Origin of the sequence: uncultured Roseibium sp., from assembly GCF_947499295.1 — a bacterium.
GTDB lineage: Bacteria > Pseudomonadota > Alphaproteobacteria > Rhizobiales > Stappiaceae > Roseibium.
In genome coordinates, this window is the sequence record NZ_CANMNP010000014.1 from 1 (window position 1) to 55,660 (window position 55,660).

At 54.9% G+C, this 55,660-nt stretch carries 56 protein-coding genes (1 of these 56 cut by a window edge); 24 read left to right on the plus strand and 32 right to left on the minus strand.

Annotation, left to right across the window (positions count from 1 at the left end):
* Nucleotides 1-64 precede the first annotated feature (64 nt).
* Complete coding sequence (locus Q0835_RS19795; RefSeq protein WP_298963885.1) at nucleotides 65-1,267, minus strand: hypothetical protein; 1,203 nt, start codon at nucleotides 1,265-1,267, stop codon at nucleotides 65-67.
* Between the two features lie 128 nt (nucleotides 1,268-1,395).
* On the minus strand, nucleotides 1,396-3,171 hold the full coding sequence (locus Q0835_RS19800; RefSeq protein ID WP_298963886.1) for an ATP-binding protein: 1,776 nt from the start codon (nucleotides 3,169-3,171) through the stop codon (nucleotides 1,396-1,398).
* Here Q0835_RS19800 and Q0835_RS19805 point away from each other — a divergent pair.
* The gene (locus Q0835_RS19805; protein WP_298963887.1) at nucleotides 3,160-3,564 is read left to right on the plus strand and encodes a VOC family protein; all 405 of its coding nucleotides are present in this window, start codon (nucleotides 3,160-3,162) and stop codon (nucleotides 3,562-3,564) included. The genes Q0835_RS19800 and Q0835_RS19805 overlap by 12 nt on opposite strands.
* 16 nt (nucleotides 3,565-3,580) lie before the next feature.
* Here the strand turns inward: Q0835_RS19805 and Q0835_RS19810 are convergent, their stop codons facing one another.
* Nucleotides 3,581-4,507, minus strand: coding sequence for a sugar kinase (locus tag Q0835_RS19810; RefSeq protein ID WP_298963888.1), 927 nt, complete (start codon nucleotides 4,505-4,507; stop codon nucleotides 3,581-3,583).
* A gap of 132 nt (nucleotides 4,508-4,639) precedes the next feature.
* Between Q0835_RS19810 and Q0835_RS19815 the strand changes: the two genes are divergently transcribed.
* Entirely contained in the window at nucleotides 4,640-5,401 is a 762-nt protein-coding gene (locus Q0835_RS19815) for an HpcH/HpaI aldolase/citrate lyase family protein (protein WP_298963889.1), read from the plus strand.
* Nucleotides 5,402-5,425: 24 nt separating this feature from the next.
* Here the strand turns inward: Q0835_RS19815 and Q0835_RS19820 are convergent, their stop codons facing one another.
* The 6 genes from Q0835_RS19820 to Q0835_RS19845 form a co-directional block, all read right to left on the minus strand.
* A complete protein-coding gene (locus Q0835_RS19820) occupies nucleotides 5,426-5,590 on the minus strand; it encodes a hypothetical protein (protein ID WP_298963890.1) in 165 nt (54 codons plus the stop codon).
* Nucleotides 5,587-6,447: a shikimate dehydrogenase gene (locus tag Q0835_RS19825; protein WP_298963891.1), complete on the minus strand. Its 861-nt coding sequence runs from the start codon at nucleotides 6,445-6,447 to the stop codon at nucleotides 5,587-5,589. The genes Q0835_RS19820 and Q0835_RS19825 overlap by 4 nt, the downstream gene beginning before the upstream one ends.
* A complete protein-coding gene (locus Q0835_RS19830; protein ID WP_298963892.1) occupies nucleotides 6,444-7,739 on the minus strand; it encodes a TRAP transporter large permease in 1,296 nt (431 codons plus the stop codon). Before Q0835_RS19830 ends, Q0835_RS19825 begins: the two co-directional genes overlap by 4 nt.
* On the minus strand, nucleotides 7,736-8,296 hold the full coding sequence (locus Q0835_RS19835; protein WP_298963893.1) for a TRAP transporter small permease: 561 nt from the start codon (nucleotides 8,294-8,296) through the stop codon (nucleotides 7,736-7,738). Before Q0835_RS19835 ends, Q0835_RS19830 begins: the two co-directional genes overlap by 4 nt.
* A gap of 34 nt (nucleotides 8,297-8,330) precedes the next feature.
* A complete protein-coding gene (locus tag Q0835_RS19840; protein WP_298963894.1) occupies nucleotides 8,331-9,341 on the minus strand; it encodes a sialic acid TRAP transporter substrate-binding protein SiaP in 1,011 nt (336 codons plus the stop codon).
* A 97-nt stretch (nucleotides 9,342-9,438) separates the two neighbouring features.
* Nucleotides 9,439-10,512 carry a Gfo/Idh/MocA family oxidoreductase gene (locus Q0835_RS19845; protein ID WP_298963895.1) on the minus strand — a complete coding sequence of 358 codons (1,074 nt, stop codon included), beginning with the start codon at nucleotides 10,510-10,512 and terminating at the stop codon, nucleotides 9,439-9,441.
* A gap of 184 nt (nucleotides 10,513-10,696) precedes the next feature.
* Here Q0835_RS19845 and Q0835_RS19850 point away from each other — a divergent pair, with 184 nt between their 5' ends.
* Nucleotides 10,697-11,371 (plus strand): GntR family transcriptional regulator, encoded by a 675-nt coding sequence (locus Q0835_RS19850; RefSeq protein WP_298963896.1) that lies wholly within the window; start codon nucleotides 10,697-10,699, stop codon nucleotides 11,369-11,371.
* 41 nt (nucleotides 11,372-11,412) lie between these two features.
* Here the strand turns inward: Q0835_RS19850 and Q0835_RS19855 are convergent, their stop codons facing one another.
* Nucleotides 11,413-11,790, minus strand: a complete 378-nt coding sequence (locus Q0835_RS19855) for a GFA family protein (protein WP_298963897.1) — start codon at nucleotides 11,788-11,790, stop codon at nucleotides 11,413-11,415.
* 110 nt (nucleotides 11,791-11,900) lie between these two features.
* Here Q0835_RS19855 and Q0835_RS19860 point away from each other — a divergent pair, with 110 nt between their 5' ends.
* Nucleotides 11,901-12,629 carry a YafY family protein gene (locus tag Q0835_RS19860; RefSeq protein ID WP_298963898.1) on the plus strand — a complete coding sequence of 243 codons (729 nt, stop codon included), beginning with the start codon at nucleotides 11,901-11,903 and terminating at the stop codon, nucleotides 12,627-12,629.
* Nucleotides 12,630-12,656: 27 nt separating this feature from the next.
* Here the strand turns inward: Q0835_RS19860 and Q0835_RS19865 are convergent, their stop codons facing one another.
* On the minus strand, nucleotides 12,657-14,282 hold the full coding sequence (locus tag Q0835_RS19865; protein WP_298963899.1) for a GMC family oxidoreductase N-terminal domain-containing protein: 1,626 nt from the start codon (nucleotides 14,280-14,282) through the stop codon (nucleotides 12,657-12,659).
* A gap of 164 nt (nucleotides 14,283-14,446) precedes the next feature.
* On the opposite strand from Q0835_RS19865, the gene Q0835_RS19870 reads away from it, so the two are divergent.
* The 4 genes from Q0835_RS19870 to ftsY all read left to right on the plus strand — a co-directional run bounded on the left by Q0835_RS19870 (nucleotide 14,447) and on the right by ftsY (nucleotide 18,958).
* Nucleotides 14,447-15,343: a neutral zinc metallopeptidase gene (locus Q0835_RS19870; RefSeq protein WP_298822729.1), complete on the plus strand. Its 897-nt coding sequence runs from the start codon at nucleotides 14,447-14,449 to the stop codon at nucleotides 15,341-15,343.
* Nucleotides 15,344-15,493: 150 nt separating this feature from the next.
* Nucleotides 15,494-16,405 carry a diaminopimelate epimerase gene (gene dapF / locus Q0835_RS19875; protein WP_298963900.1) on the plus strand — a complete coding sequence of 304 codons (912 nt, stop codon included), beginning with the start codon at nucleotides 15,494-15,496 and terminating at the stop codon, nucleotides 16,403-16,405.
* The gene (mtaB, locus tag Q0835_RS19880) at nucleotides 16,402-17,670 is read left to right on the plus strand and encodes a tRNA (N(6)-L-threonylcarbamoyladenosine(37)-C(2))-methylthiotransferase MtaB (protein WP_298963901.1); all 1,269 of its coding nucleotides are present in this window, start codon (nucleotides 16,402-16,404) and stop codon (nucleotides 17,668-17,670) included. Before dapF ends, mtaB begins: the two co-directional genes overlap by 4 nt.
* Nucleotides 17,671-17,698: 28 nt before the next feature.
* Nucleotides 17,699-18,958 carry a signal recognition particle-docking protein FtsY gene (gene ftsY, locus Q0835_RS19885; protein WP_298963902.1) on the plus strand — a complete coding sequence of 420 codons (1,260 nt, stop codon included), beginning with the start codon at nucleotides 17,699-17,701 and terminating at the stop codon, nucleotides 18,956-18,958.
* An 84-nt stretch (nucleotides 18,959-19,042) separates the two neighbouring features.
* Here the strand turns inward: ftsY and Q0835_RS19890 are convergent, their stop codons facing one another.
* The 5 genes from Q0835_RS19890 to Q0835_RS19910 all read right to left on the minus strand — a co-directional run bounded on the left by Q0835_RS19890 (nucleotide 19,043) and on the right by Q0835_RS19910 (nucleotide 27,028).
* Nucleotides 19,043-21,799, minus strand: a complete 2,757-nt coding sequence (locus Q0835_RS19890; RefSeq protein ID WP_298963903.1) for an autotransporter domain-containing protein — start codon at nucleotides 21,797-21,799, stop codon at nucleotides 19,043-19,045.
* A gap of 441 nt (nucleotides 21,800-22,240) precedes the next feature.
* Nucleotides 22,241-23,203, minus strand: coding sequence for a protein phosphatase 2C domain-containing protein (locus Q0835_RS19895; RefSeq protein ID WP_298822734.1), 963 nt, complete (start codon nucleotides 23,201-23,203; stop codon nucleotides 22,241-22,243).
* Between the two features lie 8 nt (nucleotides 23,204-23,211).
* Nucleotides 23,212-24,873: an iron ABC transporter permease gene (locus Q0835_RS19900; RefSeq protein WP_298963904.1), complete on the minus strand. Its 1,662-nt coding sequence runs from the start codon at nucleotides 24,871-24,873 to the stop codon at nucleotides 23,212-23,214.
* Nucleotides 24,870-25,964: an ABC transporter ATP-binding protein gene (locus tag Q0835_RS19905; RefSeq protein ID WP_298963905.1), complete on the minus strand. Its 1,095-nt coding sequence runs from the start codon at nucleotides 25,962-25,964 to the stop codon at nucleotides 24,870-24,872. The genes Q0835_RS19900 and Q0835_RS19905 overlap by 4 nt, the downstream gene beginning before the upstream one ends.
* An 80-nt stretch (nucleotides 25,965-26,044) precedes the next feature.
* On the minus strand, nucleotides 26,045-27,028 hold the full coding sequence (locus Q0835_RS19910) for an extracellular solute-binding protein (protein WP_298822737.1): 984 nt from the start codon (nucleotides 27,026-27,028) through the stop codon (nucleotides 26,045-26,047).
* 182 nt (nucleotides 27,029-27,210) lie between these two features.
* Between Q0835_RS19910 and Q0835_RS19915 the strand changes: the two genes are divergently transcribed.
* Nucleotides 27,211-28,350 carry an ROK family transcriptional regulator gene (locus tag Q0835_RS19915; RefSeq protein ID WP_298822738.1) on the plus strand — a complete coding sequence of 380 codons (1,140 nt, stop codon included), beginning with the start codon at nucleotides 27,211-27,213 and terminating at the stop codon, nucleotides 28,348-28,350.
* A gap of 36 nt (nucleotides 28,351-28,386) precedes the next feature.
* Here the strand turns inward: Q0835_RS19915 and Q0835_RS19920 are convergent, their stop codons facing one another.
* The 3 genes from Q0835_RS19920 to gloB form a co-directional block, all read right to left on the minus strand.
* The gene (locus Q0835_RS19920) at nucleotides 28,387-28,830 is read right to left on the minus strand and encodes a cupin domain-containing protein (protein ID WP_298963906.1); all 444 of its coding nucleotides are present in this window, start codon (nucleotides 28,828-28,830) and stop codon (nucleotides 28,387-28,389) included.
* 46 nt (nucleotides 28,831-28,876) lie between these two features.
* Nucleotides 28,877-29,092, minus strand: a complete 216-nt coding sequence (locus Q0835_RS19925) for a hypothetical protein (RefSeq protein WP_298822740.1) — start codon at nucleotides 29,090-29,092, stop codon at nucleotides 28,877-28,879.
* A 136-nt stretch (nucleotides 29,093-29,228) separates the two neighbouring features.
* Nucleotides 29,229-30,011, minus strand: a complete 783-nt coding sequence (gene gloB, locus Q0835_RS19930) for a hydroxyacylglutathione hydrolase (protein WP_298822741.1) — start codon at nucleotides 30,009-30,011, stop codon at nucleotides 29,229-29,231.
* 151 nt (nucleotides 30,012-30,162) lie between these two features.
* On the opposite strand from gloB, the gene Q0835_RS19935 reads away from it, so the two are divergent.
* Entirely contained in the window at nucleotides 30,163-30,945 is a 783-nt protein-coding gene (locus Q0835_RS19935) for a class I SAM-dependent methyltransferase (protein WP_298964016.1), read from the plus strand.
* A 96-nt stretch (nucleotides 30,946-31,041) separates the two neighbouring features.
* On the opposite strand, the gene Q0835_RS19940 is transcribed toward Q0835_RS19935, so the two are convergent.
* The 3 genes from Q0835_RS19940 to Q0835_RS19950 all read right to left on the minus strand — a co-directional run bounded on the left by Q0835_RS19940 (nucleotide 31,042) and on the right by Q0835_RS19950 (nucleotide 35,554).
* Nucleotides 31,042-33,201, minus strand: a complete 2,160-nt coding sequence (locus tag Q0835_RS19940) for a methyl-accepting chemotaxis protein (RefSeq protein ID WP_298963907.1) — start codon at nucleotides 33,199-33,201, stop codon at nucleotides 31,042-31,044.
* Between the two features lie 513 nt (nucleotides 33,202-33,714).
* A complete protein-coding gene (metW, locus tag Q0835_RS19945) occupies nucleotides 33,715-34,347 on the minus strand; it encodes a methionine biosynthesis protein MetW (protein ID WP_298963908.1) in 633 nt (210 codons plus the stop codon).
* A 4-nt stretch (nucleotides 34,348-34,351) separates the two neighbouring features.
* Nucleotides 34,352-35,554, minus strand: a complete 1,203-nt coding sequence (locus tag Q0835_RS19950) for a homoserine O-acetyltransferase (protein WP_298963909.1) — start codon at nucleotides 35,552-35,554, stop codon at nucleotides 34,352-34,354.
* A gap of 230 nt (nucleotides 35,555-35,784) precedes the next feature.
* On the opposite strand from Q0835_RS19950, the gene Q0835_RS19955 reads away from it, so the two are divergent.
* From Q0835_RS19955 to Q0835_RS19965, 3 genes are read left to right on the plus strand one after another with little or no spacing between them, the layout of a single operon-like run.
* Entirely contained in the window at nucleotides 35,785-36,639 is an 855-nt protein-coding gene (locus tag Q0835_RS19955; protein ID WP_298963911.1) for a chorismate mutase, read from the plus strand.
* A 32-nt stretch (nucleotides 36,640-36,671) separates the two neighbouring features.
* Nucleotides 36,672-37,796 carry a histidinol-phosphate transaminase gene (gene hisC, locus Q0835_RS19960; RefSeq protein WP_298817054.1) on the plus strand — a complete coding sequence of 375 codons (1,125 nt, stop codon included), beginning with the start codon at nucleotides 36,672-36,674 and terminating at the stop codon, nucleotides 37,794-37,796.
* Nucleotides 37,797-37,820: 24 nt separating this feature from the next.
* Nucleotides 37,821-38,759: a prephenate/arogenate dehydrogenase family protein gene (locus Q0835_RS19965; protein ID WP_298817052.1), complete on the plus strand. Its 939-nt coding sequence runs from the start codon at nucleotides 37,821-37,823 to the stop codon at nucleotides 38,757-38,759.
* 10 nt (nucleotides 38,760-38,769) lie between these two features.
* On the opposite strand, the gene Q0835_RS19970 is transcribed toward Q0835_RS19965, so the two are convergent.
* Entirely contained in the window at nucleotides 38,770-39,630 is an 861-nt protein-coding gene (locus tag Q0835_RS19970; RefSeq protein WP_298964017.1) for a polyprenyl synthetase family protein, read from the minus strand.
* A gap of 182 nt (nucleotides 39,631-39,812) precedes the next feature.
* On the opposite strand from Q0835_RS19970, the gene Q0835_RS19975 reads away from it, so the two are divergent.
* The 4 genes from Q0835_RS19975 to Q0835_RS19990 all read left to right on the plus strand — a co-directional run bounded on the left by Q0835_RS19975 (nucleotide 39,813) and on the right by Q0835_RS19990 (nucleotide 42,715).
* Nucleotides 39,813-41,027, plus strand: coding sequence for a cyclopropane-fatty-acyl-phospholipid synthase family protein (locus tag Q0835_RS19975; protein WP_298963913.1), 1,215 nt, complete (start codon nucleotides 39,813-39,815; stop codon nucleotides 41,025-41,027).
* On the plus strand, nucleotides 41,020-41,760 hold the full coding sequence (mtgA, locus tag Q0835_RS19980; protein ID WP_298963915.1) for a monofunctional biosynthetic peptidoglycan transglycosylase: 741 nt from the start codon (nucleotides 41,020-41,022) through the stop codon (nucleotides 41,758-41,760). The genes Q0835_RS19975 and mtgA overlap by 8 nt, the downstream gene beginning before the upstream one ends.
* Before the next feature lie 183 nt (nucleotides 41,761-41,943).
* The gene (gene rpmF, locus Q0835_RS19985) at nucleotides 41,944-42,129 is read left to right on the plus strand and encodes a 50S ribosomal protein L32 (RefSeq protein ID WP_152499348.1); all 186 of its coding nucleotides are present in this window, start codon (nucleotides 41,944-41,946) and stop codon (nucleotides 42,127-42,129) included.
* A 163-nt stretch (nucleotides 42,130-42,292) separates the two neighbouring features.
* Nucleotides 42,293-42,715 (plus strand): hypothetical protein, encoded by a 423-nt coding sequence (locus tag Q0835_RS19990; RefSeq protein ID WP_152499347.1) that lies wholly within the window; start codon nucleotides 42,293-42,295, stop codon nucleotides 42,713-42,715.
* A gap of 96 nt (nucleotides 42,716-42,811) precedes the next feature.
* Here Q0835_RS19990 and Q0835_RS19995 read toward each other — a convergent pair whose 3' ends face one another.
* Entirely contained in the window at nucleotides 42,812-43,453 is a 642-nt protein-coding gene (locus tag Q0835_RS19995; protein ID WP_298963917.1) for a septation protein A, read from the minus strand.
* A gap of 478 nt (nucleotides 43,454-43,931) precedes the next feature.
* Here Q0835_RS19995 and Q0835_RS20000 point away from each other — a divergent pair, with 478 nt between their 5' ends.
* Together Q0835_RS20000 and Q0835_RS20005 are read left to right on the plus strand one after the other, a co-directional pair.
* Complete coding sequence (locus Q0835_RS20000; protein WP_298817038.1) at nucleotides 43,932-44,522, plus strand: hypothetical protein; 591 nt, start codon at nucleotides 43,932-43,934, stop codon at nucleotides 44,520-44,522.
* Nucleotides 44,523-44,725: 203 nt separating this feature from the next.
* Nucleotides 44,726-45,454 carry a DUF3299 domain-containing protein gene (locus Q0835_RS20005; RefSeq protein ID WP_298817036.1) on the plus strand — a complete coding sequence of 243 codons (729 nt, stop codon included), beginning with the start codon at nucleotides 44,726-44,728 and terminating at the stop codon, nucleotides 45,452-45,454.
* An 89-nt stretch (nucleotides 45,455-45,543) separates the two neighbouring features.
* Here Q0835_RS20005 and Q0835_RS20010 read toward each other — a convergent pair whose 3' ends face one another.
* From Q0835_RS20010 to Q0835_RS20020, 3 genes are all read right to left on the minus strand, one after another.
* On the minus strand, nucleotides 45,544-46,005 hold the full coding sequence (locus tag Q0835_RS20010) for a nuclear transport factor 2 family protein (RefSeq protein WP_298963919.1): 462 nt from the start codon (nucleotides 46,003-46,005) through the stop codon (nucleotides 45,544-45,546).
* Nucleotides 46,006-46,078: 73 nt separating this feature from the next.
* Entirely contained in the window at nucleotides 46,079-46,474 is a 396-nt protein-coding gene (locus tag Q0835_RS20015) for a hypothetical protein (RefSeq protein ID WP_298817032.1), read from the minus strand.
* Nucleotides 46,461-47,003 (minus strand): redoxin domain-containing protein, encoded by a 543-nt coding sequence (locus tag Q0835_RS20020; protein ID WP_298817030.1) that lies wholly within the window; start codon nucleotides 47,001-47,003, stop codon nucleotides 46,461-46,463. Before Q0835_RS20020 ends, Q0835_RS20015 begins: the two co-directional genes overlap by 14 nt.
* A gap of 71 nt (nucleotides 47,004-47,074) precedes the next feature.
* Here Q0835_RS20020 and Q0835_RS20025 point away from each other — a divergent pair, with 71 nt between their 5' ends.
* On the plus strand, nucleotides 47,075-47,695 hold the full coding sequence (locus tag Q0835_RS20025; RefSeq protein ID WP_298817028.1) for a TetR/AcrR family transcriptional regulator: 621 nt from the start codon (nucleotides 47,075-47,077) through the stop codon (nucleotides 47,693-47,695).
* Nucleotides 47,696-47,756: 61 nt separating this feature from the next.
* Here Q0835_RS20025 and phbB read toward each other — a convergent pair whose 3' ends face one another.
* The gene (phbB, locus tag Q0835_RS20030) at nucleotides 47,757-48,485 is read right to left on the minus strand and encodes an acetoacetyl-CoA reductase (RefSeq protein WP_298817026.1); all 729 of its coding nucleotides are present in this window, start codon (nucleotides 48,483-48,485) and stop codon (nucleotides 47,757-47,759) included.
* Nucleotides 48,486-48,599: 114 nt separating this feature from the next.
* Nucleotides 48,600-49,781: an acetyl-CoA C-acetyltransferase gene (locus Q0835_RS20035; protein WP_298963921.1), complete on the minus strand. Its 1,182-nt coding sequence runs from the start codon at nucleotides 49,779-49,781 to the stop codon at nucleotides 48,600-48,602.
* A gap of 318 nt (nucleotides 49,782-50,099) precedes the next feature.
* Between Q0835_RS20035 and phaR the strand changes: the two genes are divergently transcribed.
* Nucleotides 50,100-50,693, plus strand: a complete 594-nt coding sequence (phaR, locus tag Q0835_RS20040; protein WP_298817021.1) for a polyhydroxyalkanoate synthesis repressor PhaR — start codon at nucleotides 50,100-50,102, stop codon at nucleotides 50,691-50,693.
* Between the two features lie 3 nt (nucleotides 50,694-50,696).
* A complete protein-coding gene (locus Q0835_RS20045) occupies nucleotides 50,697-51,188 on the plus strand; it encodes a GNAT family N-acetyltransferase (RefSeq protein WP_298963922.1) in 492 nt (163 codons plus the stop codon).
* A gap of 6 nt (nucleotides 51,189-51,194) precedes the next feature.
* Here Q0835_RS20045 and Q0835_RS20050 read toward each other — a convergent pair whose 3' ends face one another.
* Nucleotides 51,195-51,629: a heme-binding protein gene (locus tag Q0835_RS20050; protein ID WP_298817017.1), complete on the minus strand. Its 435-nt coding sequence runs from the start codon at nucleotides 51,627-51,629 to the stop codon at nucleotides 51,195-51,197.
* Nucleotides 51,630-51,856: 227 nt separating this feature from the next.
* Between Q0835_RS20050 and ggt the strand changes: the two genes are divergently transcribed.
* Both ggt and Q0835_RS20060 read left to right on the plus strand, forming a co-directional pair.
* Nucleotides 51,857-53,452 (plus strand): gamma-glutamyltransferase, encoded by a 1,596-nt coding sequence (gene ggt, locus Q0835_RS20055; RefSeq protein WP_298963923.1) that lies wholly within the window; start codon nucleotides 51,857-51,859, stop codon nucleotides 53,450-53,452.
* A 102-nt stretch (nucleotides 53,453-53,554) separates the two neighbouring features.
* The gene (locus tag Q0835_RS20060; RefSeq protein WP_298963924.1) at nucleotides 53,555-54,949 is read left to right on the plus strand and encodes a multicopper oxidase family protein; all 1,395 of its coding nucleotides are present in this window, start codon (nucleotides 53,555-53,557) and stop codon (nucleotides 54,947-54,949) included.
* A 21-nt stretch (nucleotides 54,950-54,970) separates the two neighbouring features.
* Here the strand turns inward: Q0835_RS20060 and Q0835_RS20065 are convergent, their stop codons facing one another.
* Both Q0835_RS20065 and Q0835_RS20070 read right to left on the minus strand, forming a co-directional pair.
* A complete protein-coding gene (locus Q0835_RS20065) occupies nucleotides 54,971-55,291 on the minus strand; it encodes a hypothetical protein (protein ID WP_298963926.1) in 321 nt (106 codons plus the stop codon).
* Nucleotides 55,292-55,570: 279 nt separating this feature from the next.
* Nucleotides 55,571-55,660: the end of a hypothetical protein gene (locus Q0835_RS20070; RefSeq protein WP_298963928.1), read on the minus strand. 246 nt of this gene lie beyond the right edge of the window; 90 of the gene's 336 nt are visible here — the last part of the coding sequence; its start codon lies beyond the right edge, outside the window; it ends in the stop codon at nucleotides 55,571-55,573.

Here is a 55,660-nt window from a genome sequence, read left to right on the forward strand (position 1 = left end):
TAAAACCTGTCCCATAGTGCATCCTTCCATTCGGGAGAAAAGACTGCACCATCAAAATCTGGGATCAAACACCTAGACCGTAGTGTTCCGCGTTGGCAGTAAGGCAGCGTTTAAAAATTTCTAGATGGGTATTTTCATCGTTCTCAAAAGAGTTGTGAAAATTGCCCCAATTATTGCTTAATTCGAAAGCAGCTTCATTTCGTTTAACTCTATGCTCTAGTTCGGCAGCATGGTTTTCAATGATTTCATTTGTAAAATATCCATCTTCGATCCCTTTTAACAACTCCATGTCAAATTCGTCGGTGTACGCATATCCATAGTCAGACAGTATTTTGGACCACTTTTCCTCCAAAGCAGAATTTTCACCATCACGTTCCGCAACATGAGCGTCGTAAATTCCTTTCCGATGAATAAGAAAGTATTTGCTTGGAGCGAATTCTGGCTGCAAATGACACCATCCCATAAGCACGATCGTGTTCACAACGCTCTCAAATACATCAAACTTGTAACGACTTAGAAGTGGTTCTATTTGCTGTACGAACGAATAAATTTTCCGAATAACGCGAACGTTGTCGATGCCGAGCTTGGTGGTACGTTCACGCACAAGCATCTTAACTTCGCCAGATCCGCTTAATGCCTTCAGCGCTATTTCAGCACTCTCTGTCGGCGTTGGACTAAATCGAAGGTTGATGTCCACAACCTTCTCTAGGTAGCGCGCAAAATCTTCCTTATCTTCGTCTTCCAATCGCTCGTCATTTAACAGAATTGCGACTTTGCAGTTCCGTTCTTCTCGGAGTTGGGAGACAAGCCCAAGAACATCTGAGCTACTTAAGCCCCTACCTTTGCGCTCTAAATCGTCGATGCAAATAAGCCGATTTCTTACAAACATGTACATGACCGCTACGCCGGTACTTGTGTAGTTTTCTCCTAAGAATTTTCCAGCTAGTCCGCCCAGTTTAAGAAGGCCTGGGTATGCATTTTTAACGTATGATTGAACGTCTTTGTGGTTGAAGGATTCGCCTATTTTTTCAACCGAAACCGTTTGATGAATGATCTCTTGTTTGAGGTCATTTAGACTATTCAGACCAAACAAAGACACATATGAGTAGTTGTGCATCCCAATGCTATTTTGGGTTGCCGCTTCTTGCAGAATTGATTGCCAATTGTAGGTTTTTCCAGTCCCCCAGTTGCCACGAACACATAGAACTTCGGCCGAGGTCGATTGAAGAAACTTTTTGATTTGGGATTCGACGTTCTTAACCGACATCAGATTTTCCAGAATTCGTGGCGCAAATGGGTATCCTCATACGGTGGTATAGCATTTGAAAAAAACAACGGCGAGTTGAACTCGCGTCTGCATAATTTGCTCTCGATGCATCACGGCAATCGCCATTTTCATACGACAGTCAGAATAATCAGTCTCTGAGCACCAGTATTCCGTTTCGTCACGTGGATACCATTATGCCACAGAAGCGGTGCGGCTCGATCAACAGCATTGCCTAGCGCGTTGACTTTCGAAGGCCAGAAACGAGACCGACGCATATCGTCCGAAACGATCTGATTTAGCGCCGCGAAAAGATCTGTTGCGGTACCTTCCCAGCCGTTGGTGGGATGCTGCGTGGGAATAAACTTTTCGATGGCCACAGCTACCGGGTCACTTTCAAAAACTTGTTCAGTAGTTGCCTGCCGATTTGCGTCATAGGCGGCCATGAATGCGCCGGTTTCCCAACCGAGGCCGGGTTCTGCGGCTGCCATGAGCCTGGCAAAGTCTGCCATGCGAGGGGATCGCTCCAGTTTGGTTTCATCATAACGCCGTACGGCCGATGAAACGGCGTCTAGCAATGATCCAAGAATACCAGGCAACACTTTGGTCCACTCCTGCCAGAAATCGTCCTCGCTCTGCCGTGTCGTCTCGTCAATCCGGAGAAGCCGAACGGTCAAGGCACGCTCTGCTAGGTCCGCACGATCCGTCAAGCTGGGAATACCGTTGAGTAAGACCGGACGCGAGCCCTGAAACCAGAATGGCTCAGAGTCCGAATGCAGTTTACGGGTCAAGAAGCCGGAACCGGTAGACAGGCGGCAAACCGCGTCGGAGAACCAAGCATCAACTTTCGAGACGTTATCGAATGACAGCGTATGGCCGCTCATTGCTTGGACGAACAGATCCCGTTCGTCTTTCGGCAGAGCGAGCGCTGGCACGGCGGAAGGGTCAGCCAACGTGCGTAGCATGCGGGCCATTGTCGTTTTACCACTGCCTTGTTCGCCACCCAGCGCCAGCACAGGATAAGCGCTTGCGCGGCCCCAGAGCGCCGCTACAAGCCAGGCGACAATCAAGGAATAGTCATTGTCATCTGCGTTGACGTGACCGCGGAACTCTTCAATCAGGTGACCAGCCTCCGGTACAGGAAGAGGAGCCATGGTTTCACTGCGAACAAATTTGACCGGAGGATGTTCGACCACTTCCCAGCCATTCGCAGTGATTTTGACAGCGCACCAATTATCGTCACACAGGTCCAGCCAGCTTGCGCCATTCACCCAACCGGTGCGCATCATGGGCTTGTAGCAAGTACCATCCTCGATGGCCCGGACGCTCAACACGCGCAGGGCGTCTGCCAGCATCTGCCCCGCCGGTGCACCACCCGTCGATCGATAGAAGCGACCGGCAGCCCAGCGCTGAAATACCGAGCTGTCGATACGCCAGTGTTCGCGATGGCCGTTAACGGAGATCGTCGCATAGGCTGCTTTCTCCGGAGAATGCCACAGTTGCGCATCATCCAACGCCCCAAGCAGCGTGTCGCACTGCTTGGGTGCTTTTCGCTTTCCAGCGCTGGGCTTGCCCGACTTCGACCTGGGAGAGCCGTCTAGCGCCTTCCCAAAGGATTTGCGTATCGTAGCCGCCTGGACCAGCGCCAGCGCCTGTTCCACCGTCCAGTTCTCTTGAACGGCGTCCCCTGCGTCCCATCCTTCAGGTACTCCGTCAGGAGGGGTCAGAATGGCCGCCGACGCGGCTCCAGCGTCCGCCAGAAGGTTTCCGACAGTTTCGGCGCACTTGCCGCCAGGTTCGTCCGCGTCGGGCCATATGACCACGTTGCGGCCCTTCAACGGCGACCAGTCCGCCTTGTTGGCCGACTTTGATCCGCTTGGTGAGGTTACACAGACATGATCGGTCAAGAAGCGCTGGGCTGCGTCGGTCGCTTTCTCCCCTTCAACGACATCGCAGCCGCGGGTACGTTTTACGACAAGGTGCTGGCAACACTCGGCATGCGGCGTGTTCTGGATGAGCCGCATGAACTGGGTTACGCCGGCAGCGATGGCCGGACCACAGTATTTGTCGTTCGCCCCTTTGACGGGCAGCCCGCGACCTTCGGCAACGGAACACAGATCATGTTTTATGCGCCGCATGCCGAAGGCGTAAATGCGTTCCATGCAGCCGCACTCAACAATGGCGGAACGGATGAGGGTGCACCGGGACCACGCCACTATCACCCGGACTATTACGGGGCTTATGTCCGGGATCTGGATGGAAACAAGCTGAACGTATCTCTCGATCTTGCGGGAAAGTGAAGATTGTCGCGATAAATCAACCGACGGTCTTCAGAACTGTTTCCCGGTCCGGAATAGCTTCAATCGCACCATAGCCGCTCACTGTTCCGGCTGCGACGATCGCGGCCCGTCTCGCAGCTTCCGTTTCGTTTCCGGTTTCCAGAAGATAAGCCAGAAAGGCTCCGGCAAAACTGTCGCCCGCCCCGGTGGAATCGACGGCGTCCACCTGTGGCGCGCTGATCTCAGTCCGGCCTGCTGGCGACGCCAGAACGGCCCCTCGACGGCCACGCTTGAAAAGTACGTATCTTGCGCCGTAACGCTGAAAATGGGCAATGTGAGAATTTGGATCGTCAGGGCCCAGAAGACTGTTCGCCTCATCATCTGACGGCAAGACAATATCGGCCAGGGGCAGAAACGCTTCGATTGTCTGCCGGGCTGTGTCGAGAGCCCATAGATTGAGCCTCAGGTTCAGATCAAAAGACACAAGCGTTTCAGCGGTCTTTGCCAGCTTGGCAGCCTGAAAGACGGCCTGACGCATCTCCTGGCTAATGGCAAGGCTAACAGCCGAAACATGGAGAATTTTTGCATCTGCGATGGCGGCCTGGGGCAAGTCCGAAGCCGAATAGTGGCTCGCGGCCGAACCGCGCCTTGCGTAGAAGAACCGCCGGCCTTCCGGGTGGGGATGGATAAAGTTGACGCCGGTTGGATCCTCAGGCCGCACAAGGATGGTGGATCTGTTTATGCCTTCATGGTCACAGAGCGCCAGGATGTCTTTGCCGAAGGGATCGCCGCCGACCGCGGACAGATAGCCGGTCGACCCTCCCTGACGCGCGGCTGCCACGAGAGCATTCAGCGTATCTCCTCCAACACTCTGCCGATAGATCGGGCACCCATCAATCGGGTCCGCCAGTCGGACCATCTCGATCAAGGGCTCGCCAAGAGCAAGTATGTTTGCAGACGCCATGCCGGGATTAAAAATCCTTGCTCCAGAATTGTCTATGGTCAACACCCCACACATGTCTGGTCAGACGGTGAAATATGGGCTTAACTTCAGAGAGTTTATCTCTTTTCCTCATGCGCAACAGGTTGAATTGAAATGAAAAATCCGAAAAACCTTTTCAAGGCCGCATTGCGCGCAAGGAAACACCAACTTGGCATCTGGAATACAATCGGCGGCAATGCAGTTCCCGAACTTCTCGGAGGTGCGGGATTTGACTGGGTCCTGATCGATTGCGAGCATTCTCCCGTTGAAACGCTGGATGTTCTGCCCGCCCTCCAGGCAATTGCCGGCGACCCGACCACGAGCGCCGTCGTCCGACCTGCCGCCAACGATCCTGTGCTCTTCAAACGGCTGCTCGATTTCGGAGCGCAGACACTTATGGTCCCTTATGTGCAGACAGCAGAAGAGGCCGCGGCAGCTGTAAGTGCAATGCGTTATGCGCCGCGCGGCATTCGCGGCATGGCCGGCATGACCCGCGCCACACGCTACGGCAAAGTGGATGACTACTATACTATCGCAGAAGAAGAACTTTGCCTGATCGTGCAACTCGAAACGCAAACTGCGCTGGACAATCTGGAAGCCATTGCCGAGACCGATGGTGTCGATGCTGTCTTCATCGGCCCTGCCGATCTGAGTGCAAGCATGGGCATTCCCGGTCAGATGAACCATCCCGACGTTCAATCCGCTATCAAAAACGCTTTCGAGCGCCTTAAGGCAATGAGCGTTCCTTACGGTATTTTGACCCTCGATCCCGATGCTGCCGGAAACTACATCTCACAGGGCACCGCATTCACGGCCGTCGGCGTCGACCTTGCGCTCCTTGCAGACGCCGTCGCGACTCTCAAGGAGCGATTTTAAAGGGCACCCTGCAACCGGCGAATTCTATGCAGCAGGTATGCCTTTGGCGAGCCCGGCCCGTTTTTGGGCGGCAATGCGGGCCAGTGCGTTTGGTGCGCCGAAAGGAATGAACCTCTTGTCCCGCCGCGCAGAAATCACGAGAACGCACTCGGAGCACAGATTGCTGCAGGTTTCGCCGCGTTCCCTCATGCGTCTGCCTCCAAGTCCTGTTGGGCCAGCAATGAGGCAAATACCGATTTCATTCTCGAAGTGTCCGGTTGGCGGTCCGTCAGGAGCTTGAAGGCGTGAATGGCCTGGTTGAGTGCCATTGCACCTCCATTGAGGACCTGACGGCCCTGCCTGCGCGCGGCGCAAACAAGTTCGGTCTCCAAGGGGCGGTAAACGATGTCGGCAACCCAGGCTGAGGGATTGAACGCAGGCAAGTCGAAAGGCTGCCCGGGATAAGTATGCATGCCAACCGGCGTCGCATTCACGACGCCGCCGAAATCTTTGAAATCAATACCTTCCGGAGTTGCAGCGCCAATTTCAGCTTCTGGTCGCACTCTTGTCAATTGAGCGGCAAGATAGTCGGCGCGTTCTCTGTCCGTATCGACGAGCAGAAGCGCCGAAACTTTCTCATCGACCAGGGCCAGTGCGGTTGCAGCTCCAGCTCCTCCTGCACCAAATTGCGCAATCTTCTGACCGGACAAGGGAAGCGAACTGTGCCTGACAGCCTCTCTGAAACCGGAATAGTCGGTGGAATGGCCAATGCGGCGCCCATCCCGGAACACGACTGTGTTGACGGCTTCGATATGCGCGGCGGCCCCTTCAAGCCGGTCGATCAACTGGCAGACATGAACCTTAAAGGGATGGGTAATGTTCAGCCCGACAAACTCGTGTTTCTCGGCATAGTCCAAGATCTCGGACAAAGGCGCACCGTTCCAGCGGCCGGACGAGGTGTCGAACCGCTCATAACGGTAGTCGATATTCTGCGCTTTCCCTTCGCTCTCATGCAGGTCAGGGGTCAAAGACGGGCCGATACCGGATCCGACCAGCCCGGCTCTCATCCCACGTACCCGAACAAACGCGGCAGGAATAAAACAATCTCCGGGAAGACGATCAGCAGCAGCAACGCAAGCACCAGAACGCCGAGAAACGGCCAGATTTCGCTGATGATTTCTCGAAGAGGAATACCGGTCACTGCGTTGATGACAAAAAGCAGAATGCCGTAAGGCGGCGTGATCAGGCCGATCATGGAATTCACAACGACCAACACGCCAAAATGCACCAGATCTATGCCCAGTGCCTTGCAAGTCGGAATGAACAGCGGAACGATCACGAGAATGATGGTCGTCGCATCCAGCACGCATCCGAGCAAGAGCACCAGCAGATTGACCAAAAGCAGGAATACAAGCGGATGAACGTCAACGCCCGTCAGAAAATCCGACATCATGCCGGGAATGTTTTCCGAAACAACGATGAAGTTCAGGATCAGCGCCCCGCCGATGACGATGCCGACAGCCGCTGAGGAGCGCGCACTCTCGACAAAAATGCGGTAGAGCGAGTGCACCGTGAGCGCGCGGTAAAAAAGAGCAGCCAGCAAAAGCGCATAAAAGGCCGCCACAGCAGCAGCTTCAGTTGGCGTGGTAACGCCTCCATAGATACCGTAGAGCAATATGGCCGGCATGAGCAGCGCAGGAAAAGCGTTGGCCGTGCGGCGAGGCAATTCGCGCAACGGAACCGGCTTTTCAAGTGCAAAACCTCTTTTGGCCGACAGGTAGGAATTCATTCCCATCAGGACGGCACCCATCACGAGGCCCGGCAATATGCCCGCCAGAAACAGGGCGCCTATCGACGCATTTGAGACAAGCGCATAAAGCACCATCGGGATGGACGGCGGGATGATAGGCCCGATTGTTGCGGAAGCTGCCGTGATGGCGGCCGCGTATCCCCGGCTGTAGCGGCCTTCCTTCGTCATCATCTCGATGATGATTTTTCCGATACCCGCAGCGTCTGCGACGGCTGATCCCGACATTCCGGAAAAAATAAGCGAGGCCACGACGTTGACATGCCCCAGCCCGCCGCGAAAGCGACCGACCGCGGCCACACAAAAATTCAGCAATCGCTCCGAAATGGTGCCCGCATTCATGATGTTGGCTGCGACGATGAACAGCGGCACGGCGAGAAGCACGAAACTCTTGTAAAGACCTTGAACTATCTTCTCACCGGTCAGAGCGATATCCAGCCCTCCAACGGTCAGATAAACGGTCGAAGCAAGAATGATCGCGTAGCCGATCGGTGTCCCGATGCCCGCCAGAAAAAACAGCGTCAGGAGACAAAGGGCAAGTTCGAGCGTCATACGGCTTCATCCCCTTCCTGTATCGCAGGAAGGTCATGATCATGGCTCGGCAGTTCGTGATCGTCGTCCGGCGGTCCAAAGCGAAGAACATCGACGAACCGCCAGGCATATCTGGCCGTGACCACGATCATGAACAGCGCATAAATCGAGAAGATCGTCCGCATCGGGATCTTGTCCCCTGTGAACGGATTTCTGACTGTCGTCGTCTTTCGGATTTTCATCCAGTCGATGTAGTCCCAGGTCGGCAGGAACGACCAGGCAAGACCGATAACGATGGCGGCTGCGGAGATCAGGGCTAGTATTCGCCTGAACCTGGCCGGAGCCGCGAGGTACAAGATGTCGAATGTCACGTGATCTCGTTCACGAACAAGAAAGGCGTTCCCGAAAAAAACAATCCAGACCCAGAGAATTAGACAGAGTTCAAGGGTCCACCCGAAGGGTGCATGCAGCACGTAGCGGGAAAAGATCTGCAAAAGAAAAGTCAGGAACATCGCCGCCAGCATTGTGGCGGCGATGAACTCGGTGCCATGGGTGAACAATCTGGTTAACTGCCGCACCGCTGTCCCCCAATTGGTTCAAACGCTTCTGCGCTCAGTTTCCAAGTGCGTTGATTTTTTCCAGCACACCTTCCGGCCAACTTGCGGCAAACTCGCTGCCGACATACTGAGCCTGGACATGGTCGCGGAATGCAGCCAGGTCCGGCTCATAGATTTCAACTCCCTGCTCGGTGATGAAACTGGCCAGGCTGTCTTCCAGTTCAAGCTGCTTCTTGCGGCCGCTTTCCGCGGCTGCATCGGCTGCTTTTTGAACCATTTCCTGCTGTTCCGGTGTCAGGCTGTCCCAGACAGCCTTTGAGAAGGCGATATAATTCAGATCGACCAGATGCGAAGTCAGGACTATCTGATTGGTGACTTCGTAGAACTTTGCATCCACAACGGTCGGCAACGGATTGTCCTGACCATCGACAGCTCCCGTTGACAGAGCAGTATAGACCTCGGCGAACGACATGGGCGTTGGTGACGCGCCAAGCGCCGATCCGAGGAACTGCCAGGCATCCGTACCGGGCATACGCAAGTTCACACCGGCCAAGTCGGCAGGTGTTTTGACGGTGAGCTCGTCCTTGGTCTGACGCAGGTTCACGTGCCGACGGCCCAGATACATCACGGAGAGCAGTTTGACGCCAAGTTCATCCTCGACCTTCTTTTTGAACGGATCCATCAGAGGGTCGTTGAAGACACGCACCTGATGTTCGGCATCCTGATGCACATACCCCGTTGCGAAGATCGAGAACTCCGGAAAAAACTGTGCCAGCTCCTGCGCGGAGGCAATCGACATCTCAAGATTGCCGCGGCTGATCGCTTCCAGTTCAGTACCTTGCGCGAACAGGGTCGCATTGTACCCCGGCTGGTAGTCTGCAAAGTCCTTGACCATCGGTGCAAAGACTTCTGCCATCGCCACTGACCGCTGGTCGGTTTCAGAACCGGCTGTCGCAAGGCGCAGCGTAATGCGATCGGACGCGGCACTGCTTCCCATAGCTCCCGCCATCAGTCCGACGGCAAGTGATGCCGCAACAACGGCTCGTCTGGTGTATTTCAAAGTCATCTCTTCCTCCCTGAGACGATTGCTTCGTCTTTCAGCACCAAGGATCTTGCTTGGTTTTCCAAATTATTCAATATTTTTTGAATAATATCTGATATTCTTAACTTGCCAGATCGACGCTCACGCGATCGGTTTTCAGCGTCACGGTTTCATCTCTTTCTGCAGAGAATTGAATGGCTTCAATAACTTGCAGAGACTTCAAACCTTCCTCTCCCGCAACCAATGGCTCGGCATCGTGCACAATGACGTCCACGAAGTTCTTGATCTGGTTCACCAAGGGGTCGGTGGCTTCGCGGGTCAAGGCTGTTGCCGATAACGGCGCCCACCAATCGGGGTCACTTCCCGGGTAATGCCAGAGCCGAAGGTCGGGAATGGACAACGACCCACTGGACCCGCCGATAAGGTAACTGCTTTCCGAGGTCGGCGGGTAAATCGGGTATTCGCGGGACGTCAGTTCCCAACTCCAGGGCGCGACGATACCGTCTGATACCGAGACAGTGCCAATTGCGCCGTTCTCAAGTTCCAACAAGGCACTTGCGACGTCTTCATTTTCAAAACCTCGTGCAGAGGGACTGGCGACAGCACGCACTGTGCGGATTTCGCCGCACAGATACCTGATGAGGTCAATGTCATGCACGAGGTTGACGGCGATGGGGCCGGCACCGTTTTTCTTTCGCCACTCCGCTGTTTCGAAATAGTGATCCGGCTTATAAAACCAGCACGTCGCCTGAACGGCGCGAATGTGGCCCAGATCACCTGTTTCTATTGTTGTTTTAGCTCTTTGGATTAGCGGATTGTGTCGTCTGTGATGTCCCACCAGGAGCGGAACAGTTTTTTTGGTCGCGTGTTGCACAAGCACGCGGGCATCATCTGAAGTCGTCGCGATCGGCTTTTCGACAAGGACGGGACAACCGTAGTCAATACAGGTCATGGCCTGGGGCACATGCAGGCTGTTGGGGGTGGCCAGGATCATGCCATCAGCATGACTGCGCGCAAAAAACTCCTCTATGTCGTTGAAACAGGGTAGACCCTGTTCTGCGGCAGCCCTTTGACCCACTTCTCCCGGTTCGACCACAGCGACAAGGTCAACGCCCGACGTTGCTGCAATGGCGTCACCATGCCGTCGACCAACCAGTCCAAATCCTGCAATCGCCAACCGGACGTTGCGGTTCATTTTACCTCCCCAATTCCGCATTCGGCGCAAGGTCTCTGCTTGCTTGGGGCAAAGCTTATGACAAAAGCTATCGACTTGGCAATAATATCTGATATTTTTATTTTTGCATGATTTTAATTGAAATTGAAGACAGGCGAAACAAGTGGTAAATGCCTGACAATTCGGAGGTTCAGGGTGAAATGTGATGAGTGAAACGGCAAGCACTGTCGGATCAACCACGTATCAGCGTATCAAGCGAGACATCATTTTCGGCGCTTTGAAGCCGGGTGCGAAACTCAAACTCGATGCGTTGAAGGCGGTCTACAAGACAAGTCTGTCAACTCTGCGCGAAACGCTCAACCGGCTTGCCAGCGAAGGTTTCGTCGAAGCCCCGCCTCAGCGCGGATTTCTGGTGAAACCGATCTCCGTGATCGATCTGAAGGAAATCGCTCATCTGCGTGTATTGCTTGAGTGCCACGCCCTGGAATTATCGCTTGAAAACGGCGATACCGATTGGGAAGGCAACCTGGTCTCCGCCCATCACAAGCTGAATCTCATGGAACAGAAGATGCTTGGCGGTGACGCCTCGAAAAAAGAGATCTGGAAGAGATACGACTGGGAATTCCACCTCGCCATGATCCAGGCCTGCAATTCCAAAAACCTTCTTGCCCTGCATTCCACACTTTATGACAAGTACCTGCGTTATCAGATGATCGTCCTGACAAATCGCGGCGAAGCGGCAGTTCAGGAACACCGCGACATGTTTGAAGCCGCGATTGCCCGGGATGCCGAAAAGGCAAAATCCCTGCTGACACAGCATATTGAAAATGGGCTTGAGCACACTCTCGCGGCCATGGATCGGGGCGAACTGGTTGTCTGATGGAAGCAATCCGGTCCTTCAAGGGGCCGGCGCGAGAGGCACTAAGCTTTTTCTTCTTCAGGCCCCTGCGCCCAGTCCGGTTTTTCGGCAACGAATTCGTGAAACGAAATGCGAATGCCCGGGTCATCGTCAAGGCAATGCGCGTTGATTGGAAACGTATCATCCGCAGAAAGCGGCTCTCCCAAAGATGTCCCGCAGGAACGACAATATGACCGCACGTACTTATAAGGCGGCTGCGGCTCGACCGATTGAATTTTGTCCTCGCCGCTGACAAGTCTGAACTGCCCACGTTTTACGAACACCATGGTCGAAGTCCCCAGTTTGCGGCACCTTGAGCAGTGGCATTTGCCCATCATGCTCGGGCGGTCATCAATGACGAACTGAACAGCACCACAACAACAGCTTCCTTTGATTTCCATAGCGATTTCCTTGTAACGGGGAAGAGGTGACAAGGCTTAACATCCCGCTGCTGCCAACGTATTGTCAGCATCATGGCAGCATGTAAGCATTTGTCTGAGAGGAAGGCGCGATGAGGCGCGGGGACCGTTTGTTCGAATTGATCGAAGTGCTCAGGCGGTCACGGCACCCCATCTCTGCAGAGGCCATCGGGGAACAGCTCGAGGTCTCGAAAAGAACCGTCTACCGCGATATTGCTGCGTTGATGGCGCAAAATGTTCCGATCCGTGGAGAAGCCGGGATCGGTTATGTGCTCGAACCCGGGTTTCACATGCCGCCTCTTATGCTGACCCCGGACGAGATTGAAGCCGCCGTTCTGGGAGCTCAATGGGTCGCAACGCGGGGAGAGCCCGAACTGGCAAATGCTGCGGTCAATCTCATATCCAAACTTGAAGCAATAGCGCCATCAGGTTCCGAAACTTTCTTTGACATGCCCTCGACGAATGTCGCGCCCGTCGAACCACCTCAAGAAGGTCTGGACTCGTCCAGAATCCGTGCGGCGATCCGCAATCGCAACAAGATCTGGATCTCCTATCGCGATGACAAGGGCACAGCATCCGAACGTACCATCTGGCCGTTGTTTCTCGGTTATCGGGACGCTGGCCGGATCATTGCCGCCTGGTGCGAGCTCAGGTCGGCATTCCGCTACTTCAGAACAGAGAGGATCAGCGCCGCGAATGTATTGAAGGACAAGATCCCGCAGCGTATGGAATTGCTGAAAGCAGACTGGCAGAAAGCAATGGCGTCTGAACGAGAAAAGTATATGGCTCTCTCAGACACTGCTGGGAACGACAAGCCGTGATAGCCACCATCAAGGCACTCCTGAGGCTCAGGCGTCTCGATTGTCTCTAGAACGGATCATATCAGCCGCTTTTTCCGCGATCATGATCACAGGCGAGGCAGTATTGCCTGAGACGATTTTCGGCATGATGGACGCGTCGACGACTCGCAATCCATCTAGCCCGCGCACCCGCAGCTGAGGATCGACCACGCTCGCCTCGTCACCCCCCATCCGGCAGGTTCCCACCGGGTGAAAAATTGTCGTCCCGATATCGCCTATCTTTTGAAGGAGCGTTGCATCATCGGCAACCTCCGGACCGGGGAGAATTTCTTGAGGCTGGTAGGTCGCCAGTGCCTTGGCAGTCATGATCTGCCGCGCCTGACGCACGGATTTCAAGGCAACGTCCTTGTCTCTTTCGCTCGAAAGATAGTTGAGCCGGATGTCAGGCTGGGCGGTAAGCTCGCCGCTCCTGATATGCACGGAGCCGACGCTTTCAGGTCTGAGATTGCAGACCGACATCGTGATTGCCGGGAAAGGATGGAGGGGATCACCCAGTTTGTCCGTGGAAAGCGGTTGCACGTGATACTCAAGATCTGGGGTCTCCAGCGCCGGATCCGACTTCGTAAACATGCCGAACTGGCTGGGCGCCATGGACATCGGCCCCGATTGTGTGAGTGCGTATTGCAACGCGATTTTTGCCTTGCCGAACAAGCTGTTTGCAAGCGTATTCAAGGTTTTGACGTTCTTGACCTTGTAGACCGTCCGGATCTGGAGGTGATCCTGAAGGTTTTCACCAATGCCAGCCTGCTCGTGAAGGACATCAATCCCCTGGTGTTTCAAGATCTGTCCGGACCCGATTCCGGAAAGCTCCATGATTTTGGGTGAGTTGATCGCACCGGCTGCAAGGAGAACCTCGCGCTCCGCCAGAGCGGTAAGTGAACGTCCCTTGTGCTGAAACCGAACACCCCGGACCCGCTTGCCATCAAGCACAAGGTTCTGTGTTTCGGCATGAGTGATCAGCCTCAGGTTGGGTCGCTTCAAAGCCGGCTTCAAAAACCCGCGCGCAGTGTTCCACCGCACGCCGTTTTTCTGATTCACTTCAAAGAAGCCACTGCCCTCGTTGTTACCGTCGTTGAAATCGCTGCGTGGTTCGATACCGAATTCCTGAGCACCTGTTTGCACGGCATGCAGGATGTCCCAACTGACCCGCTGTTTGGAAACCTTCCATTCACCGCCCGACCCATGCAGCCCGGTGGAGCCAGCATGATGATCTTCCGATTTCAGAAAATAGGGCAGAACGTCTTCCCAGGACCAACCGACATTGCCGAGCTGCCGCCAGTGGTCATAGTCGGCTGCCTGACCCCGCATGTAGATCATGCCGTTAACCGAGGAACAGCCGCCAAGAACCTTGCCGCGCGGATAAACGAGGCTGCGGCCGTTCAGTCCGGGCTCGGCGGCTGTCTTCATCATCCAGTCGGTGCGTGGATTACCGATGCAATAAAGGTAGCCGACCGGGATCTGGACCCAATGGTAATTGTCCGATCCGCCGGCTTCCAGAAGCAGAACCCGCACTGACGGGTCTTCACTCAGACGGTTGGCAAGCACACACCCGGCTGTCCCGGCACCAATGATGATATAATCATATGTTCCATCAAGCGGCTCCGACCGGGTCATTGAACTTCCATTTATCTGTTGCAGGCGTTGACGATCTGACCGCCACTTTAGAGTGGATCATCTTTCCGGCCATCGTAAAAGCTGTCATTCGGACTAATGCATGACAACGAAGCGGATCGATCTGGTATATCGGGATCGGATGATCAGACAAGGTGTGACGTGCCATGCGATGGAAAGGCCGACGCGGCAGTAGCAACATAGATGACAGACGTGGCCGGAGCGGGCGACGGCGGGTGAGAGCGACCGGCGGACGCCGGATGCGAGCCGGCGGTGGATTGGGGATTACCGGCATTCTTGTGGTCGTCGGAATTGCCTGGTTGATGGGCGTCAATCCACTCACATTACTGTCGCAGCTGGATGGCGGCGGCAGCTTTGAAACGCAGTCTTACCAGGGGCAGGCACCAAGCAGGCCTGCCGACGGCGAAACTGCACAATTCGTTTCAGTCGTGCTTGCCGACACAGAGGATACCTGGGGGCGGATATTTGAAGGTCATGGGGGCCACTATCCTGAACCGACCCTGGTTCTTTTCTCGGGTTCGGTGTCATCGGCCTGCGGATATGCAAGCGCTGCAACCGGACCGTTTTATTGTAGCGCGGACGACAAACTTTATATCGACCTTTCCTTCTATGAACGCTTGGCCAATCAGCTGAACGCACCTGGAGACTTTGCACAGGCCTACGTCCTGGCCCATGAAGTCGGCCATCATATCCAGAACGTACTGGGTGTTTTGCCTGAGTTTCACAAGGTTCGCAAAACCCTGAGCAAGGCAGAAGGCAATGCCTTGTCGGTGAGGGTGGAACTTCAGGCCGACTGCTACGCGGGTATCTGGGCTCATTTTGCCGCCAAACAGCGCGGCTTTGTGGAAGAAGGGGACATCGAGGAAGCGCTGAACGCAGCAAGCCGCATTGGCGACGACACCCTGCAACGGCAGGCCCAGGGCTATGTGGTTCCTGAAAGCTTCAACCATGGAACTTCCGCACAGCGTGCGCGCTGGTTCCGCGAGGGCTTTCAGTCCGGCCAGCTTGAAGCCTGTGACACCTTCAGCGCCCGGAAGCTTTGACACCACATACAGTACGGATACCTGGCCGAATGCATAGCTGCTTCCAGAGCCCTGCCACTGGTAATTTCCGGTGTTTTCAGCCATATAAGGGCAACTGCCTGACGAAAAGGTCAGGCGCAACCCCACTCAAACCATTGAAGTGCACTCGGTATGGCGTCTGAAACCAGACCCTTTTTGAAGATGAATGGCCTTGGCAACGATTTCGTGGTCTGGGACGCACGGGTAGATCCCTTGCGCCTGCCCCCGGAAGTCGTCGCACGTCTTGGCGACCGGGAAACCGGCATTGGGTTCGATCAGATGATCACCGTTGAGCGGTCATCATTTGGCGTTGATGCATTCATGCGCATTCATAACCAGAACGGCGGCGAGGTGTCCGCCTGCGGTAACGCCACACGCTGCATTGGCCGCCTTCTTATGGAAGAAGCCGGCAAGGACCTGGTAACAATCGAGACCGCGGCCGGATTGCTGCACGCCTTTGATGCCGAGGGCCCGCACACCGTTACAGTCGACATGGGGAAACCAAGCCTTGAGTGGGACCAGATCCCACTTGCCGAGGAATTTGCCGATACCCGGGCGATTGAGTTGCAGATCGGACCGATCGACGATCCGGTCCTGCACACACCGGCTGCTGTCAGCATGGGCAACCCGCATGCGATCTTCTGGGTCGACGATGTTGAAGGGTACGAGTTGGAGCGGTTCGGCCCATTGCTCGAACTCCATCCGATTTTTCCCGAAGGCGCCAATATCTCGCTGGCTCACATATTTGATGAGGATCAGATCCGGGTAAAGGTCTGGGAACGCGGTGTCGGCTTGACGCTCGCATGCGGCACCGCAGCCTGCGCTGTCGGTGTTGCTGCCGCCCGCGATAGCAAAACCGGCCGCAAAACCACCATTCACCTCCCCGGAGGACCAATCGGCATTGAATGGCGGGAGAGCGACGATCACGTTCTCATGACCGGGCTCACTGAAGTGGAATTCGAAGGCGAAGTCGACTTTGAAACACTTTCCTGGCGCAAGACCGGAGCCGGCGACACCTCGACGGAGGCTGAAGCTGCCTCATGAGCATTGACGTCGTTACATTTGGCTGCCGCCTCAATTCCTACGAGTCGGAAGTGATGAAGCGCGAGGCGGAGGCCGCCGGCCTCAAAGACGCGATTCTGATCAACACATGCGCTGTCACCAACGAAGCTGTACGGCAGGCGCGGCAGGCGGTTCGCAAGGCCAAGCGCGACAACCCGGACGCGCGTGTGATTGTAACCGGGTGCGCTGCACAGACCGAAACCGAAACCTTCTCCGAAATGGAAGAAGTGGATCTGGTTCTCGGAAATACGGAAAAGCTGGAACGCAAATCCTATCAGGATGTTGCCGCGTTCGGTATTTCGAGTTCTGAACGGGTACGCGTCAACGACATCATGAGTGTCGAAGAAACCGCCGGACACCTGATCGACGGCCTTGCGGGCCGTGCCCGCGCCTTTGTTCAGGTCCAGAACGGATGCGACCACCGTTGCACGTTTTGCATTATTCCCTATGGCCGCGGCAATTCGCGCTCTGTGCCGATGGGCGTAGTAATCGATCAGATCAAGCGACTTGTCTCGAACGGTTACAATGAAATCGTCCTCACCGGTGTCGATATCACATCTTATGGCGCAGATCTGCCGGGCGCTCCGAAGCTTGGGACGCTGACCGCCAAGATCCTGAAAATGGTGCCGGACCTTAAGCGTCTGCGCTTGTCATCGATTGACAGCATTGAAGCCGACGAAGATCTGATGCGGCTGATCGGTGAAGACGAACGCTTGATGCCGCATTTTCATCTTTCATTGCAGGCGGGCGACGACATGATCCTAAAACGGATGAAACGGCGCCACCTTCGCGCCGACACCATCCGTTTCTGTGAGGATGTCCGGCGCATGCGGCCGGATGTGGTTTTTGGCGCTGACATCATTGCCGGGTTTCCGACGGAAACCGACGAAATGTTCGAAAACTCCCTGAAGATCGTCGACGAATGCGGCTTGACGCATCTTCACGTATTCCCGTTTTCGCCACGCCCTGGAACACCTGCGGCCCGCATGCCGCAATTGCCGCGCAATATTGTCAAGGAAAGAGGCGCGCGCTTGCGCGCCAAGGGCGCTGATGCCCTGATCGCTCATCTGGCTGCCGAGGTCGGCAAGACCAGGCCGGTCCTTGTTGAAAAGGAAGGGCTTGGCCGTACTGAGCAATTCACTCAGGTGGAACTGGCAGGTGGCGCGGCGGGAGAGATTGTCGAAACCAGAATAATCGGTCATACCGGTCGACATCTACTGGGCGAGGCCCTTTCCAAAGCGGCATAAGCAGCGACAGCAGTTTTAAGGCGGTTTCATGAGCGAGAAAAAGCGCGGATTTCTTGGACGGCTGTTTGGCGGCAAGGAGCCTGCTGAAGATCAGGCTGAAACCCGGGTGGAAACGCCCGCCGAAGAACCCGTCTCCGATGCAATAAGCGAAGACGATCCCACTGTTGACGTCGAGATGGAAGTGCAGCCGGTCGCGGCCCTGAATGTGCCGCCGCAACCCATGCCCCTGGATGCTGCTCAAAACCTTGGGCGGACAATGTCCTCCATCCCATCATCAACCCCGCCGATACATGACTTCCTTCCAACGGATGTTTCGCTTGATGCCGATTCCGATCCCGAGATCGAGCCACCTGTGCCATTGGAAGAACCGAAGCAATCCTGGTTCCAGCGTCTCAAAAGCGGTCTTTCACGTTCGTCCTCTTCGCTGACGGAAGGCATTGCGTCCATCTTCACCAAGCGCAAGTTGGACGCCTCCATGCTGGAGGAACTTGAAGACATTCTGATCCAGGCGGACCTTGGCGTCGATACCGCAATGGCAATCACCGACCGGTTGTCTGATGGACGTTACAACAAGGAAATTTCGCCTGAGGAAGTCAGGGCCATCCTCTCTGAAGAAGTGGAGAAGGTGCTGGAACCCGTCGCCAGACCGCTTGACCTTGAAACCGGAAAGTCGCCTCACGTAGTGCTGATGGTTGGTGTCAATGGCACCGGCAAGACAACCACGATCGGCAAACTGTCACAGCAATTGAGAGCGGGCGGCAAAAAAGTCATTCTGGCCGCAGGAGATACGTTCCGTGCGGCCGCTGTTGAACAGCTGAGAATCTGGGGTCAGCGCACAGGGGCTGAAGTCGTGGCCCGCGACACTGGCGCTGATGCCGCAGGTCTGGCCTTTGACGCCATGAAGGAAGCGAAAGACAAGCAGGCCGACGTTCTTTTGATCGACACCGCAGGACGCCTCCAGAACAAGGCGGAACTGATGGATGAACTTGAAAAGGTCATCCGCGTCATCAAGAAACACGATCCGGACGCGCCACACACGGTTTTGCTCACTCTGGACGCCACCACCGGCCAGAACGCGCTCAATCAAGTGGAAATCTTCAGCAAGGTGGCAGGAGTGACAGGCCTTGTCATGACCAAGCTCGACGGAACGGCACGCGGCGGAATACTAGTAGCCATTGCGGCAAAATACGGCATGCCTGTTCATTTCATCGGTGTTGGCGAAGGTGTCGCCGACCTGGAACCCTTCTCCGCCAAGGACTTCGCCAGCGCCATTGCAGGCCTGGCATAATCCTCGCACGTGAGGGCTAACCCGAACCAATGCGTTCATGCACGACCCCTTGGTCAGGAGGGTGTCGTATTCGAGCACGAAGACCTAGAAAGCTAGGCTGCCCTTGAGCAAGAATCCGTGTTGCTGTGTGTCCGAGGATAGTGCGCCTTCATAGGAGAGTTTCAAGGCAGCGCCGTTTTCAAACAGGGCTGTGGCGCCTATGGAAACGTCGGCAAAGACATTCCCGAAATCAGACGAATTCGTAAAAGAGCCAACACCTGTCGGAGCACTCAGAAAATCGGCAGACAAGCTGCTGTCATCATCTGGATAGAAGCTTACACCGGCACGTACAAAGGGCCTTAGAACGCCTCCATTGGATAGGTTGATCTCATTCCCCAACTCCACGGAAGGCGTGATGGAATAGTAGGTGTCGGAACTGCCGGAGACACTCAGGTTGGCCGCACCTCCACCACTTTCCGTCACCCTGCCACGATTGAGATGAGTAACGTTGATGTCGAGCTGCGGCTTGGCGAACCAGTTACCGCGTTCAAACAGATAGGCAGCTCGTACGCGACCAGCGACGTGAGCAACCCTGTGCCCGGACGTTGCGACCAGGTTTAACCCACCAAAGTTGACCACACGATCCGTATCATAATCGTCAATTCCGCCGCTTATTGCGGTCGACAACAGAAGCGGTCCGTTTTGGTACTTAACCGAAACACCGGCGCTGAAGCGATTGCTGGTGCTGTCCGCATCGGAATCAGTGCTCAGTGAGGCACTTTCGTATCCAAGCCCAACTCCTGCGAACCAGCCTGGGGCAAAGGACACCTGGGCACCACCGGCAATGCCGCCCGCATATTCGTCATAGCCGATTGATTGGCCATCATTGCCTTGCCGGGTCAATCGGCCCCGGGGCTGGACCCAGACGCACTGGCCCTGGTTGATGGCGCTCAAACCCTCTCCTGCCACGTCACAGGAAAACAAGAGGTTTGAAAAGTTGTTTGCAGCAAAAAGAGAAGCCGTTTGGGTGCTGAGAAAAACTTCCGCCGAAAGCTGGTCGAGCGCGTCCTCATAAGCACTGGTACTGGAGACGTTATCCAAAAGGGCACTCAGGATAGGTTGCAGGCCGCCTTGTCCCGCATCGAAGGCAGCATTCAGTCGGTCTCCGATGCTGCGCTGATTTGCGTTGCCGGCTCCAGCCGAAAAATCGATTGAAGTGGTCAGCACGACATCGTTGGCGTTCGGAAATGAAAGGCCTGCCTGATATGCCGGACTGACTTCGGCAAGACTGACGCCGGAATTGGTTGTTCCACCGGTCGCAGACAGTATCGTCACGGAAACAGAGTCTCTCGATTGGTTTATGATATGCGGCGAAATCGACCCATCGAGCGTCGCCGTGCCAGAGACATTAAGTCGATCAGCAGAATTTGCGGTCGTATCGACCGTTATAGTCATGGTACCGGCGCTGGTCTGAATAAGGTTCCCGGTGATTGTGGTCGTGCCAACGGTCGACTCCCCACCAGGCGACAAGTTGCCGGCATTGGTCAAGCTATTGCCCGAACCCAGCGTAACAGTCGACCCGGAGTTGAATGTTCCTCCCGACTGGTTGTTAAAGGCATTGGCTCCAGCACCCAGGCTCACATTTCCGGTAATCGTGCCGGTGTTATTGACCGTGTCATCTCCATCCTGACCGGAAACGGCAAGACCAGACTGCGCAGAAAGCACAGCACCGTTGTTAAGCGTACTGGACACTCCGGACACGCCTTCCAGCGACACGCCACTTCCGGATCCGGTTCCCCCTTGAACGGTTCCGCTATTCAAATTGACAGTGCTTGTGCCCGAAACACCGATGATGGACTGAACGCCATGGCCCGTCGATGCTGTAATGTCGCCCGTCGAGTTGACAGTGACCGTGCCTCTTTGGGCTTCCGCTGTAATGCCATCTTCCTCAGCGGTGATGTTGCCAATCGAGGTTACGCTTGTGGCGCCGGTCGTGCCTACGAGTTGATTCGTTTCTGCTTCGATACCGTCTTCCGTATTCGAAACAATGTTCCCTGTTGAGGTCACTGTCACGTTAAGCCTTGCCGAGGCTTCGATGCCTTCGTTATCTGCCGTAATTTTCCCGACTGACGTAACCGTCGCCTGGTTGCCTGAACCGGCCGAGGCATCAATACCGATGTCTGTGGCTGACGTAATATTTCCGGTGGATGTGACGAAAACGCTGCCGCTGTTGCGGTTAAAGGCGTTTATGCCGTCATTATCGGCGTTTATGTCGCCGGTAGAGGTAACTGTGGTGTCACCCTCTCCTTCATGGCTCGCATCAATGCCGTTCCCGCTGCCCGCCGTGATGTTGCCCGTGGACGTAACGCTGAGGGTACCCTCGCCGAAATGGTCCGTGTTTATGCCATCCCGATCTCCGGTAACGTTGCCATTGGACGTAACGCTGATGTCTCCATCGACCCGGGCACTGAAGGTGCCGAGCCGGGCATCAATACCGTTCGCTCCGCCCGTTGCCGTAATTGAGAACGATCCGGTATCGCTGTTGATTGTGATGTCTTGGGCAACGGAACTCTCAAACTCGATGCCGTCCACACCCGAAGCAGGCGCAATATCCTGGGTGACATTTTCAACTGTCAAAGACGTCAGAGGAGAATTGGCATCAATGCCGCTGGAAACGTCGCCGGTACAAGTTGCGCTGGTGCCTGAAACGGTACACGGTCCGGAACTTGGCGGCACTACGGTTTGAGACAGGACTGTTTTTGGCTCACCAACCAGCGTCAAACTGAAAGTAGCTGTCGCCAAAAGCAGTTTGCGTGAAAATGTCGGCCCGTTGCATGTCGACTTCATTGGACGCCGCATCATGCTGCTTCCTCCAGTCTTAGTGGCAGCAGATATTGTATGATTCATCTGCTGCTTACACGACTAGGAATATTTGCCGATACATGCGACCAGATGACAAGATGACAAGATGACAAGATGAACTTGCTGAATTCGCTCAACTGTCAACATGGAATTCGCAATTACACTGTCTTGTCTAAAAATGCTTAACGGGCGGTTAACATCTTAGTCACCGTCGCCTTTCGAACGAGCCAAGGCTTCTCCCGGCCCAATACTTCAATCTGCTATGGTGTTGTTGACGCATTCCCCTGTATACCAGCAGGAGGAACACCCGCACATGAAATCAGAAAGGCTGAACGACAATAAGCAGGTCAGGCAGTCTTCAAAATCCGTCTCAAATTACCCGAAGATCCCCTCTGGTTCCCGCGTATCCGGGTCCAGATTGAACTGTTCAGCAGGCGCACCTCAACCAACATTGCAGTCTGCAATAACGACAGTTCTGTCGTCGAAAAATTCCGATTTTGTGCCACCTTTGACAGTCGCAAGATCACAAATTCGATGAAAGTCCAGCTCTTCCGCCCGTTCAAACTCCGCTTCCCAGGCGGCAATTGTCGGTATGGAAGGCAAGGTCGCATAGCCATCACTGAAGACTTCAATAGTGTGAATTTCAGATTTGGGAATTCGCTCGTCTATCCAGTCGCCAAGCTTCGGACTCCCGTTCGCCAGTACGTCGTAACAGAGCGAGCTGCCTTCGACATTCGCGAACTCTCCTTGTTTGCAGATTCCAGATCTCAAGAACTCACGGACTGCATCGGCTTCCGCAGCAAGATCTAGTGAGCGAATTGTGTCGTGGACAATCCCGTCAGCTTCCGCTTCTGACAGGACGCCATCTTTTACGGCTGCTGACAGACCCAGGAAAATTCCGCGACGCGCAGTCAACTCCGTTGTTTCGGGATCGGCTCCACCATCTCTCAAGTGCTTGAACAGTGCTACTCGCGCATGTGTGGCGACATCGTCAATCAGTTTTGAGTGCCTCAAGATTGTATTTGCGTTGAGACGGATTCCACTGTCACCAAGACAAAAGAGCCTCCATTGATCACCACAATCAATCGCCAGCGACAGCGTCGTCGCAGGCAACTGAGGGAGGTCGAACGGCTTCAGTTTTTCCGCATACATTTCACAAATGCGGTCGACCAGTTGTCTTGCAGGCAGCTCTCTGTTCTTGCGATTCAAGAGCAGCTCAGAAACAACCTCAGCTGCGGTAAGTGCAGCCAACCGGGCTGCGGGAACTCCCGCGATGACGTTGCCGCGTACATCCGTTGCACCATCGAAGACACCCAGGCAGACACCGGGCAACACAAGCGGAACGTCGTCTCCAGGGCGGTTGTTGTCACGGTATTTGCAGCGTGAAAATACTTCAATATTCATGGAAAGCCTTAGAGAAACGCGGAGTCACGGTTTTCGGTGAACCGGAAGACTGCGTAGACACAGGCGCCGGTGCTGAGCAGCAGGATGGTGGACAAAGCAGCTGCAATGCCGAATTCGCCGTCAAGAACAGCCACATAGACCTGAACAGGCATCGTAATCGTCCCTGAATCGTAGATGATCAGGGTGGATGAAAGCTCGTTGATAGCTGTGATGAAACTCATGAGCGAGCCGACGATGATACCTGGTAGGATAAGCGGCACGGTCACTTTCATGAACGCCCCAAGCGGGGTTGCGCCCAAGTTGACAGCCGCCTCTTCCAGAGACGGCTTTATTTGTCTCAAACTGGACGTCGTGGACCGCACCCCGTAGGGCAGCCTGCGGATGAAATAGATCATGATCAGCAAGGCAGCAGCGCTAAATACGTCTGGAAAACCGTTGCGGAAGACGGTGACGAAGCCAATTGCCATAACGACACCTGGAACGAGATAGGGAACCATCATCAAGAAGTCGATTGATGCAGCTGCCCTGGTCTCCCGTCGCACGATGACATAGCTAATCAGGCCGGAAGCGATCGTAATGAAGACCACGGCTGAAATTGCGAAGACAAAACTATTCGTTATCGCCTCAGGGGCGTCTCGCCAGATGCGTTGATAGCTCTCTAGACCGAAGCCTCCGACAAAGACCGGGCCGTTGGTTTTGAGAAACGATGTATAGACCACAACCGCGGATGGGATCATCGCAAGTATGACGATGCCATGGCTCAAGACATGTACGAGCATGTTCTTCCAGCCCTTGAGCCTCACCGGAACGGGCAAGTTGGTCAGGGAACTTGCATAGCGCCGTTTGGACAGAATCCGGCGTTGAGCCAGCAAGGCCAGCATTGATATCGCCATCATCAAAATTGAAACGGTCACCGCCATGGTCGGCGGGCCACCGAGTTCAGACCGGTAGGCCGACAATGCAATGGTCGACAGGGTTCTAAAACCTCTCCCAAGTATGGCAGGTGTACCAAAGTCCGCGATGGCCAAGACAAAGCAAATAATTGCTCCCGTGCTAACAGCCGGAAACACCAGCGGAAGCGTGATCTTATAAAACCGCTGCCAGGGGCTGCAGCCGAGATTTTCCGCAGCATCCTCAAGCGACTTGTTAACGGCATTGAGCGCCGTCTGGGTCATCAGGAAAATGAACGGAAAGAACTTCAGAGAAAAGACCAGAATGATGCCATGAGCCCCATAAATCGTGGGAATATCCAATCCGAAATTGCCAAAAAAGTTGGTGACGACTCCGTTGGATCCAAGGATCATGATCCAGGCGTAAGCACCAATGAACGGCGGAGACACCAGGACCAGAATAGCGAGTGTCGAGATCAACGCCTTGCCTCTGACAATGAACCTTGTGGTAAAAAACGCCAAGGGAACGCCAATCAGACATGCGCCAACTGTTCCAAGAACCCCTACAAACAGCGTATTTTTCAGGCCGTTAACGTAGTAGTTCCGTGTGAAGACCTCGATGAAATTGCCGAGTGTGAAATTTCCCGTATCCGGGTCGATGAAGCCCAACAAAAGGACACGCAGAATCGGCAGAACAAGGAGGAGCGACAGCATCACGATGATCGCGATCGTGACAACTGTCCAAAAGTCGAGCCTTTGACGCGATAGTGACAAGTTCATCCGATCCGGCCCCCAAGAGGTTCTTTCTCAAAAAAAGAAAGGTTGTGGCGCTCAATGCAAAATTGCGCGTCACTGTCGAGAGGCAGATCAATTACGCTTGGATCTGATCGGCTTACGGACTTCAGGGTCTCACCATGCTCCGTAACTCCAAAGACTTCCATCTCCCGGCCAATGAAGCTCACTTCTTTGATACGGACCGGGATCGAAATCTCCGGTCGATCGGAAGCTGAACTGCCTTTACCCGGGACAACGGTTATGTCTTCAGGACGGATCGCGCACACGGCATCACCGGAATGCTGATTTGGAAGATCGAGCAGAACCTGTTCGCCCCCGCATTTCAGAGCTGCCTCGGCGCCGGAGCAGTCGACATCAAGAAAATTGTTGGAGCCGACGAAAGACGCGACAAAACGATTGGCTGGCCGCAAATACACATCGAGCGGAGAAGCCGCCTGCTGAATGACACCGCCTTCCATGACGCAAACGACGTCTGAAAGCGCAAGAGCTTCTTCCTGATCATGTGTGACATAGATGGTTGTGACGCCAAGATCCTGCTGGATGCGCCGGAGCTCCGCACGCAGATCGACCCGTAATTTTGCATCGAGATTGGACAGAGGTTCGTCCATCAAAAGCACTTTGGGCCGCACAACGATTGCGCGTGCAAGGCCAACCCTCTGCTGCTGGCCACCAGACAGTTCATGAGGCATGCGGTTGGCGAATTTTCCGAGTTGAACGACCTCCATGACTTGGTCAACTCTCTGCCGAATTTCGTTTGCCTCGATGCGTCGTTGCTTGAGGCCGAAAGCAATGTTGTCGCGAACGCTCAGATGAGGGAAAACCGCATAATCCTGGAACACCATGGCCACGTCTCTTTGGTGGGCTGGCAGATGCGCTATGGACCGGCCTTCCACCGAGATGTCTCCCGACGACTGACTGTGAAATCCCGCAATTGTGCGCAACAGCGTGGTCTTGCCGCAGCCGGATGGGCCCAGGAGGGTGTAGAAAGTGCCGCTTGGAATGGAAACATTTATGTCAGAAAGCGCGACCACGCTGCCATACAGTTTTCGAAGCCCGGATATCTCAACTGACGCCATGATAATTTCCTAGAATTTCGGATTACCGGCACGTGCTTGGCGACTTTGGCAATGCCATACCGCCAAGCACCGCACCTTGGTTATTGGACGTCCAGAACAAGGTCTTCCCATTGGGCAACGAGTTTCTTGCGGTTCTCGGCTGCCCAAGCTCCGTCATAACCAACGGAAGGCAACTCGCTCACGGGCTGCAGAGCGGGGTTCGAGGCCACGTCCCCGCGAACAGGGCGCCTTCCTTGTTGGGCGACCACTTCCTGAGCTTCTTTCGAGAGCATAAAATCCAGGAAAGCCTTTCCGTTCTCAGCATTTGGCGCTCCGGCAACGAGCGTCATTGCGTCCGGGACGATTGCAGTGCCTTCCGACGGGTAGACAATCTGTACAGGTCCGCCACCCTCGACATAGCGCAGAGCAGCGTCTTCCAGTGTTACGCCGACCGCCAGCTCACCGTCGTTGACAAACCGGGGAACTGCACCCGAGCTATCAGAAAGTACGAAGTTCGAGAGAAGTCCCTTGTAGGTTTCCCAACCGGCTTCTTCAGTGTCATAAGCCTGCAAGACCGTTGCGAGCTGGATATAGGCTGATCCGGACGCATTCGCCTTGGCCGACGACACGACATCATCGTATTTCGGGTCTGCCAGTTCGGCCCAGCTTGTCGGAACGGGCAAATCACCAAGCTTGCCTTCATTCACGATAAAAGCCATGACGACAGCCGTGAAAGGGCTCCAGAGTTCGCTCGGCTTCATGCCCTCAGCAAGCGCATCCGTGCCTTCCGCGTCATAGGCCTGAAACAGTGCCGGGTTAAAGTCGACGACCGTTCCGTCAACGCTCCAAAGCACATCAGCAACGGGGTTGCTCGCCTCTGCTGTGAGACGGTTCAAAAGCTCTCCCGAGCCCGCCTTGATAATTTCAACTTCGGTTCCCGTTTTCTCCTCAAAGACAGGCACGAGAGCGTCAATGAAGTTCTGTGGTACCGCCGTATAAACGGTTACAGAGCCGTCGGCGAAGGCAGTAGAGGCTGCAACAGCCATGCTTGAAGACAGCATGGTGGCCAAAAGAAATTTCTTCATATTCTCCTCCATCTATTAGGTGTTGGTAGCGCCTGATTGGCCCGCTTTTTCGGATCGGCAGGACCTGCAATTATTATATTGCATAATGCAAGCTAATAATTGATCTTGCGGAATGTCAAGGAGGTTTGAGACAACGATGCTCTGGTTGAGCAGTCAAAATCGAAAATGAAAGAGCGGTGACGATGACGATGGGACTGGATTTGGGGTTCAATTCTCGGCGCATAATTGCGTGTGTCAGAACATCCGGACCGCAATCTCGTGCAGATCTTGCTCGCAGGCTCGGGGTCAACCCGGCAACTGTTACCCGACTTACAACGGCTATGGTTGAAGGTGGCATTCTGTACGAGGAATCTGATCCAGGCCGCGAAGGAAAAAAGGGATTTCCTGCCAAGGTTCTGAAGATTGAACCGACCGGCCTTTATTCAGCTGGTGTCTATCTGGACCCGGACAAGATCCGGACATGCGTGATCAATGCTGCAGGCGACATTATTACGAACGACGAAATTGCGCCGGCCGACCTGACTTTCGAATCCATCATGACCGCGGCTGGTTCTCGTGTCAGAGAGCAGATTGGCGACTGTGGACTGGACAATAGCCGTGTCGCCGGTTGCGGCGTCAGCTATCCTGGTCAGTACACAGAGAACCCTTCTCGGGTAAGGAGAATCCAGCAGTTCAAGGATTGGCCGAACATTAGCATCGAAAGGGATCTGGAGCCGTATTTCAACATGCCCGTCAAACATATGAACGATGCGAAGGCCGCCTGTTTGGCCGAGCTCTATCACGGGGTTTGCACGGACGTTGAAGACTTTTGCTACATTTGGCTGTCTTACGGTATTGGCGGCGGCGCCGTCGTCCGTGGAAATCCACATTTGGGAAGGCTGAAGGGTGCGGCGGAGTGGGGAGGACTGTTTCCCAAAACAAAGCCTCGCCCCTCGGGACAAGACTTGTTTGATACCCTTGCCACAGCCGGGAACCCGATTGAGAAACTAAGCGACATCGGCCAGGAACACCTCGGCTTGCCGGTCGTTCAAGCCTGGCGCGAGCGCGCGGCACAACAAATTCAATGGCTCTGCCTTGTGATAGCAAGAACCTTCGATCCGGAAACCATCGTGGTGGGTGGAACAATGCATCCCGATATCCTGGATGGTTTCATCGATTACATGATGAAAGGAAACGGCCTGGGCGATGACTATGAATGGTCCTTGCCCAACATCGTTCGTGCGTCGCGCGATGACCTGCCGGAACTGGGAGCAGCCGCGCTACCTATTCATGACGTCACAAACCCGACAGCTTATGCGGGAAGAGCCAGCAAGGGTTGGTGAGGAATCCGTTCAGAATATCGGGAGGCTTTGATCAACTCATCCTCCAGGCTGCCACCCCTCGGGAGCCATTTCAAAGCCTTCGAACTGAAAGCCGGGCGCCACAGTGCAGCCAACCAACGTCCAGTTGCCTAGCGATCGCGCCTGCTGCCACCCGTCGCGAGGCACAATTCCTTGCGGACGCTGACCTGCGGCGAGATCGATTCCGAGCGTCAGCACCTCTTTGCGCGCTCCATCCGGGCTGACGGACAGTTCAAGCGGCGCGCCCCCATACCAATGCCAGGTCTCCACCGCGTCGACCTTGTGCCAGCGTGACAGCATCCCTTCCGGCAACAGGAAGTAAATGAGCGTTGAGGCGGCCCGTCCTGCCGCATCGGTGATGTCATCCCGAAAGGTTTCGACATAATACCCGCCTTCAGGATGTGGCTGCATTTTCAAAAGGCTGACGACATCGTCAGCCGTCAAGTTCGGTGAAAGGCTCATCTAAAATTCCGAAAATGAATGCCAGCTCAGCGGCACCGCCAGCCCCTCAGGACTGGCTGGTGTCCGAACAGAAGGCGATATCGTCAATGGTTTCACGAAGCGCCGCAACGACTTCTTCGTAAAGTACTTGCATGTCCAGCCGGTGCCCGCCGCCGTGGTGCATTGGAATGGCCTCCGCCTGATTGACGATCCGATGAACCACATCCTTGGCCCGCTGTTCAGCGGTTCGGCTCGAATGGTTTTTGCTACTCGCAGGTGTCATGGAACTGCCCCTTCACAGATCACGATCTCGTGCATATGGGGACAGTTCCCATTTGTTTTAAGTCCGGACAACAGAAAAGCTTCCAGCGAAAACAATCAGGAATTGTTGCCGGGCCCTTAGCACCCGCGCAACATAGTCAGGCGTTGTCCTTGCGCGTCCGGATCTCGGTAAAGACTTCTACAGCCGCCTTTCCTTCCATTCCAAGCGCAGCTGCAACCGAAGCCTCTCCGGCCCGTAAAAACGGATTTGTTGCCTTTTCAAGCTTCATTGTTGTCGGCAATGTCGCCTCGCCTCTGGCGCGGAGCCCGGCAACCTCCTCGGCACGAGCTTTCAGATCAGCATTCTCCGGTTCGATGGTGAGGGCAAAACGGGCGTTTGCTTCGGTATACTCGTGACCGCAATAGATCACGGTGTCATCGGGCAACTTTTGCATCAGCTTCGCGAGCGATGACCACATCATCTCCTTGTCGCCCTCAAAGACGCGACCGCAACCGAGCGAGAACAGCGTATCGCCCGTATGGGCAACCCCGATTGATGCGATATGCCAGGAAATCTGGTCAAGTGTGTGCCCGGGCGTCGATATGGCCCAGATCTCGTAGGGACCGCACAGAACGCCATCTCCATCTTCAACGGTCCGGTCCAGTTCAGCGATCTTCTGCCGCGATCTTTCCGGGCCGATCACGTTCGCTCCGGTCTTCTCCTTCAATTCGCCCAAACCCTGGACGTGGTCCCAGTGATGGTGGGTGACCAGAATATGGGTCAATTTCCAGCCAGTGGTCTCAAGCACTCTTTCATAGGCTCCGGCATCCGGCACGTCGAACGCGATGGTCGTTCCACTCTCAGAATCATGAATGAGAACGCCGAAATTGTCGTCGAGGCAGGAAAACTGGCGGATTTCAGTCGTGTCACTCAATGCCATGGAAGAGCTCCGTTGATGGGCAGGTCTGTTGAAACGCAGAGTGGCAAAGTGCCGGAACAAGAGCAAGGCAAGAGATCTTGCACTGGACTGCCGTTCCATGTTCAATCGCGGCGTCAAGGGGACGGACCCCGAACTCACAGAGCCAGGCTGCATGTATCTAGATGTCGTTCATTTGCGCGCCTTTTACGATTTACCGCTCGGCCGGTTGCTCCGAAGCCTGATCGGCGCCCCGATCCGCAAGATGTGGCCTGACCTGTCAGGGCAAAGTCTGCTTGGCATTGGCTATGCGGGTCCTTTCATGCGTCCCTATCTGGAGTCGGCCGAACGCGCGATTGCCGCAATGCCTGCCCCGCAAGGCGCCGTACCCTGGCCGCGGGAACGGGCGGGATCTTGCACGCTGGTCGAAGACGCGATTTTGCCCTTTCCCGATCTATCCTTCGACAGGATCATGCTTGTCCATGCCCTGGACCATTGCTCGGACCCGGCGGCCGTCTTGAAAGAAGCCTGGCGGGTGCTGGCGCCCGGAGGTCGGCTGATCATAGTGGTGCCCAATCGACGTGGTCTGTGGGCGCAGTCGGAGCTTTCCCCGTTCGGATATGGCAGGCCCTATTCCGGCCGTCAGCTGAAGGATTTGATGAAAAGCTGCCAGTTCAACGTTCTGGACGACACGGAAGCCTTGTTCATGCCGCCGTCAAAGGCACGAGCGATCCTGCGCGCGGCACGAACATGGGAAGGGATCGGACGCCGCATCCTGCCCGCATTCGGTGGCGTCCTCGTTATGGAAGCGGAAAAACTGGTGTTTCAGAGTTTGCCCGCCGACGGCAAACGCAGCCGCCTGCGCGTTTTTCGTCCTGTCTTCATACCGGAAGGTGTCGCAACGGGTTTGAAGCCGGTTCGGGCAACACGATCAAGTCAGTTCCGGCTACCTCGATAGACTTGTCTGTCGAGGTAGCCGTGAAAAGGGGTCAAGCACAAGAAGCAGTGACGGCTCGAAGCCGGCACCATTTTGTTCAATCTTCCTGACGAAACGCTACGCTGCTTCGACATTGCGCAAAAATGTGTCCACCTCATTGCTGATTTCAGCCGACCGCTCGGCCAAATTTTCAGAAGAAGTCAGAACGCTGTCAGCGGAGCTCTTTGTTTCAGTAACAGCAGAACTCACACGCTCCATACCATTGCTGACTGACTTGTTCCCTTCTGCCGCCTGCTGAACATTCTGTGCAATTTCCTGCGTCGCCGTCGACTGTTCCTCGATTGCCGAGGCGATCGAAGACATAAAGGTGTCGATTTCAGCGACTGACGAAGCAATCCCTCCGATATCAACGACAGCTTCTTCTGTTGACGCCTGGATTGTCGTGATTTGCTGCGAGATTTGCTCTGTTGCCTTGCCTGTTTGCTCAGCCAGCGATTTGACTTCCGAGGCGACAACCGCAAAGCCCTTTCCAGCTTCGCCGGCTCTGGCAGCTTCGATAGTGGCATTAAGAGCCAGAAGATTGGTCTGCTCGGCAATATCGGAGATCATCCCGATCACCTGCCCAATCTGCTGCGCAGCTTCCGCCAATGACTTGACCTTTGCATTGACACTATCTGCATCGGCCGTTGCGCTGTTGACGAGGTTAAGGCCGCGGGACAATTGACCACTGATTTCTTGAACGGATGCTGTCAATTCCTCAGTTGTACTTGCAACGGTTTCAACGTTTGCCGTTGCGACATTTGACGAGTCAGAAGCCTTTTGAGTGGTTGTCTCGGTTGTTTCCGCAATTTGATTCAAGGTGAGCGCAGCCCCTTTCATCTCACCGCTGTCATGGGTAATCATTTCAAGCATCGCCCGCATTCTTTCGCGGAATTCCTTGATCAGCTGGTCGACCCTGTTTTGGCGGTTAACCTGCATCTGATTGGCCTCGGTGGCTTCGTTTTCCAGGCGCACGCGTTCCACACCGCTCTGACGGAAGACTTCAACTGTGTCGGCAATCATCCCGACTTCGTCTTTCCGGCCTTGGAAAGGTACACTCAGTTCATGTTCACCCTCAGCCAGTTTTCCCATTACGTCAGTGAGTTTCATCAGTGGTCGAATTGCTGTTCGCATGACAACAAGGACCAAAGCTACTGCAATGAGCAGCGTGATGACCCCAAGCCCCAGAAGAATTGCCGTAGCGGTCGCGACCAGCTCGGCTGCCTTTTCATCTGCACCATCGCTTAGTGCGTCCGCAACGTCGATAATCTGGTTGATCTGCTTAACGAGCTCGTCACCAATCTGATCAACTTCCTCTGCCTTCGTGTCTGCGATTGCTTCATTCGTCAGCATCTTTTGGTGGCTGTCGAAGACGGCATCTTTCTCCGTGGCCATAGCAACCCAGCTTGTGAAGTCACCCGTTAAATCCTTGATGTCTGCCCGGTCGGCATCGGTTTCAGAATATTGCGCAAGAATGTCTAGCCATTGCGTCGCTTCACCTGAAATTGCGGCGTAGGCTTCACGTCGGCCCGGGACCTTTTCAGGGTCCTCTTCTGCCAGCACTTCAGCGACAGAGGCTTCGATTGCGTTCACAAGAGACCGAAGTTTGAGAGCGCCCTCGACCATCGGGTATTCACGTTCGAAAAGGTCACCAAGAATATCGTTCATCTTCGCAGCTGTGGCCTGACCGGACGCCAATAACGTGTCGCCCTGCTCTTCGGCAGCTGCCATTTCCTGTTCATTGCTTTCTGAAAGCTTCAGCAACCGATCGGCAATCTTGTCGCCGAGAACATCCATCTCCGCCTGCTGGCTTTCGGATAGAGTTTCATACCTGAGCTCATCTGAGTGAGACGTATACATTGCGTCTGCTGCTGCAAGAAGAGCTGCCTTTTCGTCGTTCAAAGAGTCGATCGTTTGCTGGAGTTTCTCATCGACTATGATGGAATCAAGCTCCAAAATAGCGTCGTCGAAACTCACGACAGCGGCTTTGAATTCCTTATGCAATTCAACAACGTCTTCAGGCTCTTCATCAGCCAGTATTTCAAGGATGAGTTTCTGTATCTCTGTAGCATAGTAGACTACGTCGTCAGCAGTCTCGATAGTTGGCGTGACAACATCAGAAATCTCATTGATCTGTATTTCGATCTTCTTGACTTGCCACAGTCCGATTCCACCTGAAACAACAGCAAGGATCGCCATAAGCACGACCCCGGAAATGATCTTGTTTTGAATTGTCACGGGAGATCTCCTAGCAAATTTCCAACATGACGATGCTTGAATCCAACAATTAATAAAAAAATAATCGACGATAACTTGAAAAAAGCCGTCAAATTTTCAGTTATACCAATGGTTGAATGGATAAATTTCCCTCACACCTTTTACGATTATTTGGTTTTTTTGAAAATCTACATTAGATCATATTTAGAATAGATGCGTATTGCTTGATAGGCAGCAATTCTTATTCAGTAGAATAAGAAGTAATTCTTGCACGCCAAAATTATGGTTAATTTCGCACTATCAAAAATCACCCATCGGCATTTTGTTTTGTTGTTTTGACATCAGTTTATTCTGTCAGCTTCAGAAAATTACGTGACTATACTTATCGTTGAATTTTTGGAAAAAGTGATATTCCAAGTCTCATTTTCTGTCATTTTTGTCCAAAATCGCCTGCAAATGGCTTGTATTGAGTTTTTCGAATCGATTTTTGAACATCACAGCGCACAGATAAGCCGCTCACGGGACCAAGGTCTGCTAACGGTGCAACAAAAAGACAGCCTGTTCGGCCACAATGTTCCAGACCCACCATGGTGCATTCACCGGGATTTCGTTGCCGTGGGCGCTCAAGGCAACAGCCTTGACGACTTCGGCGTCCAGCTCATGGCACAACTCGACAAAGTCACGAAGGGAACAGAAGTGAATGTTTGGCGTGTCGTACCATTGATACGGCAGATATTTCGTTACCGGCATGCGGCCACGAAAGAGAAGCTGCATGCGGTTGCGCCAATGGGCAAAATTCGGGATCGACACAATCACCCGCTTGCCGATCCGCAGCAGCTCGCTCATCACCTCTTTCGGCTCGCGCGTCGCCTGCAGGGTCTGACTGAGAATGACTACATCAAACGCCTGGTCCGGATAATCGGAGAGATCCTTGTCCGCATCACCCTGTATGACGGAAAGGCCTCGAGCAACGCACCGGTTCACACCAGCCTGTGACAATTCAATGCCCCGTCCGTCGATATGCCGCTCACGGGCAAGAAGATCAAGCAGGGCTCCGTCTTCCGAACCGATGTCTAGAACGCGTGCGCCTTCAGGCACCAGCGAGGCAACCACCTTGTGATCGCCGCGCACTTCTCCGGGGCGGGTCTGTCTGGGGGCCAGGTTCATTGTATCAAGCCTCCCCACCTGGAGCGGGCACGCCGCGCGCCCGTGCAGCGCCCGTCAGGAAGCCCCGAATGGTTTCGAACATCTCCGGCACATCCAACAGGAAAGAATCGTGACCGCGATCGCTCTCAATCTCGACAAAGGACACATTGGCTGCCGCGGCATTCAAGGCCTTAACAACTTGTCGGCTTTCTGAAGTTGGAAACAACCAGTCGGACGTGAATGACATCACGCAAAAGCGCGTGTTCGTTCCGGCGAATGCTTGCGGCAATGCACCGTCAAACTGGTCGGCCAGGTCAAAATAGTCCATGGCGCGGGTGACATAGAGATAGGAATTGGCGTCAAACCGATCGACAAACGTCATACCCTGATGACGCAGGTAACTTTCGATTTGGAAATCCGCGTCAAAACCGAAAGTCAGATTATCTCTGTCTTGCAGGTTCCTGCCGAACTTCTGATGCAGCGATTCATCCGACATATAGGTGACGTGTGCCGCCATGCGTGCAACCGCCAGACCTTTCGTTGGACGGACACCTTCCTGGATATAGGTGCCCTGCCGCCAGTTGGGATCAGCCATGATTGCCTGTCTGCCAACTTCGTGAAACGCGATGTTCTGGGATGTGTGACGCGCAGCAGCCGCGATCGGGACTGCCGCAAACACCCGTTCCGGATAACTGACCGCCCATTGCAAAACCTGCATCCCGCCCATGGAACCACCCATGACGGCAAAGAGCGTGTCAATGCCCAGATGGTCGACCAAGCGAGCCTGAGCGCGAACCATATCGCGAATGGTGATTACCGGAAGATCAAGACCATAAGGCACGCCGGTTTGCGGGTTCACGGTTGCAGGGCCGGTCGTTCCAAGGCACCCGCCAAGAACATTGGCGCAAATGACGAAGTAATGATCGGTGTCGACAGGCTTGCCGGGACCGACCATCAATTCCCACCAGCCCGGTTTGCCGGTTACAGGATTGGTAGACGCGACATACTGATCACCCGTCAGCGCATGACAGATCACAATCGCGTTGGATTTGTCGGCGTTCAGCTCGCCATAAGTCTCATAAGCAATTTGCCAGGGCCCGAGTTTGACGCCAGAATCCAGCTCCAGGGGCTCATCTGCAGGAAAATGCGCGAGCATGCTTGACGGGGTGATGGCCTCGTTTGCCTTGACGTCTTCTGATGTTTCTAGACTGGGTGTATCGGCAGACATGGCTCGGTTCGGCGTGTTGATATCGGTCCGGATTGATTTAGAACCTGATTGCAGCGATTTGGGGCCCGCTGAACCCGCTCCCTGATTGCCACCGCCATAGGCGGCCTGACATCAGTCAGACTGGCGACCTAGCCGCGTGAAGCTTACAGAGTCAATGTTTTCTTTTGCGTTTGACCGATCACATGCCTATGACTATGCGCCGCTGACCCTTGAATAAGGCGGAGCCTTCAATGTCTCAATTACCGGATAGCGGATTGTCGCTGGCCGACTTGCGCAAGCGCATCGACGATATCGATGCCCGCATCCATGATGCGCTGATGGAGCGCGCTCAGGCGGAAGCTGAAATTAACTCGGCCACTCCAGTCTCGGGCGAAAGCAGACCGGTTTTCTCACCGGAGCGGGACGCGGATCTCATGCGTCAGCTGGTGGAGCGCCACCAGGGTGAATTGCCACTGGCAACAGTCGAGCACTTCTGGCGAGACATCATCTGTGCTTGTACCGACCTCAGGGAAGACACCGCCATTCATCTGGACGGCAGCGCTGAGTTAATCGACATGCTGGATCTGGCGCGCTTCTATTTCGGGTTTGCCGCCGAATTGATCCCAGGAAGCGATGCTGCCGATGTGGTTGGCGCCGTCGCCGCATCCAGGGCTGATCTTGGACTCATAGCCTTGAACGACCGGGCCGAACTGCCCTGGTGGCGCGGCCTGAGCGATACCGGTGCACAAGTTCGATCCAGGCTTCCCTTTGTGGTTCTGGAAGACCGGCCAGCCGATTTGCCTACTCTTGTGCTGTCCCGTGCTGACGGTCTGGTCGACAACACGGATGTAGCGGTCTATGACGCTCGCTGGTCCGATCTCCTGCCCGGCAAACTGATGGATCAGGGTATTGAAGTCCTCAGCTTCTTCCGTTCCGCAAGCGGCGTCGATGCCCTGATTGCCATTTCAGGTGAATTGTCGGAGGAAGACGTTCTGGAATCCTGCGTCTCAGCAGGTGCAGCACCGGACATATTGAGACATGTCGGCGGATATGCCGCGCCAATTGACGGCGATGACGACGCAGACGAAACGTTTGGACCGGAATAAATACTGGAAGCCGGGGACAGGGAGCCTCAGGAATGAACGAGATGAGCAAAGTGAACGAAGCCGGAAACCGTCCGCAGCCGAAAGCCGGTGTTTTGGATATTGCAGCCTACGTCCCGGGCAAATCCAAAGGCAGTCATGGCAAGACCGTTCATAAGCTTTCTTCCAACGAAACCCCTCTTGGCACCAGCGCAGCGGTCAGTCCGGCGGTCGATCATGTGATCCGGAATCTGGAGCTTTATCCGGATGGCGCGGCCACCGAACTGCGGGACGCCATTGGAGACATCTATGGTCTCAATCCTGACAGGATCATTTGTGGTGCGGGCTCCGACGAAGTCCTGAGCATGCTGGCATATGCCTATCTCGCTCCGGGTGACGAGGCCATCTATTCCGAGCATGGATTTCTGGTTTACGACATTGCCATCCGCGCCGCCGGCGCCACACCGGTCGTTGCGCCGGAGGCCGGGCTTTCGACCGATGTCGATGCGATCCTGGAACGGGTGACGGACAGGACCAAAATGGTCTTCATAGCCAACCCCAACAACCCGACCGGAACATATCTTCCATATGAGGAAGTCAAACGGCTGCATGAGAGCCTGCCTGCTCACGTGCTTCTGGTACTCGATGCGGCCTATGGCGAATACGTACGGCGCAATGACTACGAGAGCGGCATTGAACTGGCTGCAACTTCAGAAAATGTCTTCATGACCCGAACCTTTTCCAAGATCTACGGCCTTGCAAACCTGCGGGTTGGATGGGGATTCGGCCCGGCCCATATCATCGATGCACTGAACAGGATCCGCGGCCCGTTCAACATGTCCGGAGTTGCGATTGCGGCAGGTGTTGCTGCCGTTAGAGATCGGGATTTTGTCGCCAAGTCGGTGGAGCACAACGAAAAATGGCTGCCTTGGGTCACTGAAGAACTGGAAAAAATCGGCCTTAAGGTGACACCAAGCGTCGGCAACTTCGTACTGGTGCACTTTCCCGACCGGGACGGCCAGCGTGCCAAGGACGCGGACGCCTATTTGCTGGAGCGGGGCTGTGTCCTGCGCATGGTCGGGAATTACGGCCTGCCCAACGCGATCCGCATGACAATCGGTTCAGAAGAAGCCAACCGAACGGTTGTGGCCCATCTCAGGGATTTCCTGACAAACCGCTGACAGACAGAAAGCAGACAACTCCCGATGACTGGCGCCCCCCTTTTTGAGCGCATGGCCCTGATCGGCATTGGCCTGATCGGGTCGTCGATCGCACAGACCGCACGGCAACGCGGCCTGGTCAAGGAAATCGCGATTTCCACTCGCTCGCCCGCCACATTGCAACGGGCGGAAGAGCTTGAGCTCGGCGACTTCTATTCGGTCGATGCCGCTCAGGCCGTTGACGGCGCTGATCTCGTGATCTTGTGTGTGCCCGTTGGTGCCAACGAAGCGGTAGCCAAGTGGATTTCGCCTGTGCTCAAGACCGGTGCCATATTAACCGATGTCGGCTCCACCAAGCAGTCCGTCGTGGATCAGGTAAGCCCGCACGTCCCCAAGGGTGTGCATTTCATCCCAGGCCATCCGATTGCAGGCACAGAACAATCCGGTCCCGACGCAGGTTTCCCGACCCTTTTCGATCAACGTTGGTGCATCCTGACGCCACCTGCAGGTACGGATCAGACCGCGTTGGAAAAGCTGTCCGCTTTCTGGCAGGAGTGTGGCTCAAACGTCGACCTGATGGATCCGAAACATCACGATCTTGTACTGGCGATCGTATCGCATCTGCCCCATCTGATCGCTTACAATATTGTCGGCACCGCCGATGACCTGGAAACGGTGACCAAGTCCCAGGTCATCAAATATTCCGCATCCGGTTTTCGGGATTTTACCCGCCTGGCCGCCTCGGACCCGACGATGTGGCGGGACGTCTGCCTGAACAACAAGGAAGCGATCCTGGAGATGCTTTCGCGTTTTTCAGAAGACCTTTCGGCCATGCAGCGCGCAATCCGCTGGGGTGACGGCGACACGCTCTTTGACCTGTTCACGCGCACGCGTGGCATCCGGCGCTCCATCATCGAGGCCGGACAGGAAACAGACGTGCCGGACTTCGGCCGTCATGTCGCGGACACGCGTCAGGACGATTGAGCGATCTGCATCAGTTTGAACGTTTGACGATGTAGTCCGCCAGAGCGGTCAGAACGTCAGCCCGTCCGCCATAAGGTTCAAGCAGTGTTTCCGCATCTTTGGAGAGGCGGTCCAGTTCTTCTTTGGTCTTGTCGACACCCCAGAGGCCGACAAGTGTGGCCTTTCCGGCTTCGGCATCCTTGCCTGTTGCCTTTCCCATGGTTTCCGCGCTCGCCTCAACATCCAGGAGATCATCTGCCAGTTGAAAGGCGAGACCTGTGATTTCTCCAAAACGGGTAAGGCGGTCCAGATCGCTTTCTCCTGCGTTGGCGAGAACCGCTCCCGCCCAACATGCATAGCGCAGCAAGGCTCCGGTTTTCATGGATTGCAGCTGCCGGATGTCGGCCTCACTTCGATCCAGATGCTCAGATTCAAGATCGATCATCTGACCGCCCGCCATGCCGCCGACACCTGAAGCTCTTGCAAGCCCACGCGAAAGTCTCAGGAGTACGGAAGGATCGTCGTGAACACCTTCTCCTGCAATAACGTCAAACGCCAGGGTCAGCAGCGCATCGCCTGCAAGAATAGCAGCGGCTTCGTCAAATGCCTTGTGCACGGTTGGCTGTCCACGGCGCAGGTCATCATCATCCATCGCCGGAAGGTCATCGTGGACGAGCGAATAACAGTGAACCAGCTCCAGCGCGCAGGCTGCCTCCACAACACCCTGGTCCGAGCGGCCGAACAGACTGGCCACTTCCAGGACGAGGATGGGACGCAAGCGTTTGCCACCGTTCAAGGCACCATGACGCATTGCGGCCAGCAACCGTGGCGGCCGCATGGTCTCGGCGTCCAGCGTCGCGCCGTCCAGAATGCGCTCCAGAACAGTCTCCACGCGTCCAGCCTGCGCTGCCAGATGCTGCTTCAAGTCAAAGGTCACATTCAACTCCAGAACAACTTTTTAAAAGTTCGGGTTTCCCTGATACCAATTCTCTGTATCGTCAAGGCGCGAATTTGAAAAACTGGCAGCTGTATTAATCGCCGGTCTGTTTTGGTTTCGGGTTGGGAGACTGTTTTATGAGATTGCTGTCAGGTCTGTTGCGGTCCTTTATCAAGCGTGGGCGTATGCGTGTCTTCGATGCTGGCGGAACGCTGCATGAATTCGGATCGGGTAATGACGGACCAACGGTCACGATCCGTCTGCACGACAAGAAGCTCCATAGATCCCTTTTTCTGAATCCCGAACTGGCAGCTGGAGAGGCCTATATGGACGGGTCCCTCACCATGGAAGAGGGTTCGACCTGTTACGATTTCATGTTTCTGTTTTCGATCAACAGAGCGCCGCTTGGTGCGCACCCGGTTCAAGGCCTGTTGCGCAAGGGCTGGAAAGCCTTTCGGCGGCGCCATCAGCAAAACAGCGTTGAACGGGCAAAGACGCAGGCCCGTCATCACTATGATCTTTCCACTGAGCTCTACCGGCTCTTTCTGGATGAAGGGCTGAACTACAGCTGCGCCTATTACACAAGTCCGGATGAAAGTCTTGAAAGCGCACAGACTGCAAAACTGACCCACCTGGTTGCTAAACTCGATCTTGAACCGGACATGGAAGTGCTTGAGATCGGTGGCGGTTGGGGTTCACTTGCCATACGCATGGCAGAAGCCGGGGCCCGCGTGACATCGCTGAACGTCTCGCCGGAACAGGTCAAGATTGCCGAAGAACGCGTTCGTGCCGCCGGCTTGGAAGACAGGGTTACCTTTGTCCTCAAAGACTATCGTGAGTTTGAAGGCCAGTTCGACCGTGTCATTTCAGTCGGCATGATGGAACATGTCGGCATCGGCCACCTTGACGACTATTTCGGTAAAATCAGGTCCTGTCTGACGGAACGGGGCTATGCGGTGATCCACTCCATTGGCCGCATGACGCCACCTGGCACGACGGGCCCCTTCATTCGCAAATACATTTTCCCGGGCGGATACGTACCCGCGCTGTCGGAGGTATTCGCTTCGACAGAGAGGCTGGGGCTTTGGGTCTGCGATGCAGAAATACTGCGTCTGCATTATTACTACACCATTCGCGATTGGCGCCGTCGCTTCGAAGCCCAGCGTATCGCGGCCACCGCCCTTTACGACGACGCGTTCTGCCGTATGTGGGAATTTTACCTTTGTGCTGTTGAACTCGGTTTCTTTCACGGGTCAAACATGGTTTTTCAGCTTCTCCTGTCGAAAGAGCGGGACGCGGTTCCGATTATCCGGGACTTTATCGTGGACAATGAACGGGCTTTGAATGGCTAGAACAAGAGCGACCGGAGGTGGACCGGGCGCGCGCAAAACATCGACGAAGAAGCGTTCCTTCTGGGCGCTCCTGCGCAAATGGTTGGTTCGCCTCGTTCTCCTTGCCATTGTTCTGCCCCCGCTTCTGACGGTCATTTATTCTGTCGTGCCGCCGGTGAGCACGCTCATGATCGGTCGCTATGCGCAGCTGCTCTGGGTGGATCGGCAATGGGTGCCTCTGGAGCGCATCTCGCCAAACCTCGTGAAATCGGTCATCACATCCGAGGACAGTGGCTTTTGCGAAAATGACGGCGTTGAATGGGATGCGCTGCAGGATCAGGTCGAAGCACTGAGCGAAGGCGAACGGCCGCGTGGCGCCAGTACGATCACAATGCAGACTGCGAAGAATCTCTTTCTCTGGGGGGACCGGTCATATGTACGCAAAGCACTTGAACTGCCACTGGCGCTGATGCTGGATGCGATCCTCACCAAAAGGCGAGTTCTGGAGATCTATCTCAATATCGCCGAATGGGGCGAAGGCGTCTTCGGCGCTGAGGCGGCAGCGCAAGCCTGGTTCGGCAAACCTGCAAAGGACCTGACCAGGGTAGAAGCGGCAAGACTGGCAACGGCTCTGCCAAATCCGCTTGCGCGCAACCCGGCAAATCCCTCGTCCGGGCACCGCCGTCTGGCGTCGACCAACCTTGCCAGGGTGAAGTCTGCGGGCCCCATATTCGGCTGCGTTCTGGACAAATAATCCTGTTTGGTTGAAGCCAACGACAGGCAAGTCCCGGTCGAACCAAGAATTTTTTGTCTATGGGGTGGCAAAATGCCGGAGTTGCCTGTATAACGCCGCGCATTCCAATGCACTGCGTGCTGCCACGCCCCGGGCTTACCCGGTCCGGGCCGCGCGGTTATGGACCACGGAGAAACAAATAAAATGGCCGTTCCAAAGAGAAAAACCTCGCGCATGAAGCGCGGTTTTCGCCGTTCCACGGACGCCCTCAAGCAGCCGACTTACGTCGAGGACAAAGATTCGGGCGAATTGCGCCGCCCGCATCACGTTGACCTGAAGACCGGCATGTACCGGGGCCGTCAGATCATGACCCCGAAAGAAGACGCATAACAGCGTTTTTCTAAGGGCGGATCGCCGCTCGGCAAACCAGGATTGAGGCTGGCACTGTTTCGACAGGCCGGCCTTTTTCTTTTGGCTTGAAATCGCCGGGATGTTGGTGTCAGGTCGGGTCCATTCCGCCCGGACAGGGCCAGACTTACCGGGAGTCGCATCAATGCGCCTGTTTTCTGCCATTCCTTTCACCTTGTTCAGTTTGCTGATTTACAACGGCTTTGCCTTCACCGTCGGAGCTGCGGATCCAGGCTTCTGGTCGCAACCGATCATCACTATCGCCATGGTTTCAGGCGCAACCTTCCAGCTACTCGCCAGCGACCTCCTAATTACGATTGGCCTCTTTTTCCTGTTCATCGAAATTCTGAAGGCAACGCGCATAGGCACCACGGCCCTGCTCGACCACATGTTTTCAGTGCTCGTATTCGTTGCTTATCTGGTCGAATTTCTCGTGCTGCAACAAGCAGCAACATCCCTGTTCTTCATATTGATGGCGATCTCCCTGATTGACGTAATCGCAGGGTTCTCGATCTCCATCACCGGTGCACGCCGGGATGTTTCCTTCGGTCATGACGGCATGCACTGATGAATGCGTGCCAAGGCACGCACTCGAATTTAGTCTGATCGAGTAAGAACAGGAACTGGGCCGGCAGCCTCAGCCAGGGTGATCCCGGCAAAGCCGTCAATCGTCCTCGTCGTCTTCGACAATCGCATGTTTTTGAATGAGGGGCAGCTGCGAGAGCGTGAAAAGCAATGTGATCGGCATAATGCCGAACACCTTGAAGTTGACCCAGAAGTCGGTTGAAAAATTGCGCCAAACGATCTCATTGATCGCCGCCAGCACAAAGAAGAAAATGCCCCAGCGCAGCGTCAGCTTGCGCCAGCCTTCATCGGTAAGTTTGAAAGCACTGTCAAAGACATATCCAAGCAGCGCTTTTCCGAATACCAACCCCAAGAGCAGAATGGAACCGAACAGGCTATTAACGATGGTCGGCTTGAGTTTGATGAAAAGCTCGTCATGCAGCCAAAGGGTCAGAGCTCCAAACACAAGCACGACAACGCCCGACACCAGTGGCATGATCGGCAAACGCCTGGTGAGCCAGAGCGAGACTGTCAGCGAAATCGAGATGGCAACCATGAAGGCAGCTGTCGCCAGAAAAATCGGCTCGCCAATCGCCTGAAGCACAGGAAATGAAGCTGCCAGTTGTTCGCCTCGAGCGTTGAACAGGAAAAACACGCCGAGCGGGCCGAGTTCCAGTGCCAGCTTCAAAAGCGGCGACAATTCCTTCCGCGTCGGATCGTTCGGAGCGTGTTCAAGTTCCATATTGCCTCTTCTCCACTAGGGACTTCATCGGGACATAGGGTCTAGGAACCGATGTGGTCAAGGCTCTCCACCCGAATAAAGAAAGCTTGTCAAATGTGGTGAATTGATTGGCACCGGACTTGGTCACGACACTATCGTCCCACAACAATGAAAAAATGCACTCACATTGCAAATAATCTTCGATATTCGAAAATATACTTGCAGAGTATAAGTTGACCATCATAGTTGTGAGTATGATTCCATTATTTATTTAATAGCTATCTGCCTATTGCCTTGGCTCTTATTGATCCCAGTACATTTTTTCCGCTGGAAAACAAGTTTGATACTGTGCATCGCACTTTTGTGTGGGTTTCTAGTACTTGGGCAGCTGAGTCCAAGGTATTCAGGGACCCGTCTATTCTGTCTAATTTGTTTCCTGTCAGTCACTTTAGGATTTGGCTGCACAAGTGCATTTATCGGCGTATCAAATGTCTTTTTGATGTTTAGCAAGAAAAAAAGGACGCTTGCCAAAGATAAATGGACATTGCGTTGGTGGGGAAAACTTGCTGTAGCTTTTTGGATATCCGCCTGTTTCGTATTTCTTGGATTTGTATCTCTCTCTTGGTCGACACAAAATTATGAGCATGCATTGGCCTTACACTCGGCTGTTGGACTGTGTGGCTTGTTGCTTGTTGGCCTTTGGTGGTGGTGGGCTTGGAAACGTCGGGCTTCGTTTAGGTTTTTGCGCCAGATGTGCTTGGGTGGTGGTGTCTCATTAGTTTTGCTGACTGCTTACAGCTGGTTCTTTTATCCACAACTCGTGATCGGGCAGGCAGAAATTGCAACTAGAATGTCACAGTTTTGTTTTTTTTCGCCCGGGTCGCGAAAATTCATCTTTTCCAAGAGGGCATTCACATTTCTGACTTCGCCAAAGCGTTTAAGCAGCGGCCATTTCTTTCTCTATTCCCAAGGGGCTGCCTGGGAATGGAGTTACCACGAACGCGCGTTTGTTCCCGAGATCAGTATAAGCAAGGGCAAGAATTACGATAATTGTATTGAGAAAAATAGATTTGGAATGAAACAAAACTAAGAGTTCAAACTGAATGATTCAAAAATAGGCAGTGGCTATCACGGACTAAACAGCCGCAGTAATGGCATCCCCGATTGATGTGAACTCCTAAAGTCAGATTGCAATGAATGAGTGGGCTTCGCAGCAAATTGAGGTGCTTGGGATGCACTCATCTGCTATCGCTTGGGAAGTGATTCTGAGATCAACCGCACAGGTAACCGCACATGCGTCTGTTTTTGATCTTGTGCCTTTTGCTATTGTCCTTCCCGGCGGCAGCGGCAAAGGTTGCCGTCAATTGGACAGATCTGCCCGACCCCGGCTCAACCATCTTTGAAGACCCCTTCGCGGCCTTGAGCATTGCGGAACTTCGATCTCTTGGGACTGTACTGCGGCTGCGCAGCGAGCTTGAACAAACGACCCTTTCCGCAAATTCTGCTGCACAGACGAGAGAAAGACTTCAGCGCGAGGAAGCCAAACTTGCCGCATCCGGGGTACACACGGACCGGTTATTGTCGCAACGCCACGAGATCGGAAAAAAGCGTGCAAAGGCGGCTCTTGCCGGCAATCCTGATCTTGATGGCAAGGAGGTTGTCATTTCCGGCTATGCCATTCCGGTTTTCGCACCTGGAACCAAAACGGTCACCGGAGGCTATCTTGTTCCGGAAGCCGGCATGTGCAGCCACATGCCTGCACCCGACCCCAATCAGATGATCCGCTATCAGATTGAGGAAGGCTTGAATGCCGAAGAAATCTATCAACCCGTGCAGTTGGTTGGCCGTTTGTCGTTGCGAACCACACGCCAGGAAATCACCTTGCTGGATGGCCAGGTGGACATGATTGCCGCGTTCGACATGGACGTTTCCGAAATTCGCGACCTGGATCGGCCAGAAAGATCGTCGGGCAACCGTTTCTTGAATTTTTTCACCGGACGCAAAGTGACGCCGCATCAATAACTGCGGCAAAGAAAAAGGCGCGATAAAAGCGCCTTTTTCGTCATTAGGGCGTTCATCTGCTACCGGTCAACGAGCCATGGACCGGACTTTCAACGCTGTTCCTCATGCTGATGCCACATGTCAGCGGCCACTTCCCAGCCTTGGTCGCCGGGTCGCAGGACATAGAGGAAAGTGCCCGTCGCATCCATGCCGGCGCTTTCAATCTTGGCATCGACCGATCCGATCATTACCGCAAGCGTTCCATCGTCAGACACAAAAAGCGTATCGATCGAATGACTGACGTCACCCTTGTTCGACGTAACGAACTCGAACAGCTTCCTGGGTTCTTCCAATCCTTTGACTGCAGGTTTTCCGGGCGCAATCCAGACTGTGTCGTCCGCGTAGAGCGACAGGATACCGGCTGCATCGTGGTTGGAGGCAGCTTCGTTAAAACGATCATTGAGGCCTTTCAGCGCTGCGATTGCGCCCTCCTGATCCGCCGACACGGCTAATGGTGCAACGGAGAGCACTAAAGCAATCGAAAAGCCTATAGTTCTCGATTTGAAACTCATCTGATTAGTCCTGATTTTCTTGAAATGCAGATGCCCGACCCGTGAGCAGCCGGGCCCCTTCGAACCTGTTGGCCTAGGAAACAGGCCTTGTAACAATCACTTCGCGCGTGATTTGCCAGCGGTCGTCCTGATTGACCAAATCAATACCGAGCGTGATCTGCTGATCTGGCCCGGTCAGTTCGTTGCGCCTGGAAAGCAGAACATGTGCCGTGTCACCATTGACGGAGACATGATGAAACTTGGCCCAGGTTCCTATTGCACCGTTGTTCTGTTCAAGCGTCGTCGTGACGGTTTCGGTCATTTGCTGCTTGTCCAGGACAATGGCTTTATCTTCCGGGCTCAGCATGATGACGGTCATGTCGTCATGATAGGTTTCATTTAGGATCGAAGCCGTGTTCGCCGAAACATTTTCGATCAGCCGCTCAATCACCGCTCTCACTGCCGTTGCCTGGTCGTCAGTTCTGGACATGATGTGTTCCTCGGATCGGGTAGTTGTTTTCCGGGTTTTTGATGAAATTCAGCCCCATCAACAGTGAGGAAAGGGCAGGCCTGGCAAATGGTGCATTGGAAATATCAGTGACCTGCAGCTTGCCTGCATCATTGATCACAAAGAGCCCGGGCTCAGCAAAAGGCCGGTCGGTTTCTTCCGCAGAACGAGGGTCAGAAACGTAAAGTCCGAGCTGGCGCATCTGGTCGACGGTCAATTCGATGCCAACAGGAAAATCAGCTCCGGCTTCGGCGATCTGGGCCTGCGCGCGGTTTTCAGGGTCTGCAGAAACGGCAACGACATCTACTCCGATCTTGTTCAGGTCGGGAAGAATGGCGTTAAGCTCAGATAAATAGCGGGTACAGATAGGACAGTGCTTGCCGCGGTAGACCACAACCAGTTGCCAACCACGGCCGGTTCCGGGCTTGCCGAGTGTCAACTCACCGCCACCCAGTCTGGGTACCGTGATTTGCGGGAAAGTATCCCCTACAAGAGGCTTTGGATTTGCCATCGGGTGCTCCTTGAGATATATAATGATCGATACATAAATATACAAAATATACGCAAGTCAAGGATTATATATTGAACGATACAAAAAAAATGGGTCGCCCGCGCACCTTTGACAGTCGCGAGGCGCTAATGGCGGCGATGAATGTGTTCTGGGCAAAGGGCTATGACGGCGCTTCGCTGAAAGACCTGACAGGTGCGATGGGGATCAGCGGACCAAGCATGTATGCCGCCTTTGGCGACAAACGGGAACTTTTTCTGAAGACCATTGACCTTTACGGCGATGTCGATGGCTGCGCACCGGTTGTTGCCTTTGAGGCCGAGCCGGACATAGAGCGGGCCGTCAAGGGGTTCCTGGAACAGGTGATCATCTACGCCACCGCGCATGAAAGCGGCGCAAAAGGCTGTTTTCTGGCATCAAGCGTTTCAGCCAGCATTGGTGAAGTCGAGGGCGTTTCAGAACGAGTTGAAAAAGCTATTGACGACACGGACAAACGATTGGCAGCCCGCTTTGACCTGGAAAAGGAAAAAGGCGTGTTGCCGCCGGATTTCCCGTCCCTGGAGCGCGCGCGTTTCCTGTATGACATTCGGCAGGGATACATGTTCCGGGGCCGCGCAGGCTGGACAGCGGACGCCATGCGCAAGGACATAGACCATCGCGTCAAGATGATCCTTACCACTCCTTCTTCCGGGTGACCCCCGAAACAATAAAAAAGGCGCCAATGGCGCCTTCTTAGAACTCTGATTGGCAGATTGATCAGCCGTTGGCGATATACTGGCCACCATTGATGGTCATGACGGCACCTGTCATGAATGCCGCGGAATCCGACGCCAGATAGACAACGGTCTGTGCGATTTCCTCCGGATGGCCAAGACGCCCGACCGGGATACCGGCGACGATGCTTTCAAGAACCTTTTCCGGCATTGCGGCGACCATATCGGTGTTGATGTAACCCGGGCAGACACAGTTGACAGTGATGCCTTTGAAGGCATTTTCCTGCGCAAGCGCCTTGGTGAAGCCGATCACCCCCGCCTTTGCTGCGGAATAGTTGGTCTGGCCCATCTGGCCCTTCTGGCCGTTGATGGACGAAATGTTGATGATGCGCCCCGACCCGCGTCCGCGCATGCCGTTGATCACCGGCTTGGTCATCGTGAACATGGAGTCCAGATTGGTGGAGAGCACTGCCCGCCACTGATCGAAGTCCATCTTGTGGAACATGCCGTCGCGGGTGATGCCCGCATTGTTGACCAAAACCTCGACCGGTCCCAGCTCCTCTTCAACCTTTGCAATGCCCGCAGCGCAGGCGTCAGGATCGGAGACGTCCCATTTGAAGACGTGAATACCGGTTTCTGCCTTGAAGGCTTCGGCCTTTTCGGTATTGCCGGCATAAGTGGCCGCCACCGTATAGCCTGCGTCCTTAAGACCACGCGAAATGGATTCGCCGATGCCACGCGTTCCACCAGTGACCAATGCGACCTTGCTCATTCCCCTTCCTCCTGAATTCCGGTTTCGGACCCTTAGGGCCTCGAGGTTTTTGAAGTCTCAGTTTTTTAAGCCATGGCCGGACTGAGCCGGCCATGATCCAAATCATTTGAGCGCTTAGCGCTCCAGACACATGGCAACGCCCATTCCGCCGCCGATACACAGCGTTGCAAGGCCCTTTTTGGCGTCGCGACGGTTCATTTCGTGGATCAACGTACACAGGATGCGAGCGCCGGATGCGCCAATCGGGTGACCGATCGCAATTGCGCCACCGTTGACATTGACGATGTCCGGGTTCCAGCCCATGTCCTTGTTGACGGCACATGCCTGAGCTGCGAAGGCCTCGTTGGCCTCGACCAGATCGAGATCAGCTGCACTCCAGCCTGCCTTTTCCAGAGCCTTGCGCGACGAGGGGATCGGACCGGATCCCATGATCGCCGGATCAACGCCTGCTGTTGCCCAGGACGCAATCCGCACCAAAGGTGTCAGGCCACGCTTTTCGGCTTCTGCTGCACTCATCACCAGAAGCGCGGCCGCACCATCATTGATTCCGGAGGCATTGGCGGCTGTCACAGACCCTTCCTTGCTAAAGGCAGGACGAAGCTTTGCAACGCTTTCAAGGGTCGCTCCATGCCGGATATATTCGTCATCCTCAACGACACGCTCTGACCTGCGCTCCTTAACGGTGACCGGTGTGATCTCGTCCTTGAATTTTCCGGCCTTTTGAGCTGCTTCCGCCTTGTTCTGGGAAGCGACCGCAAATTCATCCTGCTGTTCGCGGTTGATCTGCCACTTCTCGGCAACGTTCTCGGCGGTTTGACCCATGTGGTAACCATTGAAAGCGTCCCACAAGCCGTCCTTGATCATTGTATCGATCATCTTGTAGTCGCCCATCTTGTAACCGTTGCGCATATGTGCCGCATGCGGAGACAAGGACATGTTTTCCTGACCACCTGCCATCATGATGGATGCGTCGCCTGTCTGGATCTGCTGTGCCGCAATGGCGACCGTCCGCAGGCCGGAACCGCAAACCTGATTGAGGGTCCAGGCGGTCGAACTGTCGGCGATACCTGCGTTGATCGCTGCCTGACGCGCAGGGTTCTGGCCTTGAGCCGCTGTCAACACCTGACCGAAAACCACCTCGTCGATGTCAGCGCCGTCGACGCCGGCCTGTTCCATCGCTGCTTTCATAACAATGGTACCAAGATCATGTGCCGGCACATTGGCAAAAGCACCGTTGAACGACCCGACAGGGGTGCGGGTCGCGCTAACAATGACAACATCGGTGGAAGCGCTCATCATACTCTCCAGGACTTGAGGCCGGACGGCCATAGAATGCTGGTACCGTTAGGGCACCTTTGTTCCTTATCGATCAGGCGACTAGAAACTGCACCGGCATGCGTGTCAACCGTGACTCTCCGTATGCGCGGCCTGATTTCGCATTTGCGGCATTATCCTTTCGTCGGCGCACATAAAAAGAGTGGCACGATCCGCTACGATTGGCTTAGTCTCTTAGTTGGAGGAGATGACGCGTCTGCGAAGACGGCGCCATCAAATGCGAAACGAGGCGGGAGTAAATCCCGTTCCAGCCGTAAGGCAGATAGGCGGAAGTGACGGATGGCCAAAACCAGCGAGCCAACAATCATCAAGAAATACGCCAACCGGCGGCTCTATAACACGGGCACCAGCACCTATGTCACCCTTGAGGATCTGGCGGTGATGGTGAAGGGGGAAGAGGACTTTGTCGTCTATGACGCAAAGAGCGGTGAAGATATCACGCGGTCTGTACTGACCCAGATTATCTTCGAACAGGAAGGCAAGGGCCAGAACCTGCTTCCCGTGACGTTCCTCAGACAGCTGATCCGCTTTTACGGCGACAGCATGCAGGGTCTCGTGCCGAGTTTTCTTGAATATTCGATGACATCCTTGACCAAGGAACAGGAAAAACTGCGGTCTCAGATGAGCGATGCTTTTGGAGCCACAGCCTTCGACGCGATCGAGGACCAGGTCAAACGCAACACGGAAATGTTCGAACGGGCGATGAAAATGTTCATGCCGTTCCCGACGGGCGAGGCTGGAGCCTCACCGGAAGCGCAGGCAGCTGCCGGTGCTACCAAAACCGAGAAAGCAGAAACGGCGGATCTCGATGATATGAAGCGTCAGCTTGAGGAAATGCAGAAAAAGATCAACAAGCTTTCCGACAAGCCCTGATCTTTGACGGCACCCGCGCTCGCCGGAATTCTGCATCTGTCTGACCTTCCGCAACCGCATGATCAGATTTCCGACTGGTATCAAGCTGGTTGGCCGCACTGGTATGGACCAGGCGGCACGGGCGACGCGAGACAAGACCTGAAGGCCTGCCTGGAAGCACCTGACACCTTGCCGCAATGCCTGGTGGCGGTGGACCGAGCCTCGACACCTGTTGGAACGGTATCGCTCAGATCGACCTCTCCTGGATCCAACCTCTACCCCGGCGCCTGGCTGACGGCATTGCTTGTGCCAGAAGATCTGCGCCGAAATGGCATCGGGACCGCACTGGTTGCAGCTGCCGAAAACGAGGCGGCGCAACTTGGATTTGATCGGATCCATGCAACGACGGGATCGGCAATGACCATTCTAAAGAACAGGCGCTGGGAGCAGGTTGATCAGGTGGAAACGGCCAGCGGAAAACTGGCCATATTCCGAAAAGACGTCCCAGCCCGTTGAACCGGGTCAGCCGCAGTCCGCAACAAGACCGGCAGCAGCAATACCGGCAACTGCGCAAGCTTCGTCATTGTCAGACGTGTCGCCGGTAATCCCGACCGCGCCAAGGGTCTCTCCATCATCGCCTTTGATCAGAACACCACCGGGAACAGGCACAATCGCCCCGCCGGAAACGCCGTTCAACGCATTGACGAAATGGGGCCGCGACTCCGCGTTTGCGTTTAACCAACGTGTACCGGTCCCGACAGCCAATGCTCCAATGGCTTTTCCGGTTGCGATCTGGGGGCGCATGATGGATGAGCCGTCCTGGCGTTTCACCAGAACCGCATGACCGCCAGCGTCCAGGACCGCGACGGTAAGGGGCTTGAGATTGAGCTCAACTGCTTTTTCCAATGCGGCGGAAGTGATTGCCTCTGCCGTTGAAAGTGTCATTCCAAGAGTCATTGTTTACCGCCTGTCTGGTCTGTTGGCCGGTTGGCACCTTACCTTGCTTGCGCCACTGCATTGACGAAACCCGCTGCTGTGGGTTTGCGCAATCAACCGCTTCTCCTTAAGGTGCAGCCCGCGATTTGGATTTGCTAGCAAATCGAACCGGTGCCGAATAGGTGGGAAAGTCGGGAAACAGTTGCGGCAATTCGGAATAAATAGACGTTTCGGGCAGGAGATTTTCAGTGAAGCGTGATTTTCAGGCGCCGGGCCGGTCACCGGTTTTTGCGCGCGAAGCAGCTGCGGCAACATCGCATCCTCTGGCAACAAGCGCTGCGCTTGAAATCCTGCAGGATGGGGGCAACGCGGTGGATGCAGCTATCGCTGCTGTGGCCGTGCAGTGCGTCGTCGAACCGCATATGACGGGTATTGGCGGAGACTGCTTCGCAATCGTTACCGAACCCGATGGACGGCTCACCGGCTTCAATGGCTCGGGCGCGGCACCGCGCGCGGCAACACCTGAAAAACTGGCCGAACTGGGTGTTGAAGACATCACGGACACCTCGGCCCACGCGGTCACGGTTCCAGGTGCCGTTCGCGCCTGGGAAACGTTGCACAAGGCGCACGGTTCCACCGAATTTGGCAAGCTGTTCAAGCGCGCCATTCAGTATGCACGCGACGGATTTCCCATTGCGCCACGTGTCGCCAACGACTGGGCCAACAACGTTGATAAGTTGGCCTCGGATCCGGTGTCGGCAGCGCGGTACCTCATTGACGGCAACGCTCCTGCCATTGGGACGATCCTCAAATACCCGCATCTTGCTGCAACACTGGAAGCCATCGCCGAAGGTGGCGCAGATGCGTTTTATTCCGGCCCAATCGCGAGCGATATCGTCGACGCCCTGCAAAGCCGTGGCGGCTTGATGACGGAGGACGACCTTGCTGCTTGTCATACGACAGCAGTCTCTCCCGTTCTGAGAGACTATAAGGGGCATACAGTTGCGGAACTGCCACCCAACGGCCAAGGCATTATTGCCCTGGTGATGCTTGGGATCTTGGAAAAATTCGACTTAGAAAACCTGGATCCGATGGGGCCGGAAAGGTTCCACCTGCAAATGGAAGCAACACGGCTTGCCTACGCAGTCCGCGACAGGTTTGTCACTGATCCCGGCTATATGGACGTTTGCCATTCCGGATTGATTGCATCGGATTATCTCGACCGGCTTGCCAGCGAAGTGTCAGTCAGCAAGCGCATGGCCTCTGTGCCCCAATCGTCACTGAACCCGCAGACCGATACAGTTTATCTGTCCGTTGTCGACAAGGATGGACTGGCTGTTTCCTTTATCAACTCCCTGTTTTCGGATTTCGGCTCGGGGATCGTTGCACAGGACAGCGGCGTGCTTCTGCATTGCCGTGGCCGTGCGTTCAAGGCGCAGGCAGGTCACGCAAATTCCATCGACGGCGGCAAGCGGCCGCTCCACACGATCATTCCGGCAATGGTGCTCAAAGACGGTAATCCATGGCTATCCTTCGGTGTGATGGGTGGCCAGTACCAGGCCTGCGGACATGCCCACCTTTTGACCAACATCATCGACTATGGAATGGACGTACAGGCTGCGATCGATTTCCCACGCATGTTCATGGATCTGGATACGCACGAACTTCAGGCAGAGAAGCTGATCCCGCCATCAACACTGGATGGTCTCAGAACTCTTGGTCATCAGGTGGTGCCGGCAAAGGGAGCCATTGGCGGCAGTCAGGCCATCATGATCGACAAGGCGCGAGGGTTGTTGACGGCCGGATCTGACCCACGCAAAGACGGTCACGCGGCAGGCTATTGACGAATTGCCCGGCGCTTCCGGGCACCCTCACTTTGTCCTTGCGATAGAGTACGCCTGCGTGTTGATTGCGTCCGGACGCGCCTTCAAATCAAGAGGACTGGCATGCCTTCAGTATCGAGGCGAGAATTGCTGCTGGGCAGCGCGGGCGCAGTTTCAGCTTTTGCCGCAGGGGGCCTTGCGGCTAAAGGCTTTGCGGCTACGGAACCCGCAGAGCATTTTCTGAAACTGTCCAATCGCGATCATTCCATTTTGCCCGGGACGCTAACGCGCGACATGATGAGCTTCCTTCCTGATGCGCCGCCGCCGGTGCTGCGCGTGAGGCAGGGGCAAAAGGTGGCAATCAATGTCATCAACGCCCTGGATGAGCCGACCGTCGTTCATTGGCACGGACTAAGAATTCCCAATCGGATGGACGGCGTGCCTTATCTGACCCAGTATCCGATCGAAACAGGTCAGTCCTTCCGGTACGAGTTCACACCGCCGGATGCAGGGACCTTCTGGTATCACCCGCATTGCAACACGCTTGAACAGATTGCACGTGGCCTGACCGGACTCATGGTGGTCGAAGAACCGGAAGAAATTGGCTTCGACCAAGACCTGCCGTTGAACATCCGGGATTTTCGCCTCGGCGGTGACGGTCAGTTCATAGCCTTCACAAAACCCCGTAATGCTGCGCGCGGCGGCACGCTCGGAACGGTGTCGACCGTCAATTGGCAAAAGGAACCGGTATGCGATCTTCAGGCAGGAAGCCTTGTCCGCCTGAGACTGGCCATCACGGACCTGACCCGCGTCGGCACCTACGAGCTTGAAGGCGGTCAGGCCAGGGTCATCGCGCTCGATTCTCATCCCTTGCCCAAAGCCATGCCGGCGAAAGACCTGGTTCTGTCGCCAGGTCAACGCGCGGATATTGCTTTGAGGGTGCCGGACCGGGAGGAGGAAACGGTAAAACTCTTTCTGCGCCGAGCCAGCGGCGACCGTCTTCTGGCAACATTCAGAGCAAGCGGTCAAAGCGTCCGGCGTGATCTGAAGGAATTGAAGCCGCTTCCGCTCAATCCGGTGCCCGAGCCGGATCTCGCCAATGCTGAAGTGATCGATTTCGTCTTTGGCTGGTCGCCGGAGGGAGATGCCCCGCAAGCCAGCATCTGTGGCTCACTTGGCTATACATTCTGGTCAATCAACCGGATGGCCTGGCCAGGAGACACACCTGGACCGTTCGATCCCTTGGCGACGATGAAGCTTGGCAGGTCCTATGTGATGCGCCTCAGAAACGAATCTCCGAACGCTCATCCGATCCACCTCCACGGAGTGTCCTTTAAACTGCTGCGTTCAAACAAACGCAACCTTCCGCCACTCGTGACCGATACGGCTTTGCTTTTGAAGGATGAAACGATGGAAGTGGCTCTTGTGGCAGATAATCCCGGTGACTGGGCGTTCCATTGTCACGTCATCGAGCACCAGAAAACCGGGCTGGCCGGCTTTCTGAGGATCGAGGCCTGATCAACCGTCGCCAGAACTCATTCAGGCTGACAATGAGATCGTGAAAGAGTGGGATTCGCTGTCTTCAGTAGCCGTTGCGTATTGCGCCAAATGCAGCTGACGCTCCATTTCGCTCTCAACGGACATGTCACGACCCGCCAGAAGCTGGGTTGCATATTCTGCATGCGACCCAGCGTGAAGGTCACGCTGCAACTCTTCTGCGGCCAGGTGAGCCGGCATCAGATCAATATCGGAGAACGTTCCTTCAGACACTGTAAACAGGTCTGAATTGGGCACGAATTCTGCGGAGGGTTTTTGGCGAATTCGCAAGGCGTGAATAGCTGAAACGGGTCTTACTTGCATCTTGTGCTCCGTGGTGGGCCAGTCCGTGGCCAGTCTTTCGGAGGTCCGGGGATTCCGGATCTGTCTTTAAACCTAGCGTAGCTTGCAACAGAAAAATGTGACGCGCGTCACAAATCGGTTGGCAGTGCTGCGGCAACAACAGAAGCGGTCAGCCTGGGTAACGGATCCGAAACTCGTCCGGTTCTTGGGCGAGAACCGGAGAACCAAAAAAGAACCCGGAGCGAAGCTCCGGGCCGAGGCTATCCAGTGGTACTTCTGGAATTCAAAATTTCGAAAAGATCAGCGCTCTGTCTTGAGCAGGTGTCCAGCCCCACGCTGACGTGGCAATGCTGCCATAGCGCGATAGCTGTTCGCTCCTGACAGAGTTTC

Bases quoted from the DNA above. Each gene is read 5' to 3' on its own strand.
- Q0835_RS19795 (WP_298963885.1), bottom strand. From the start codon at position 1,267: ATGTCGGTTAAGAACGTCGAATCCCAAATCAAAAAGTTTCTTCAATCG.
- Q0835_RS19805 (WP_298963887.1), top strand. From the start codon at position 3,160: ATGATCGGTCAAGAAGCGCTGGGCTGCGTCGGTCGCTTTCTCCCCTTC.
- Q0835_RS19810 (WP_298963888.1), bottom strand. From the start codon at position 4,507: ATGGCGTCTGCAAACATACTTGCTCTTGGCGAGCCCTTGATCGAGATG.
- Q0835_RS19815 (WP_298963889.1), top strand. From the start codon at position 4,640: ATGAAAAATCCGAAAAACCTTTTCAAGGCCGCATTGCGCGCAAGGAAA.
- Q0835_RS19820 (WP_298963890.1), bottom strand. From the start codon at position 5,590: ATGAGGGAACGCGGCGAAACCTGCAGCAATCTGTGCTCCGAGTGCGTT.
- Q0835_RS19825 (WP_298963891.1), bottom strand. From the start codon at position 6,447: ATGAGAGCCGGGCTGGTCGGATCCGGTATCGGCCCGTCTTTGACCCCT.
- Q0835_RS19830 (WP_298963892.1), bottom strand. From the start codon at position 7,739: ATGACGCTCGAACTTGCCCTTTGTCTCCTGACGCTGTTTTTTCTGGCG.
- Q0835_RS19840 (WP_298963894.1), bottom strand. From the start codon at position 9,341: ATGACTTTGAAATACACCAGACGAGCCGTTGTTGCGGCATCACTTGCC.
- Q0835_RS19845 (WP_298963895.1), bottom strand. From the start codon at position 10,512: ATGAACCGCAACGTCCGGTTGGCGATTGCAGGATTTGGACTGGTTGGT.
- Q0835_RS19850 (WP_298963896.1), top strand. From the start codon at position 10,697: ATGAGTGAAACGGCAAGCACTGTCGGATCAACCACGTATCAGCGTATC.
- Q0835_RS19855 (WP_298963897.1), bottom strand. From the start codon at position 11,790: ATGGAAATCAAAGGAAGCTGTTGTTGTGGTGCTGTTCAGTTCGTCATT.
- Q0835_RS19860 (WP_298963898.1), top strand. From the start codon at position 11,901: ATGAGGCGCGGGGACCGTTTGTTCGAATTGATCGAAGTGCTCAGGCGG.
- Q0835_RS19865 (WP_298963899.1), bottom strand. From the start codon at position 14,282: ATGACCCGGTCGGAGCCGCTTGATGGAACATATGATTATATCATCATT.
- Q0835_RS19870 (WP_298822729.1), top strand. From the start codon at position 14,447: ATGCGATGGAAAGGCCGACGCGGCAGTAGCAACATAGATGACAGACGT.
- dapF (WP_298963900.1), top strand. From the start codon at position 15,494: ATGGCGTCTGAAACCAGACCCTTTTTGAAGATGAATGGCCTTGGCAAC.
- mtaB (WP_298963901.1), top strand. From the start codon at position 16,402: ATGAGCATTGACGTCGTTACATTTGGCTGCCGCCTCAATTCCTACGAG.
- ftsY (WP_298963902.1), top strand. From the start codon at position 17,699: ATGAGCGAGAAAAAGCGCGGATTTCTTGGACGGCTGTTTGGCGGCAAG.
- Q0835_RS19890 (WP_298963903.1), bottom strand. From the start codon at position 21,799: ATGATGCGGCGTCCAATGAAGTCGACATGCAACGGGCCGACATTTTCA.
- Q0835_RS19895 (WP_298822734.1), bottom strand. From the start codon at position 23,203: ATGAATATTGAAGTATTTTCACGCTGCAAATACCGTGACAACAACCGC.
- Q0835_RS19900 (WP_298963904.1), bottom strand. From the start codon at position 24,873: ATGAACTTGTCACTATCGCGTCAAAGGCTCGACTTTTGGACAGTTGTC.
- Q0835_RS19905 (WP_298963905.1), bottom strand. From the start codon at position 25,964: ATGGCGTCAGTTGAGATATCCGGGCTTCGAAAACTGTATGGCAGCGTG.
- Q0835_RS19910 (WP_298822737.1), bottom strand. From the start codon at position 27,028: ATGAAGAAATTTCTTTTGGCCACCATGCTGTCTTCAAGCATGGCTGTT.
- Q0835_RS19915 (WP_298822738.1), top strand. From the start codon at position 27,211: ATGACGATGGGACTGGATTTGGGGTTCAATTCTCGGCGCATAATTGCG.
- Q0835_RS19920 (WP_298963906.1), bottom strand. From the start codon at position 28,830: ATGAGCCTTTCACCGAACTTGACGGCTGACGATGTCGTCAGCCTTTTG.
- Q0835_RS19925 (WP_298822740.1), bottom strand. From the start codon at position 29,092: ATGACACCTGCGAGTAGCAAAAACCATTCGAGCCGAACCGCTGAACAG.
- gloB (WP_298822741.1), bottom strand. From the start codon at position 30,011: ATGGCATTGAGTGACACGACTGAAATCCGCCAGTTTTCCTGCCTCGAC.
- Q0835_RS19935 (WP_298964016.1), top strand. From the start codon at position 30,163: ATGTATCTAGATGTCGTTCATTTGCGCGCCTTTTACGATTTACCGCTC.
- metW (WP_298963908.1), bottom strand. From the start codon at position 34,347: ATGAACCTGGCCCCCAGACAGACCCGCCCCGGAGAAGTGCGCGGCGAT.
- Q0835_RS19950 (WP_298963909.1), bottom strand. From the start codon at position 35,554: ATGTCTGCCGATACACCCAGTCTAGAAACATCAGAAGACGTCAAGGCA.
- Q0835_RS19955 (WP_298963911.1), top strand. From the start codon at position 35,785: ATGTCTCAATTACCGGATAGCGGATTGTCGCTGGCCGACTTGCGCAAG.
- hisC (WP_298817054.1), top strand. From the start codon at position 36,672: ATGAACGAGATGAGCAAAGTGAACGAAGCCGGAAACCGTCCGCAGCCG.
- Q0835_RS19965 (WP_298817052.1), top strand. From the start codon at position 37,821: ATGACTGGCGCCCCCCTTTTTGAGCGCATGGCCCTGATCGGCATTGGC.
- Q0835_RS19975 (WP_298963913.1), top strand. From the start codon at position 39,813: ATGAGATTGCTGTCAGGTCTGTTGCGGTCCTTTATCAAGCGTGGGCGT.
- mtgA (WP_298963915.1), top strand. From the start codon at position 41,020: ATGGCTAGAACAAGAGCGACCGGAGGTGGACCGGGCGCGCGCAAAACA.
- rpmF (WP_152499348.1), top strand. From the start codon at position 41,944: ATGGCCGTTCCAAAGAGAAAAACCTCGCGCATGAAGCGCGGTTTTCGC.
- Q0835_RS19990 (WP_152499347.1), top strand. From the start codon at position 42,293: ATGCGCCTGTTTTCTGCCATTCCTTTCACCTTGTTCAGTTTGCTGATT.
- Q0835_RS19995 (WP_298963917.1), bottom strand. From the start codon at position 43,453: ATGGAACTTGAACACGCTCCGAACGATCCGACGCGGAAGGAATTGTCG.
- Q0835_RS20000 (WP_298817038.1), top strand. From the start codon at position 43,932: ATGTTTAGCAAGAAAAAAAGGACGCTTGCCAAAGATAAATGGACATTG.
- Q0835_RS20005 (WP_298817036.1), top strand. From the start codon at position 44,726: ATGCGTCTGTTTTTGATCTTGTGCCTTTTGCTATTGTCCTTCCCGGCG.
- Q0835_RS20010 (WP_298963919.1), bottom strand. From the start codon at position 46,005: ATGAGTTTCAAATCGAGAACTATAGGCTTTTCGATTGCTTTAGTGCTC.
- Q0835_RS20015 (WP_298817032.1), bottom strand. From the start codon at position 46,474: ATGTCCAGAACTGACGACCAGGCAACGGCAGTGAGAGCGGTGATTGAG.
- Q0835_RS20020 (WP_298817030.1), bottom strand. From the start codon at position 47,003: ATGGCAAATCCAAAGCCTCTTGTAGGGGATACTTTCCCGCAAATCACG.
- phbB (WP_298817026.1), bottom strand. From the start codon at position 48,485: ATGAGCAAGGTCGCATTGGTCACTGGTGGAACGCGTGGCATCGGCGAA.
- Q0835_RS20035 (WP_298963921.1), bottom strand. From the start codon at position 49,781: ATGAGCGCTTCCACCGATGTTGTCATTGTTAGCGCGACCCGCACCCCT.
- phaR (WP_298817021.1), top strand. From the start codon at position 50,100: ATGGCCAAAACCAGCGAGCCAACAATCATCAAGAAATACGCCAACCGG.
- Q0835_RS20050 (WP_298817017.1), bottom strand. From the start codon at position 51,629: ATGACTCTTGGAATGACACTTTCAACGGCAGAGGCAATCACTTCCGCC.
- Q0835_RS20060 (WP_298963924.1), top strand. From the start codon at position 53,555: ATGCCTTCAGTATCGAGGCGAGAATTGCTGCTGGGCAGCGCGGGCGCA.
- Q0835_RS20065 (WP_298963926.1), bottom strand. From the start codon at position 55,291: ATGCAAGTAAGACCCGTTTCAGCTATTCACGCCTTGCGAATTCGCCAA.